Consider the following 45,554-nt stretch of genomic DNA (forward strand, 5'->3'; position numbering starts at 1 on the left):
TTTGAAAAATGAGATATATAAACAATATCAACATTTATCAATTAATTTTTATAAAAAAAATAGGACAGGTGATTTAATGAATAGGATAAGTGAAGATGTTTCTAAAGTGCGTATGTATTTTGGTCCAGCTATTATGTATTCTATAAATATGATTGTATTGTTTATAGTGGGCTTTACACAAATGATACAAATTGATGCTACATTAACAATGTACACTTTAATACCTTTTCCAGTTTTATCAATTTCAATTTTTGTATTAAGTAGACAGATAAATAAAAAAAGTGCTATTGTACAAAAGTATTTATCTAAACTAACAACGTTTAATCAAGAGTTTTTTTCAGGAATTAATGTAGTTAAATCCTATGCAATTGAGAAAGCTGTAATTACTAATTTTGATGCTTTAGCAGATGTTAGTAAAGAAAAAAATATTGAATTACATAAAATCCAAGCATTGTTTTTCCCTTTAATGATTTTGCTAATTGGTATAAGTAATATCATTGTATTATATGTAGGTGGACAGCAATATATAAATGGGGAAGTTCAAATAGGAGTTATAGCAGAGTTTTTTTTATATGTAAATATACTTACCTGGCCTGTCGCAATAGTAGGTTGGGTTACCTCAATAGTTCAACAGGCCGAAACTTCTCAGCAAAGAATAAATGAATTTTTAGAGCAAGTTCCAGAAATTAAGAATAATGTAAAAACGAATACTGAGGTTAATGGAAAGGTTGTGTTCAATAATGTTACACTCACGTATGATGATACTAATATTACTGCATTAAAAAATATAAGTTTTACTGTTGAACAAGGTGAAACAATAGCTATTTTAGGGAAAACTGGTAGTGGTAAATCTACTATAGTAAACTTGATATCTAGATTGTATGATACTTCAACAGGTGAGGTGTTAATAGATGATGTTAATATACTAGAAAGCAATTTGTACGACATAAGAAATCAAATAGGCTTTGTACCACAAGATCCTTTTTTATTTTCTGATACAATAGAGAATAATATAAAATTCGGAAAAGAAGATGCCAGTAAAGAAGAAATAATTGCTGCTGCAAGAAATGCCGTAATTCATGATAATATAGCAGAATTTAAAAATGGTTATGAAACTATTTTAGGAGAGCGTGGTGTTACTTTATCGGGAGGTCAAAAGCAAAGAACGTCAATTGCAAGAGCTATTATAAAGAATCCGAAAATTTTAATTTTCGATGATTGTTTATCAGCTGTAGACACAGAAACAGAGGAGAAAATATTATCAAATTTAGAAAAAGTTTCAAAAAATAAGACAACTTTCATAATCAGTCATAGAGTTTCTTCAGCCAAAAATGCTGATAAAATTATTGTATTAGATGAAGGAGAAATAGTGCAACAAGGTGTTCATAATCAGTTAATAGAAGAAGATGGTTACTATAAAGAATTGTATAACCAACAACTTTTAGAAAAAGAAATCTAAGGTTTCGTATTGTTACCTAAAATATTTTGTTAGATTTGTTGAGCAAATTTAAACAAACAACTATTACTTAAGACAAGAATTATGAGCGAGAGAGTTGAACAAGAAGAAATTTTTTCACAGGTTTTAAGAGCTGGAAGAAGAACCTATTTTTTTGATGTTAGGTCTACAAAAGCAGATGATTACTATTTAACTATTACAGAAAGTAAGAAATTTACTCATGATGATGGTTCTTTTCATTACCAAAAACATAAAATTTACTTATACAAAGAAGATTTTTCTGACTTTAGAGAAATGTTAGATAAAGCTACTGATTATATAGTAAAAGAAAAAGGTGAAGAAGTTATTAGTGAACGTCACCAAAAAGATTACAAAAAGGAAGAAACTGAAGCTGTAGCTGAAGCATCAACTGATAGTTTTACAGATGTTTCTTTTGATGATATATAAGTACTGAGGTTACTTTAGTTTAAAGATTTGACAGAGACTTTTATTCTGTGTTGTATTTAGACTTTAAAATTTCAATTCAAATTCAATTTACACAATAAAACCACCAATAACTTATGTTTAATTTGGTGGTTTTTTTATAGAACTTTTTTCATAACCAAAGCTTTTGCTACAGTTTCTTCCCATTCTTTTTCAGGAATACTATCTTTAGTAATTCCTCCTCCTATATAAATAATAGCATTGTTACTTATAATTTGCATACAACGTAAATTAACAAAAAGCTGAGTTTGTTTTTCGTTGTTATTTAATTCGCCAAGAAAACCTGTGTAATATGATCGTTTATAGAGCTCATTTTTAAGAATAAAATTTTTAGACCCTTCTTTTGGTAACCCACAAACGGCAGGAGTTGGATGTAAAGCAGCAATGAGTTTAGAGTTTTTAACTTTAAAAGTTCCTGTTATTTTTGTTTTTAAATGTAAAATACTCCCTGCCTTTATGGTTTCTGTTTTACCTGTATGTATGCTTTCACTTATTGGAGTTAATTTTTCAACTATATAATCAGTAACAAATTGTTGTTCATCAATTTCTTTCTGATTCCAAATTGCATTTTCATTTTCTTGGTAGGGTTGTGTACCAGCAAGTGACATTGTTTCAAATGAATTTCCATCTATTTTAACAAGTGTTTCAGGAGTAGCGCCAAGCCATAAACCTACCTTTGGATGAAACCAAACATATACCATTGCATTGGCGTAAATAGACAGCAGGTTTTTAAAAACAACTAAACAATCAAAATTTGCTAATTCAACAAGTTCCTTTCTTGATAAAACAACTTTTTGAAAGTCATTGTTATTAATAGCGTCAATTCCTTTTTTTACTAAGTCAATATGATTTTCTTTAGATAAATAGTTAATTGAAGTATTTTTAGAATGTAGTTTAAAATCAAATATAGGTTGTTCTTCTTCTATATAGATAGATGATTCTTTTGGAATAAAAACAGCATCATCAGTATTATTAAATGGGGCAAAAACAAATCCACTATTTGAATATTCATCAATAATATTTAAAGAAGTATCTTTTTGAAAAAACGCGCTAATCTTTTTACTATTAGGTTTTCTATATGAAACAAAAGGAAGTCCTTCTTTAAAGGATTTTTCAATATGGATAAAAATGCTCAATTTGATAAATTTAAAAGTTGTTGTTTAATAATTGGAAATTCACTCCAAACTAAATCATGACCAGCGTTTTGAATTGTGATTAATTCAAATTGTTCCTTAGGGAACTGATTTTGTAAAAATTCAGAATTACTATAAGGAACAATCCAATCAGAATTACCATGAATACTAGTAATTGTATTAGCTGTAGATTTCCAGTTTTGTTCAAAATTCTGTAAGTCTCTAATATGAGAAATCTTTTCTTTAGAAGCTTCCTTCCATATTTTAGGAACTAACCACCTAGTTAATTTCCATTTATAAAAATTTAAAGCCCAAGGCATAGGTTCTACCTTACTATGTACCGCAGGAGCTAATAGTATAATTTTATTAAGTTTCTTTTTTACAGCTAAGGCTATAGGACCTCCATAGGAATAGCCAACGAGTATTATTTTTTCTGAAGGAATGTTTTTAACTAAATCTTCAACCAAGTCTTTTTCAAAAGAAATACTTTCTTGAACATGATATTTATCGTTGTAATTATACCCAATTCGATCATAAGAAATCATATTGAACTTTTCTAGTAGTTCGTTATCAGACATATATTTAACAAAATTACTACATGACCCAATAGTCCCATGAATAAATACTAACGTAGGTAAATTAGTGTCTTTAATAATTTTTAGAGTTCTGTAATTAAAGTTTTTATATTTTTGATGTTGTATAATTGGTTTTTGAGGAAACTTATCAAACTTGTCTAGTAAATCTTTATCTGAATCAGGAGAAGAAAAATAAACAAAAAGTGTATAGACTCCTATTAGAAGAAAACAAAAAATGATACTTGTTATTTTAAGAAATTTTTTAAATCTTCTCATTATTTTTTTGCTAATATAATATTAGTGATTTTACAAATAGAAATTAGGTTATGATATTCATCAACAATTTTAACTTCCCATAAATGAGTAGTTTTACCCCTGTGAATTGGTTTTGCAGTGGCAAAAACAATTCCTTCTTTTTTGCTTTTAATATGGTTAATACTAAGTTCTAGTCCTTTGGCAATTTGAGTTTTAGTATCAATAAATAAAAAGCCAGAAGCACAACTACCAACAGTTTCAGCTAATGCAGCAGTAGCTCCTCCATGTAAAATACCATAGGGCTGGTGAACTTTAGAATTAACAGGCATTTTTGCGGTTAAAAAATCATCACCTACGTCTGTAAACTCAATATTTAAAGTCTCCATTAGGGTGTTTTTATTAAAACTATTAAGTTTATCAAGAGTCTGTTGCTTATCCATAATAAATGCTAGAGTAAAATCACCCAAAAATACGTATTTTTGTACCCATAAAAAACAAGAGAATGTATAAAGTACGTGCAATATTAGATACACAAGAAGATGTAATAAGAACTTTGTTGATTGATGAAAAGAAATCTTTGGAAGAATTACATTTTTCAGTAGCTAAAGCATTTGGTTTTGATGGGCAAGAAATGGCTTCTTTTTATCGTACAGATGAAGAGTGGAACCAAGGAGAGGAAATTCCATTGTTTAATATGGCAGAGGCAGGAGAAGGTTTGTCAATGGCAATTTGTATGGTGCACGAAACGTTGCGTAATACAAATGATAAGCTTATTTATGTATATGACTTTTTACATATGTGGACTTTCTATATTGAATTAATAGATCAAACTGATGAAAATATTTCTGAAAACAAAGTAATATTATCTGTAGGTGAAGTTCCAACTGAAGCTCCTGACAAAGAATTTAAAGCTGAAGATATACATTCAGGTCTTAATGATGATTTTAAAGACGAATTTGAAAGCTTAGATGATTTTGATTTTGATAACTATTAATATGTAATCTAAAATTTAAAAATGACAAATCCCTTATTTTATATAAAATAAGGGATTTGTCATTTTTTTAGACATTAATTAATAGTATTTTATTTAAATGAAAAATATTGAGTTTTATGTATAATATAGTACCTTTATAGTATGGCACAGTTTATTAAGTTATATAATGAAAACCCTAATCCAAAAGAAATAAGCAAGGTTGTAAAGGTTTTACAAAATGGAGGTATAATAATTTATCCTACCGATACCGTTTATGGATTAGGATGTGATATAACAAACACAAAAGCTTTAGAAAAAATAGCTAAAATTAAAGGTGTAAAATTAGAAAAGGCTAATTTTTCATTTATATGTAATGATTTGAGTCACTTATCTGATTATGTAAAGCAAATTAACACACCTACATATAAAATATTAAAAAGAGCATTACCAGGACCTTATACTTTTATTTTACCGGGAAGTAATTCATTACCAAAAGTATTTAAAAAACGAAAAACTGTAGGTATTCGAGTTCCAGATAATACAATAGCAAGGGCTATTGTAGAAGCTCTTGAAAACCCAATTGTTTCTACTTCAATTCATGATGAAGATGAAATTATAGAATACACAACTGATCCTGAGTTAATTTTTGAAAAATGGCAAAATATTGTAGATGTTGTAGTTGATGGAGGTTATGGAGATAATTACGCTTCAACAGTGATTGATTTAACTGATGATTATCCTGAAGTAATAAGAGAAGGTAAAGGAAGTTTAGATATTTTGTAATAGTTTAATGTAAGTCTTTAAACTTTTTTCTACCTAAACCAAAATACTGCCAAACAATAGAAGTATGTAGGTTGTAATTTGATTTCTTTTGTAGAGTACGTCGCTTTCCTAAAAACTTAAAAAAATTAGCGTAGAAACTAAGATGAGCTTTTAAAATTGCCAAGGTATGTATTGGCCTTAATTCTAAAAGAAATTTAAGTCCTGCTATACCATCTAAAACTAAACGAGAAAAAACAACAAATAAAAACCATTGCTTTGGTACATTCTTAACAACGTTTAGTAAACTATTTCTGAAGTTTAAAAATGTTTTATGTGGATTGCTCTCTTGCAAAGTAGCTCCACCAACATGATAAACTGTAGAAAGACCAACATATTTAATTTGATAACCTTCATTTTGAGCACGCCAGCATAAGTCAATTTCTTCTTGATGCGCAAAATAATCTTCGTCAAAACCGTCTAAGTTATGGTATACTTTAGAACGAATAAACATACATGCTCCAGAAGCCCAGAATATTGAAGTAGTATCGTTAAATTGACCAGTATCAGTTTCTAAATTATTAAAAACACGTCCGCGACAATAAGGATATCCAAATAAATCAATAAAACCACCACCAGCTCCTGCATATTCAAATTTGTTTTTATCTTTAAAATCTAGCAGTTTAGGTTGAATAATAGCAGTATTTTTATCATTCTTAAAAACTTCTAAAATAGGAGTTAGCCAGTTTTGAGTAACCTCAATGTCTGAATTTAATAAACAATAAATATCAGCATCTATAAAATTTAAGGCATCGTTATAGCCTTTTGCATAACCACCATTAGTTGTGTTTTTAACAATTTTCACTGATGGATAATAAGTTTGGATATATTGAATAGAATCATCTGTAGAAGCATTATCGGCTACATATACTTCAGCTTCATTTTCACTAAAATTTACGACAGATGGTAAAAACTGTTCTAAAAGCTTTTTACCGTTCCAATTTAATATGACTATTGCAGTTTTCAAGTTCGCAAACTTACACTTTTAAAGTGGTTTTAAAAGGTAATAATTTGTTAATTTGAATCTATCATTGTTGAATCAAATACAGTTATTGAAAAGAAGAATAAAAACTATTCTATATAATTATAAAAAGATAATAGAGGCCATTTTTTTCTCCAAGACTTTTCATTTATTCTTTTTCTATAAACTGTTAAATTAAAATTTGGAGTTGGTTTAACTATAAGGTTAAATAAATCACTTAAACCATAAGGTGCAATAAATTCAATTTTATTATTAGTGTTTATGCGTATAGCAATTGAGGTTGCAGTTTCAGGCCAAAATGAAATTGCATGTTCACAGTTTTTATAAGGAGGATGCCCATTTCTAGTATGCATTCTAAATTGATTTTTTACTGACCAATTTATTGTTGAGTTTATGTTTGTTAATTTAGCTTCAATTATGAAATCACCATTTTTAGTAAATGAATTATTATCAAAATAAATAACATCAATGTCATTTAATAAAGATCTTTCTTTGTTGTGCTTATAATCCCATATTTTATTTCTTACAAAACCAGCACCAATCCAGCAGTCAGTTAAATTTAAATCTCTTACTATTTTTAAAATGTTAAGCATCCAAGAATCATTCTCTACTATTGATGTTAATTCAGTTGTTAAGTTAAAAGCCATGGAGAACAATATTAATTATATGAAGGAATATCTTTTAAAAAGATATAACGTTCATTTTCGGTATCTAACATGCAATAAAAATGCTCCAAACCATTGGTAACTATTAAAAATTGAGCATTTAGCTTTAGGTTATAACGAGCAATTTGATCAAAAGTAGCTTGTGTTATTTTTACTTTTGGAGCCTTACACTCTACAATTATATTAGGGGTTCCGTTAGGGGAAAAAATAACAATGTCCGTACGTTTTTTTAAATTGTTAATGGTAAGTTGTTTTTCAATTGCAATTAAAGTTGTTGGATATTTTTTTTCATTAATTAAAAACTTAACAAAATGTTGACGAACCCATTCTTCAGGAGTTAGTACCATGTATTTTTTTCGTAAACTATCAAAAATAAGCGTCTTATTTTCGTTACTTTTGAGCTTGAAAGGATATGTGGGTAAATTCAGTTTTTGCATTAGTCAAAAATATAAAAACTTTCAATATTTAATTTTCAATTGTTTACTTATTTTAAATGAACGACGTAACACATATAGTTAATGATATAAAGAACGGAGCTCTTAAGCCTATTTATTTTTTAATGGGTGAAGAACCGTATTATATTGATAAAATTTCTGAATACATTGAAAAAAATGTTTTGGACGAATCTGAAAAAGGGTTTAATCAAGTAGTAATGTATGGAAGAGATGTTTCTATAGATGAAATAGTATCATCAGCTAAACGATATCCTATGATGGCAGACCGCCAAGTAATTATCGTAAAAGAAGCACAAGATTTAAGTAGAACTATAGATAAAATTGAAAGTTATGCCAGTAATCCACAGCCAACTACTGTATTAGTTTTTAATTACAAATACAAAAAACTTGATAAACGTAAAAAGGCATACAAAGCAATCGCTAAAAATGGCCTGATTTACGAGAGCAAGAAGTTGTATGAAAACCAAGTTGCAGATTGGATTCGTAAAGTTTTAGGAGGAAAAAAATACAATATTGAACCTAAGGCTTCACAGATGTTGGTTGAGTTTTTAGGAACAGATTTAAGTAAAATAAGTAACGAATTAGATAAGTTAATTTCTGTATTACCAGCTGAAACAATTATTAATCCTTCTCATATAGAAGAGAATATTGGAATATCTAAAGACTTTAATAACTTTGAGTTAAGAAAAGCTGTAGGTCAAAAAGATGTGGTTAAGGCTAATAGAATTATTAATTACTTTGCTCAAAACCCTAAGAATAATCCTTTAGTAATGACTATTTCATTATTGAATAGTTTTTTTACACAAATGTTAATGTATCATGGTTTAAAAGATAAATCTAAAGGGTCAGTAGCTAAAACTTTGGGTGTGAATCCTTATTTTGTTGATGATTATGCTACTGCAGGACGAAATTACCCCATGCGAAAAGTGTCTCAAATAATAGGGTTATTAAGAGATGCAGATGTTAAAAGTAAGGGGGTTGGAGCTAATGCTATGCCACAATCAGACATTTTAAAAGAGTTGTTATTTAAAATTCTACATTAATAATGAATGATAATGATCTTTTATTAAAAGAGTTTGAAGGGATAGGTTTTACAAAAAACGAGTTAGAAAGTATTGCTTCAGGGTATAAAAAAACTACTGTAAAAAAAGGAGATTTTCTCTTAAAAGCAGGTCAAATTTCTGATGCATATTATTTTATAACTGATGGGTTTATTCGTTCATTTGTTATAAATTATGAAGGAGAAGAGGTAACTACTAACTTTTTTTCAAAGAACAGTTTAATCATAGAAGAAAGTTCATTTTTTTTGAAATTACCATCTAAGGAATATATTCAAGCGTTGTCAGATTGTATTTTGTGGAGTAAACACGTTACTGTTTTTAATGAGCACTTTAATGAGTTTGAAAAATATAGAGAGTGGGGTAGAGAACATTTGGTTAAAAATTTCTTTGCCTTAAAAGAAAGAAGTTTGGCAATGATAACAGATACTGCTACTGATAGATATCAAAACTTATTAAAAAACAGACCAGAAGTTATCCAAAAAGCACCTTTAAAGCAGATTGCTTCTTTTTTAGGAATAACAGATACATCGTTAAGTAGAATTAGAAAAGAGTTAGCTAACTAGTATTTCTTGTCATATGACAAGATTTTTTTTTACGTAGTAGATTATTTTTGGATATCTAATTTTATGAATTATGATTCCTAATTTACCAATATATATTTCTGTATCTTTTTTAATAATAACTTTTTATGCTCTTTTCTTATTCGAAAAATCAAATCAATTAAAAAATAGTACTAAAGCTTTAATCATTTTTTGGATAGTATTTATTTCTGTAATGGCATACAATGGAGTATATCATTTTAAAGAAGGAGATGTTTTTTCTAGATTTTTATTTTTGCTTTTGCCTGTAATTTTTTTTATCATTTTTCTGGTTAATAGAAGTGTTGTTTATCAAAAGAGAGATTTACGATGGAGTACGGCTGTTCATATTCTTCGATTTCCTGTAGAACTTTTATTATTTCAGTTAGCAATACATAAATGGATTCCTATTGAAATGACTTATGAAGGATGGAACTATGATATTATTCCTGGTGTTACTTCAATTGTATTAGTTATTTTATTAAATTTTAAAAAAATAAGTGATAAATTATTGCTGTATTGGAATATAATAGGGTTGGTTTTTATACTATTTATATTGACTAATGGGTTTTTATCACAAGAGTTATTTTATACAAAGTTTGGATATTCAGTACCCAACAGAGGAATAGCGTACTTTCCAATTATATTGTTGGCTGGGGTAATTGTACCAATAGTTATTTACACTCATATTACTGATATTATAGTGTTAAGAAATAAAATAAAACGTGATTTAAAAAAACACCATTAAAATAATGGTGTTTAAAAAAATGAATTTTTATTTCCAACTACTTCCGTTAGAATTTACTTTATTATTTGGATGTTGTTCATTCCAAAGTCTTGATAAGTAGCGTTTATCAGCTAAATCTTTTTGCCAAAAATTTAACCACCTTAAGTGTTTGTCTTGAGCATTTTCAGAGTTTAATGGGTCACCTGGATCTAAGGTTAATATTTTACCTGTAGCGTTATCAAATCGTACTTGAAAATCTGGAACATCAGCTTTTTTAATTTGCGGAATTAAAAGCTCAATACTTTTAATGGCATTTTCTCTTTTTATTTCAGCATCTTCTATAGTAGGTTGAGTTGCTATAAATTTAAGAATTTGAATACTGAATTTTTTAACTTCATCTTCTGAAAAAGCGGTGCCAGCTCTAGGTATTTCAAATCCATCAATTTTTTCTTCAATAAAAGCAATTTTTTTCTCAGTATTTTCTTGAACCTCAAAAATAGCTTCATCAGTAGTTGAAACTCCTAAGTCAGGTGTGTAAACACCATTTTTCTTAAGGGATAAAATTTGATCAATTTCTGCTTTAATTAAACGCTCTTTTGATTTAGGAGCACTCAATACAATCCAAGGAGAATTGTTAATTCCGTATGCTTTCTTATTTACCCCACCTCCAAATGGAGTAAAATAAGTTTTATCAGTTAAATTTTTAGTTGATGCTAGTTCTTTTGCTTCTCTAAAAGATAATTTACCCATATAATTAGATTTTTTTAATGCTTTTGGTTTGTGATTTTAAGCTGAGTAAGCATCAAAATTTAAGCCAAATGAACAAATTTTAACATAATTCTTTTATTGATTTTTCTATGTTTTAAGACTAAGACCTCCACTAAACATGCATAAAATATTGATTTTTAGTATATTTAAATTCAAAGTAAATGTTAAATTTCTTTAAAGAAACATTATTTTGTTTAATGTTTATGTATATTTGTTAAACAAAATTAAATCAACTCTCATTATGAAACCAATTCTTTACAAATTAAGTTTTCTTATTTTTTTCATTCTTGTATCTTTTAAACCAACAGCAAAAGAGTTTACTGGTCAAGCAGTATATTTTTCTAAATCTAAAATGGAGTTAGGCCGATGGGGAGCAAGAATGAGCGAAGCTCAGAAAAAGCAAATTCAAGCACGCTTAAAAAATAGATTAGAAAAAACATATGTATTAAATTTTAATAAAAAAGAATCTTATTTTAAAGAAGAAGATAAGTTAGATGCTATTTCTGGAGCAACAGATTCTTGGGGAAAAAATTTTACACAAGGAGAACAATACAAAAATGTAAAAGAAAATACATTGGTACAAAGTCAAGAGTTTTATGGGAAAAAATTTTTAGTGAAAGACAAGTTGCAAGTAATTAAGTGGAAACTTGGAAAAGAATCTAAAAAAATAGGAAAGTATTTGTGTTTTAAGGCTACAGCGTCTATACCAACATCAGAGTTAACGTGGTATAATTTTTCATGGAGCGATTTAAGGCCAAGTAAAAATAAAGAAGAAACTGTGAAAATGACAGATGTCGAAGCTTGGTATACACCACAGATACCCGTTAGCCATGGTCCTGCAGAATATTGGGGATTACCTGGACTTATACTTGAGGTAGGAGCTGGAAATACCATTATGTTGTGTTCTAAAGTAGTTTTAAATCCTAAAGAAGAAATAATTATAGAGGCTCCTGAAAAAGGAAAAGAAATAACAAAGAGTGAATACCAAAAAACTATTAAAGGAAAAATGATTGAAATGAGAAATAACAGAGGAAGAAGAAGGTGATAGTTAAAATAAAACTTTTTATAAACCATAAGTCATTTCACATCATGAAAAAAACAGTTAGTTTCTTGTTTTTATTTATAATAATCAATTCCTACGCACAAATAAGTTTTCAAGGAATTGTAAAAGATAGTTTAAATGCTCCTTTAGAATTAGCAAATGTTATAGCTATAAATAAAGCTACAGATTTATTAGAATCATATGGAATTACCAATTCTGATGGTACATACAAGTTAGAACTTAAAAAGAATCAAACATATAAAGTTCAAATAAGCTATGTGGGAATGAAAACGTTAGAAGAAGTTTTGGTTACTAAAGAAAATAAAATTATTAAAAACTTTACACTGCAGTTAGATAATACTTTAGATGAAGTAGAAGTTACTTATGAAATGCCAGTGACTATAAAAGGAGACACTTTAATTTATAATGCAGATTCTTTTAAAAATGGAACAGAAAGAAAGTTAGAGGACGTTTTAGAAAAGCTACCAGGAGTAGAGATAAATGAAGAAGGACAAATAGAGGTAGAAGGTAAGGTAGTTAATAAGTTAATGGTAAATGGAAAAGATTTTTTTGATGGAGACACCAAATTAGCAACGAAAAATATTCCTTCAAAAGCAGTAGATAAAATTCAAGTTCTACGTAATTATTCAGAAGTAGGTCAACTTAGTAGTGTAAGAAATAATCAAGATAATGTTGCTTTAAATATCAAGTTAAAAAAAGGAAAAGAGAGTTTTTGGTTTGGTAACGTAACGGTAGGAGCAGGAACAGCACCACAGGAAGAACTTTACTTAGTACAACCGAAGTTGTTTTATTATACACCTAAGTACAGTGTAAATTTTATAGGAGATGTTAATAATATTGGAGAAGTAGCTTTAAATCGTAGAGATATTAGAGGTTTCGGAGGAGGTTTTAGAGCTCCAAGTAGAAGTAGTGGAACAAGTATAAATTTAGGAGATAACAGCCTTAATTTTTTAACTAGCCAAGGGAATGCTTTAGAGATTGAAAATCAACTAGCAACAGCAAATTTTAGTTATTCTCCTAAAAAATCATTAGATTTAAGTGGTTTCCTTATTTACAATAGTAGTCAAATACTTTCTAAAGAAACAAGTTTTGTTCAATATACAAACAAAGATTTGGGAATTCCAGATGAAGCTACTGAACAAACTAGTAATGAACGTTCAAATCAAGGATTGTTAAAACTAAGTGCTTCTTACAAACCTAATGTAAATAATCAAGTAGATTACGATGTGATTGGAAGAATATCAAATGATAGACAAAATCAAAACATATTTTCTACAGTAGTTGGTAATACGAATCAAATAGATGAAGTTACACCATATAGTATCAATCAAAATATAAACTACTATTACACTTTAAATGAAACAAATATTTTTGCTTTAGAGGCTCAGCATTTAATCAAAAATGAAGATCCATTTTATAATGCTGTGTTAGTAAATGATCCAAATGCCAATGATCCATTTGATACAACAGCAAATGCTTTAGGTTTAGATACATCTTTAAATACATACAACTTTGCTCAAAACAGGCGCATTAAATCCAATCAATTAGATGCTAAATTAGATTACTATAATATTATTAATACTAAAAGTAATTTAAATCTAACATTAGGAACTATTTTAAGTAAGCAAGAATTTAATTCAACTATTTTTCAGTTTCTTGATAATGGATCAAGGTTTAATCCTACTCCTACAATCAATAATGGGAAGGCAAGCAATGATATTGAATATAATTTTAGTGATATATATTTAGGAGTTCACTATCGCTTTAAAAAAGGAAAGTTTACTGTTACACCTGGTTTTTCGGTTCATGCTTACGGAAATAAGAATATTCAATTTGGAAAAGTATATGAAGATAATTTTTTTAGAATTTTACCAGACTTTGAAACCAGAATACAATTTAAAAAAAGCGAGGCTTTAACATTACGCTATGAAATGCGAAATCAATTTACTGATGTAACACGTTTAGCTGAAGGCTTGATGTTGAATAATTACAATAGTATTCAATTTGGTGCCCCAGAACTTCAAAATGCATTATCACATAATATTAGTCTTTTTTACAGTAGTTTTAATTTGTTTAATTATACTAATGTATTTGCAAGGGCAGCATATTCAAGTAATATTGATCAAGTAAGAAGTGTAACAAACTTTGAAAATGTAATTAGAACCAGTACTTTTTTTAATTCTAATTTTGCAGATGAAAATGTGAATGTGTTTGGCCGTGTACAAAGAACATTTGGTAAAATAAGAGCAAGTTTAAGTACAAGTTTTAATTATAGTAAAATTAATCAATTTATTCAGGGAGTACAATCATTAAATGAAAGGTACACTCAAAGCTATACGCCTGGTATTCGTACAAATTATTTAAAGGCACCTAATATAAATTTAAGATATCGTTATAGTGTATCTACAAACAATCAAGGAAGTCGTAAAACAACTTTTGTAACCAATGCACCTTCAATTGAGTTTGATGCCTATATATGGAAAACAGTTTCTTTTCGTACTAATTATTCATATACTAATCAAGATCTTGGAAATGGAGAATCACAGTCTTTTCAAAACTGGAATGCAACTCTTTCGTATAGAAAAAACAGAGATGCAAAATGGGAATATGAAATTAAAGCAACCAATTTATTAAATATAGATTCTCAAATAAGAAGTAGTGCTAATAATTTTTCAGTATTTAGTTCTGAAACATTTATTCAGCCCCGTTTTGTTACTTTTAGGTTTGTTTATACCTTATAAGTATAAAATAGTTTTTTTAATGCATTATAATATTAAAGAAGGAAAACTTAGTTAATAAAACCGGAACCTATCATGGCTTTCAAAATGAGTAACAATCTGGTGTTTTACTTTTCCGCTTAGTTTGTCGTTTTTTATAACAAAATAAACAAGAGAGTTTTTAGCAGATAGAGGTTCAGAACGTATAACAGAAATTTCCAATACTAATCGTAAACTTGAAAGACTAGAAATGGAATTAATTTCAAGAGATAATTCATCTGAATAAAGAAGACCAGCTGCGGCGTTTTGGAAAAATAAATTGATCATTTAAAGAAATAATTTGCAAGTATTAAAAACACTGATTTTGAGTATGTATAACTAAAAACAGATAAAAATATTTCTTTATAAGAGAGTTATATGTGTTACAAGGTACAACTAATATAAAAATAAATAGATATAAATAACATTTATTAAGTAAGTGATCGAATTAGTTTTGCTTATATATTTAAATAGCAGTATAAACGGAACTCAAAATTTTATTAGCTAGTAATTAAGTTAATAAAAAACCTATTTAAATAATCAAAATAGACACCAACAAAATTAGTATTTTCGCGATTCAAAATGAATAATTTATGATTACTGTAGATCAATTAACAGTTGAATTTAGTGGAAAGGCTTTGTTTAGTGATGTGTCTTTTGTTATTAATGAAAATGACAAAATTGCCTTAATGGGTAAAAATGGGGCAGGAAAATCTACTATGATGAAAATTATAGCAGGAGTTTCTAAAGCTACTAAAGGAGCCGTAAGAAGTCCTAAAGATACAGTAATTGCCTATTTACCCCAGCATTTATTAATGGAAGATAAATGTACAGTACGTGAGGAAGCATCCAAAGCTTTTGAAGCAATTTTTGCAATGAAAAATGAAATGGAATCGCTAAATAAACAGTTAGAAACACGTACTGATTATGAATCGGAAGAGTACATGAAAATTATTGAGCGTGTTTCTGATTTAGGAGAAAGTTATTATGCGTTAGAAGAAGTTAACTACGAGGCTGAGGTTGAAAAAGCGTTAAAAGGATTAGGTTTTAAGCAAAATGATTTTGAAAGATTAACTTCTGAATTTAGTGGAGGTTGGAGAATGCGTATTGAATTAGCTAAAATACTATTGCAAAAACCTGATTTAATTTTATTAGATGAGCCTACTAACCATGTGGATATTGAGTCTGTAATTTGGTTGGAAAACTTTTTATTGAATAAAGCGAAAGCAGTTGTAGTAATATCACATGATAAAGCATTTATTGATAATATTACTAATAGAACTATTGAGGTTACTATGGGGACAGTTCATGACTATAAAGCTAATTATTCCCATTATTTAGAGTTACGGAAAGAACGTAGATCACATCAGTTAAAAGCGTATCAAGAGCAACAAAAAACAATTGCTGATATTAAAGGGTTCATAGAACGTTTTAAAGGAACCTATTCAAAAACGAATCAAGTAGCATCACGTGAGCGAATGTTAGAAAAAATTGTTCCTATTGAAATAGATGAGGTAGATACAACTTCTTTAAAATTACGCTTTCCACCATCTCCTCGTTCTGGAGATTATCCAGTAAAGGTTGAGAACTTAACTAAAAAATACGGTGATTTAATAGTATTTAAAGAAGCAAGTTTTTCAATTGCACGTGGAGAGAAAGTATCTTTTGTTGGAAGAAATGGAGAAGGGAAGTCAACCATGATAAAAGCTATTATGGGAGAAATTGATTTTGAAGGAGAATGTGGATTAGGACATAACGCTAAAGTAGGATATTTTGCGCAAAATCAAGCTTCGTTATTAGATCCTGAGTTAACTGTTTTTCAAACGGTAGATGAGGTTGCAGAAGGAGATGTTCGTACACAAATAAAAAATATTCTTGGTCGTTTTATGTTTGGTGGCGAGGATATTGATAAAAAAGTAAAAGTACTTTCTGGAGGAGAAAAAACACGTTTGGCGATGGTTAAGTTATTGTTAGAGCCTGTAAACGTATTGATTTTAGATGAACCTACAAATCATTTAGATTTACGTTCAAAAGATGTAATTAAAGAAGCATTGTTGCATTTTGATGGAACATTAATACTAGTATCTCACGACCGTGATTTCTTACAAGGATTATCACAAAAAGTATTTGAATTTAAAGACCAACGTGTTATTGAGCACTTTGAAACTATTGATGCTTTCTTGGAACGTAATAATATCAAGGCGTTAAAAGAAATAGATTTGTAGTAGTATAATTATTTATCTACCACTTATCAATTAATTCAAGTAGTCCATTTTTTACACCAGTATAATAATTTCCTTGTTTAAATTCAGGGATTATTTTTTCATCGATTACTTTTTTACAAATTTCATCAGTTAAAATCAATTGAGTACCGGTACCAGTTACAATGGTGATTTTTTTACAAGATTTACATAGTAAGATTGTAAGGCCATTATTTTTTTCAGAAGTTCCAACACCCCAATAGTTTGATAAATCGGTAGCGTATTTTTGAATATCAGTATATGGGGTAATATTGTCAATGGTTACAAGTACTATTTGTCGTGTTGTTTTTAAATTATAGTTATAAATAATATCTGAAAGTTCGTTTATTTGAACAGTAGTAAATAGGTTATCGTAATCGTTAATAAATAATCCTTTAGATTTAGAATTCCTAAATTTCTCAATGGTTGAGAAATCAAACACAGTCGTTAATTGTTGATTTTTAGTATTTTGAACTAGATTTTTACAAGACTGTAAGTTGAAAATTAATAAAAGGGCGCATATTTTAATAACTGCTTTCATGGTATAGCATTTTGTGCTAATTTATATAAAAAGATATTAGAACTTGAAAATTGTAATAGTTAGTTTCGTTTATTAATTGTTTACCCATAGTACTTCTTAAGGTATTTTGCTTGATTTTCAAGTTCAGGGAACAAGGTAGACTCATTAATTCCTAATACATTTAATTCGTTGATTATATTTTCTTTACTATCGTTGTTAATGTTGAAATCTACACCTGTTGAATCAAGATTTAATATCCATTCATTGGGTATTTTAGCTGGTTTGGTTTTATGTCCGTCAATACCAAATATTAAAAAAGCACCACTTTGTTTAATTATCCTATTATTACTCTGTTTTACTTTCACAGCAACAACTCGTTCAATGTCTTCAGGATTGATTATTGATTGAAAGTAAGATTTCTCTTCTTTAATTTCGTGAATCAAGTATCCTATTTCATCGTTAAACTCTTTAGTACTTAAATCCCTTATTTTCTCAACTGAAAAAGAGCTAGGTCTTTTAGCAATGTTAGCAATAACACTTACGGTATCACTGTCGTAATATTTGATATCTTTCTTAGGTACTTTAAAAGCAACTACTTTTCCATCTCTTTTTCCTTTACTGCTGCTTGCAAAGTATAAAGCAACAAGCGGGTTAGTTGTAATATCTAACAGTCGTGTGGGTAAACCATAGTGTTGCATTTTTACTAGTTTTTCTAAAGCACTTTTCTCATTTAAAAAATCTGAAGGGGTTCTTATAATAAATTCTTTGAACAGTTTATTTTCATTAGATATTAATCTTTTATTTCTATAAATGCTTGGTTCTAAACCATAATTCAAATCAGAGTGCCCTCTGAAAAAGAGCTCATAGTTCTTCATTTTTGGAATATTCTGTAATTCCTTTACAAAATCTGCTATATTTCCTATTGCCATTTAGTTTAGGTATTTATAAATAATTTACATCGAAGTTTAAGCATCTAATTTAAGCAATTACAAATCGAATGAGAAACTTAAGAGTACAGTTTCATCAAGTAATAAATTATCACTTTTAAGTTTAGTAAGAAGGCCTATTGTAAAAATATTGAAAAGTGTAAGAAATTTTAACTTTGTAATAGTTGCAAAGAATGTCTTCATCTTATATAAAAGAAGAAAGTTACTTAATAACTTCAAAAGCTAATTTAGGTAATTTGTAAACAATGAATATTTTATTAATTTTGCTCAAAATTTTTTAAAAAAAACTATGAAACAGTATTACTTTTTAGTACTAGTATTTTGCTATGCTTCTTTTTTAACTGCTCAAAACGTTTCTATTCCTGATGCTAATTTTAAAGCATATTTGGTAGGAAATAGAACTATAAACACTAATGGAGATAATGAGATACAAGTGAGTGAAGCGAAAGCCCATAATGGACTTATTTGGTGTATGAATAAAAATATTTCTAACCTAACCGGTATTGAAGCATTTACTTCATTAACAGAATTAAACTGTTCAAATAATCAATTAACAAGTTTAGATGTTTCAAAAAATGTAGCTTTAAAAAACTTGTATTGTGATAACAATAAACTTACGAGTTTAAATGTTTCTGGAGCTACTGAATTAAATAGGTTAAAATGCCCTATAAATAAATTAGGAAGTTTAGATATTTCAAAAAACACAAAACTTACTTGGCTAGATTGTAATACAAATCAACTTGCAAACTTAGATGTTTCAAAAAACACCTTATTAGAAGGATTAAGTTTTTGGAGAAATGAGCTTACTGATATTGACGTTTCAAAAAATATTGCAGTGTATTTTTTAAGATGTTCAGATAATCAGTTAACTAGTTTAGATGTTTCAAAAAACAAGGCTTTAGATAGATTATGGTGTAATAAAAATTATATAAAAAGTATTGATGTTTCTAATGCTAGTAAATTAACTTGGTTAAATTGTACAGATAATAAGTTAACTAGTTTAAATTTAAAAAATGGGAACAATAGCAACATGATTATGTGGGCTGATATTAATCCAAATTTAACCTGTATTCAGGTAGATGATAAAAATACAACAAAACCTAGCTGTAATAAAAATGGGAATGCTGGCTGGTGTATAGATAGTACAGCTAGTTATAGTGAAGATTGTAATACTGCATCTCAAAATGTAAGTATTTCTGATGCTAATTTTAAAAAATACTTATTAAGTAATACTAGTATTAATATAAATGGCGATTCCGAAATTCAAATAACCGAAGCAGAGAGGTTTACAGAAACAATTGATTGTTCTTTTAGAAGCATTAGATCATTAAAAGGGATTGAAGCTTTTATTAATTTAACGGGGTTAACTTGTTGGGGAAATCAATTAAGAAGTATAGATATTTCTAAGAATATAAAATTAACCAATTTACAATGCTTTCGAAATTTAATAACAAATTTAGATGTTTCAAAAAATAAGTTACTAACAAAGTTAGTATGTTCTGATAATTATTTAAGCAGCTTAAATGTTGCAAATAATACTGCTTTGACTGAACTATTTTGCTATAATAACCAATTAAGAAGTATAGATGTTTCTAATAATAAAGAATTAATAAATTTATACTGTTATAAAAACAGGCTGAAAACTCTTAATGTTTCTAGTAATAAAAAATTAAAAGCATTATCTTGTTATGAAAATCAATTAACAGCTCTAGAGGTAAAAGGTGCTACAAGTTTAGTTAGTTTATATTGTATGGAAAATCAACTAACCAGTTTAGATGTTTCTAATAATAAATTAATTCAAAATTTAAATTGTGGAGATAACAAATTAGTGAATTTAAATGTTAAGAATGGTAATAATGGTAGGATAAGAACAATGTTTGCTAATAATAATTCAAACTTAACATGTATTGAAGTAGATAATAAACAGGCTACTTATCCTACATGTTATACAGGAACAAATTACAGAGGTTGGTGTAAAGATACTACAGCTAGTTACAGTGAAACTTGTACTGCTACAGCTAATATTGATGATGTTTTTACTCAAAGAATTTTAATAGCTCCTAATCCAGTAAATAGTAAACTATCTATTAAGCTTTCTGAGACAGATAAAATTAAAAGTATTAGTGTGTTTAACATCTTAGGAGAAGAGCTCATAAAAAGTAAAGAAGTGATTATTGATTTTACAAATTTACCTAGTGGAATCTATTTATTAAAAATAGAAAACACCAATAGTAAAGTGGCTTTAAAAAAAGTATTAAAAGAATAAGTTCGATTCAAAATAACATAAAAAAACTCCAATTGGAGTTTTTTTATGTTTATAGAAGAAATGAATTTTCTTGAACTTTAATATTTATATTCGTTAACTGTAACACATTACAAAAAAAGCAGTACTTATAAAAGTATGTAACCCTAATCAAACAAAATATAATATGAAAAATAAGTTTTTAAGAGTGTTAGCTCTAGTAATTTTATCTGTGCCACTGTGTGCACAAACCTATATTACAAATGTTACAGTAGCTGATGTAGAAAAACAAAGATTAGTATCTAATCAAACTGTAGAAATTACAGATGATATAATAACCTCGATTAAATCTAGTAAAAAAATAAAAATACCTTCTAAAGGGAAAATAATAGACGGAACAGAAAAATTTTTATTTCCTGGATTAACTGATGCACATATCCACTTTTTTCAAAGTGGAGGACTCTATACACGACCAGATGTAATAGACTTGCGAAAAGACATGCCTTATCATAAAGAAATAAAAAATTCTCACACTAAAATGGAGAATAAAATGCAACGATATTTACAGAATGGGATTACAAATGTAATAGATGTTGGAGCAACTTATAATTTATTAAAAGCAAGAGATAAGTATAAAGAAAATAAGAAGAGTCCTTCTGTTTATATGACAGGACCTTTGTTAACAACATATTTACCTAAAGCCTATAAAAACTTAAAAAACGATGCCCCTTTTAATTTAGTGAAAACTAAAGAAGATGGAGTTAAAATGGTAGAAGAACAATTAGCATACAAGCCTGATTTTATTAAAATTTGGTATATAGTTGGTACTGATGGACTTTCAAAAGAAGAGAGTGCACGAAAAAATTTACCAATAGTAAAAGTAATTATAGATAAAGCTCATGAAAATAATTTGAAAGTTGCAGTTCACGCTTCTCAAAGAATTACGGCTCAGTTGGCGGTAGAAAACGGATGTGATTTTTTAGTGCATAGTGTGGATGATGAAGAGTTAAAAGATGATTTTGTTCAGTTATTGTTAAAAAAGAAAACAGTTCTTTGTCCAACATTAGTAGTTTATGATGGTTATATGAATACATTAGGACAAAAGATAAAAATGAGTCATCATGAGTTAGAAAAAGCAGATCCTGATCAATTAGGGTCGTTACTTGATTTAAAACACTTACCAGATACTCTACTTATAAAACGTTATAAGAAAAGTGTTAATTCCATAGCAAGTATTGCTCGCTCTAAAAAAAGTAGGTCAATAATGATGACTAATCTTAAAAAGTTGTCTGATGCAGGAGTTTTAATAGCTACAGGAACTGATGCAGGAAATATTGGAACGTTACATGCTTCTTCTTATTTAGCAGAATTAAAAGCGATGCATAAAAGTGGAATGAATAATTGGCAATTAATAACTGCGTCTACTATAAATGGTGCTAAAGTTCTTAATAAAGAAAAAGAATTCGGAACCGTTAGTGTTGGAAAAAAAGCAAACCTTATTTTGTTAGATGCGAATCCAATTGAAAATATAGAGAATATAACCAAGATTAATAAAGTGATAAACAAAGGAGAGGTTTTTACACCTTCTAAAATACTTCAAACCACTCCTGCTGATTTAGCACAAAGGCAATTAAATGCTTATAACTTAAGAGATATTGATGCCTTTTTAGAACCATATGCAGATGATGTTGAGGTATATAATTATCCAAATAAATTACAATATAAAGGTAAAGAAACAATGAGAAAAGGATATGCTCAAATGTTTAAAAACACACCGAACTTACATTGTGAATTAGTTAGTAGAATTAGTCAAGGAAATATTGTAATAGATAAGGAGCGTGTTCAGTTTGGAAATAGGATATTAGAAGCAGTTGCTATATATCATATTGAAAACAATAAAATTAAAAAAGTTTACTTTATTCAATAACTTTAGAGTAGTTATTTATAAAAGATAAAAGCAAGCCTTATTTATGGCTTGTTTTTTTGTTATTTGAATTACTAGAACCCTTTTTTAATGATTAATCAAATGTGTTTTTTATCATTAAAGTAAAAATATCAACTCTAAATATATTACAATAGACTAAAATACAGTAATTAAAAAAAATAGTAAGATAATCAATAAGAAATACTAGGAGTTAAAACGAAATAAAAAGACTAAAAAAGTGTTAAATTTTGAAGGTTTTTAGTTTGTGTTTCATTTATAGCTTCATTAACTAAATAGATGTATAACAGATTGTTGATTGTTTTTTTTGGTGTTAAAATAATTAGGAATTGTAAAATAATATTATTTCATTTGTGCCCACAAAAGTTAAATGAAAAAATGTGACTAAAATTGCTAATATGTGTCGCATTTCAAGTAAATGTTATTTAAATTAAATTTAATAAAATGAGAATATTAAAGTTCATTATCCCTTTAATTGCTTTTTTGAGTTTTGTAAATGTACAACAAGCAACTGCTCAAGAAACATCAAAAGAAATTAGAAAAAAAATTGGAAATTTAGAAGAAGAGATTCGCGTTAACGAAGAAATGTTAGTAAGTGGAATTGATGGTTTAGAAAGAATCAAGAAAAGATTTTCAAATACAGAAAAAACTAAAAAATCTACACGAAAAGAAATTGAAAGAAAACGTAAAATTTTTGCTAATGTTCAAAGTAGATTAAACACTTTAGATAAAAAAATAAAGAAGCAAAAAAGAACTTTAGTTAATTATAAAGAAGATTTAGGGAAAAAAACGGCTAAAAAAGGAGTAACAAAAGTAGCTAAAGTTAAAACTAAAGTTGAGAAAACTGCATTTCTGAATAACGAAAAAGAATTAGCTGAACGTCAAGAAAGGTTAAAAATAGCAAGAGAAAAGTTAGAAAGAGAAAGAAAAGAAAGAGAAGAGAAATATCGTAAAGAGCAAGAAGAACTTTTAAAAGAAGCTGAAAAGTTAAATAGACTTGATAGTGAGATAAAAGTAGAGAAAGAAAAAATAATCAAGCAAAAAGAAGCAATTAGAAATCAGAAAATTGAGGCGAACCGTGATAAAATCAACGAGTTAGAAGATGATATTATAGTTAATGAAGAGATTTTAATAAGTGGTCAAGAAGGTTTAAAAAGAGCACAGGCTAAATTAGCTAAAGTTAAAGCTGATGATAATGCTACTCAAAAAGAAATAAATAGAAAAGCATCTATAGTTTCTAAAATAAACCAAAGATTAAATAAAATAAAAGCTGAAATTCAAGAGAAAAAGGCAGCAATTGAAAAATTGAAGAACCCTTAAGAATTTAATAGGTTTCATATAATAAAACACCATCAACATTTTGATGGTGTTTTTTGTTTTATGTAAGTACTATTAATTAGAGTAAACTTATGTTTATATGAGTTTTAGTATTTAATAAAAAACGCTCTAAATATTCATTTAGAGCGTTTTTTTAAAAGGTATTATTTTTTGGTACTTAGAATACTAAATCCTTAATTCGTTGTTTAATTGTTTTCTTAATGTCTTTAGGATAACTTCTATCACCATGAAACACATCAGCCATTGCTTCACTAAATTGTTGACCGAATTTTTTTAGTAAAATATTTCTAACTGTTTTTTGTTCGTAAAACCATTTAGAAAGCCATAAACCAGTTTTAATTTCTGGTAATAAGTTTTCTTCTATTTTTTCTATATATAATTTACCAGCAAGCTCATTATTTTTATTACTTTCAAAAATAGCTTCAGCAGCTAATTTCCCACTGTAAATTGCATTAGAAATACCTTCAGCGGTTATAGGGTCAGCAAAACCTGCAGCATCTCCAATTAAAAAGACATTGTTTTTAACAAAACCATCAGTACGAGGAGATACAGGTATTTGAAACCCGTGTTGAGATTCACTAATTACATTTGTAATACCAAGTGTTTCCATATATTCTTGGTAAAACTTTTTTAAATTAATCTTAGTTCTTCTAGCAGAAGCAACTCCTATAGATAAATGATTTTTTTTAGGGAAACTCCATGCGTATCCATAAGGAATAGCATCAATATCAAAACGAACTTCTTTTGATAAACGTTCAAAATCTTCATCAGAAACTTCAACCTCATACTCTAAAGCTGGAATTAATTTTCGAGTATCTTCTTTCCAACCAGCCATTTTAGCTGTAGGGCTTAAAGCACCATCAGCAGCAATTACAAAATTAGCAGTAATATTACCTTGTGATGTTTCTAAAGTGATTAGATTACCTTCAAAAGATAATCCTTTTAACTTGTGGTTTTCTAATAAAGTAGCTCCAAATTCTTTTGCTTTTTGAGTAATAAGATTATCAAAAGAGTCACGCATAATCATAGAAATAGTTGGATCTTCTCTATGAGTTTTAAAATGTAGTTTGTCACCTAAATAAATATCAACAGTATGAAATTCTTTTTCAACTACTTCGTCAATCTCAAAAGGTAAATTTTTACGTCCTCTAAAAACAAAACCACCACCACAAGTTTTATAACGTGGTAACGTTTCTTTTTCTATAATAACAGTTGAAATTCCTTTTTTAGCTAAATGAAAAGCTGTTGAAGCGCCTGAAGGGCCACTACCAATTACAGCTACATCGTAATGTTTCATATGTTTTTATTTGGTGCAGGCAAAAATACATTATTTTTAAAAATAAGAACTAAAATTACCAATTTAAACGACTCATAATAGGGTAGTGGTCAGAAAGTTTATTGTCATTGTATGTTTTAAACTGATTTATAACAGCACTTTTGTCTGTTAAAATAAAGTCAATTCGCATAGGGTATATATAACGAAAGGTTTTTCCAGTACCCAAACCTCCTTCAATAAAAGCATCTTTTTTGTTTTTTGATAATTTTCGATATACCCATGAGTAAGAAGTATTATTAAAATCACCGCACATAATTTTTTTACCTTTCCAGCTATATTCGTGTTTAATAATACTTTCGGTTTGACTTACCTGTTTTTTAAATCCGTTAGATAAACGTTTGAATAAACGTTCAGAACTCTTTTCTCCAAAATTTTCTTTATTAGGATTAATTTTTAAAGATTCGAGGTGTGCATTATATATACGTATGGTATCCATGTTTTTTACAATATCAATAAAAATTGTATTGTTAGCGCTATTTTTAAAATTTAAAGAACCCGAATTTACAATTGGATGTTTTGAATAAATAGCAAGACCAAATTTATTAGTAGCAGATTTTGTTTTTATATATTTATAAGGAAGTTTAATATCTAATAAATCTGATTGATAAAACTCTTGTAGTGAAATAACATCTGGAGATTCATTATTTATAAACTCATAAATTTTTTGTTCAGTAGTAACATCATCATTCCACTTGTAATAATTAAACATCCTTACATTATAACTCATTACTTTTAAATCATTAGTAAGAACTATCTCCTTGTTAGAAAATTTAAGAAGAGGCGGAGCTACAAACCAGCCTATAAGTAAAACAAAAGCTGATAAAAGTGTGTTTTTATGAAGCTTAATTAACCAGTAAATAAGGAATCCTAAATTAGTTAGTACAAGGAAAGGTACAAATAAGCTAAAAATGGTTAATGCGGGTACTGTTTTTGGTGAAATGTAAGGCAGTAAATAAGATAATAGCAAAGCGGTTGCTAATATCGAATTAATAAAAAGTAAAAGAGGGTTTATAATTGAAAGCTTTTTCACACAAATAAATTTTAAAAGTTATGGTCTTATAGTATTTCTTTGGGGAATTCTTAATAAAGAGTTATTTAGTTCTTTCCTTGTTTAAACAAAAACTCTTTTTCTTCTTTAGAAAGTGTTTCGTATCCTGATTTACTTATTTTTTCTAAAATCAGATCAACTTCTTGTTGTGTTTTAGATTTACGTTTTGTTGCAGTAGAGTACGTTGGTTTTTTACCAGATTTATATACAGTTTTTAAAGGTTTTTCTTTTCTTTTAAATAAATCGGTAAAAGGCTTAAAGATATTAAATTGTTTATTACTAGCATATTTTACATACATAAAACCAAATAAAGATCCACCTAAATGAGCAAAATGACCACCTGCATTATTTCCTGATAATTGTATTAAGTCTAATAATACCCATATAAGGGCTAGTTTCCACAAATGTATGAATCCAATAAATCTAATTTTTAATTGATAATTTGGTATATAACTAGCTATTCCTATAAAAATAGCTGAAATACCTGCCGATGCTCCAACAAGAGGTACTAATTGATTTTTAAAAAGAGGGATATAATTATATCCTAATAAAAACAATATACCTCCAGAAACTGTCCCTAGTAGATAGAAATTAAGAAATTGTTTTGAAGTGAAGTATTGTTTAAATAAATGACCTATATAAAACAGGGCAATTAAATTAAATAAAATATGAATGAAGTTAGCATGTAAAAAGCCGTATGTAAAAATAGTCCAAGGTTGTGAAACAAATACATCAAAACTCGAATTAAGAGAAAACCATTTTACAATAATATTTTCACCAGTTTTAAACCATTTACTAAAAACATCGAACATCAATGTAACAAAATAGATGATAAGGTTTACGTAAATTAGTTTTTCAACTATGCCTGCGTGTTTAAATCTATGCTTTATGTTTTCTAATACATCCATCTTTAATAAACGAAAATTAATAGGTAAATTTAAAGAATTTTAAATTGATTTTTTTTCCAATACCAAGCGATTATAAAACCAATAATAGCACCTCCTATATGTGCAAAGTGAGCAATGTTTCCAACAGAGTATTTAGTTAATCCAAAAAATAAATCACTTAAAATAATTAATGGAATAAAGTATTTAGCAGCTATTGGTACAGGAAAAAAGATCATTGCTAGCTTAGCATCAGGAAAAGAGATAGCAAAAGCAACTAAAACTCCATAAATAGCTCCAGAGGCACCTACTGCGGGTGTATGATATAAAGAATAAAATTCACTCATTGTTTTATTAGACAATGTTATTATGTCATCATTGTATTTACCAAATTCTAAAATTTGTTGAATATCAGAAGAAGAAAGACCAAGACTAATTAATTGCTCATAAATATCATTAAATTGATAATAATTAACAAAAGTATATATTAAGCCTGCTCCAAGTCCTGCTGAAAAATAAAAGAATAAAAACTTGTTTTTTCCCCACATTTGCTCTAGCGGAGTTCCGAAAGCCCATAAAGCATACATGTTGAATATTAAATGCATTGATCCACCATGCATAAACATACTAGAAATATATTGCCAAAAACCAAAGTGTTCATTTGTTGGTAGATGTAGTGCAAAAATATTTGTTAAATCCATTTTTAATAGCAATGGAGTTGCAAACATGATTACATTTATAATAATTAAATGCTTAATAGCATCTGTTAATTTAGGCATCTTAAAAAAGTTTTAAAGTGTTCTGAATCATTTAAATAAAGAACGCATATAAAATTAACTATTCTTTTTAATTTTAAAAATTATTTATTTGTTAAAAATAGCATCAATTTCATGTAAGGTTAATGTTTTAAAAATTGGTTTACCAAAAGGAGAAACTGAAGGTTCTTTACAAGAAAATAAATCGTTTACTAAGTTTTCTTGCTCCTTTGTTGATAATAAAGTTCCTGTTTTTATAGCCAATGATTTAGCAAATGACTTAGCCATAACATCAAAATGACTAAAACTTGCGTCTGGAACTTCTAACTTAATATCGTCAAGTAATTGTTCCAATATAAGTGTAATTTGACTTTCTGTAATAGAGGTTGGTATTCCTCCAATTACAACACTCTCCTTGGTGAATTCATCAAACATAAAACCAGCACTTTCTAAATCTGATTTTATGGTATATATCATTTCAATATCAGAAGTAGAAAAAGAAATACTAACTGGGAATAATAGTTGTTGACTACTAGCTTCTTTAACGGTAATGTTTTCTAAAAACTCTTCATACAATATTCGTTGATGGGCTAATGATTGATGTATTAAAACAACTCCAGATTTTATTGAACTTAACAAATATTTTTTTTGAATTTGAAATGTTTTACCTGTTTCAGTTTCTTGGTAAGATTCAAAAAGTTGTTCTTGAGGTACAGGATCTAGAGGTTCAATATTACTAGTGTATAAGGCCTCCCAATTACCTGGGTCTTTTTTAAAGTTAGCCTGATAACTTTGGGTAGAACTTGAAGAAGTATTACTTGAAGAACCAGAATTAATAGTTGGAGTTGATTCGTACTGAGTCTCTGTTTTAAAAGGATTAAAATTAGGGTCTACAGTTATTGGAGGAACAGAAGGAGTTCCTTTTTTACTGTAATCATAAGGTGTGTCTAAATTAGCATCTCTTTCAAAATCTAATACAGGAGCAACATTATATTGACCTAAACTATGTTTTATAGTAGCTCGTAAAATTGCATATAAAGCTTTTTCATTATCAAACTTTATTTCTGTTTTAGTTGGGTGAATGTTAATATCAATGCTGTTTGGAGGTACATCTAAATATAAAAAATAAGAAGGATGTGATCCATTTTCTAAAAGCCCTTCAAAAGCATTTACTACAGCGTGATTCAAGTAAGAACTTTTAATAAACCTATCATTAACAAAAAAGAATTGTTCTCCTCTTTTTTTCTTAGAAAATTCAGGTTTAGCTACAAAACCAGTAATAGTAATGATGTCTGTTTGTTCTTGGATAGGAACCAGTTTTTCATTCATCTTTGGACTAAAAATAGCAACAATACGTTTGCGTAGGTTACTTTTTTTAAGATGATATACTTCATTATTATTATGATGTAATAAAAAAGTAATATCAGGATGTGCTAAAGCTACACGTTGAAATTCGTCAACAATATGTCGAGTTTCAATAGTGTCAGATTTCAAAAAATTACGTCGAGCTGGAATGTTATAAAATAAATTTTTAACAGCTAAACTAGTACCTTTTGCTGTTGAAATAGTGTCTTGAGAAGTAATTTTACTTCCTTCAATTTTTATTTGTGTACCTAACTCTTCATCTTCTTGTTTTGTTTTTAACTCAACATGCGCAATTGCAGCAATAGAAGCTAAGGCTTCTCCTCGAAATCCCTTGGTATTTAAGTTAAATAAATCTTGAGCATCTTTTATTTTAGAGGTGGCATGGCGTTCAAACGATAAACGAGCATCAGTAGTACTCATGCCTTTTCCGTCATCAATTACTTGAATAAGCGTTTTACCAGCGTCTTTTAAAAGCAACTTTATAGAAGTAGCACCAGCATCAATAGCATTTTCTAATAATTCTTTAACAACAGAAGCAGGTCGTTGTACCACTTCGCCTGCAGCAATTTGATTTGCTACATGATCGGGTAATAGTTGTATTATATCAGACATTAATTATCTTTTGATAAAAATATGGATAAGTCAAAATCAATTATAAATAAAAAGAACAACACAAGAACAGCTATAATAATAATTATAGTACTGTTAAGTCCTCCGTTCTTAGAATTTTTAAATTCATCAATAGCTGAATTTAACTTTCCTTTTAAACTTTTTCTCTTTCCTACCGTAGTACGAAATTCATCAAATTTATGTTTAACTTCATACGGATTTCCATCTCCTTTGTAATAACGAGGCGTATAATCGAATTTTTTATTTTCTCTTTTAATAAATCCCATAAAAATTGTTGTTTTTTAGATGAGTTTCTGCAAAAATCACACCATAAAAAGTAAAAAATCAAAGTTACTGAATTAAAGATTGGTGTTCAAACAATGTTGATAAAATAGTATGTGATAAGCAATGGTATTTATCGGTCATGAAAAAGCCAAAAGAAAAATAATTATTTTTCTTTTGGCTTGTAAATACTTTTTGCGCTTGTAAAATTAAAAACCTAATGAACTAGATTTTCTTTCTTGATTTTTAATAGCTGCCATTTTAATAGCCGCAACTGCACATTCAATACCTTTGTTTCCTAGTTTTCCTCCAGATCTTTCAATAGATTGCTGTCTGGTATTATCTGTCAAAACACAGAATATTACAGGAACATCGTATTTAATGTTTAAATCTACTATTCCTTGAGTTACACCTTCACAAACAAAATCAAAATGTTTAGTTTCTCCTTGAATTACATTTCCAATAGCTATGATTGCATCAAGTTTTTGAGATTCAATCATTTTTTTACAACCATATACTAATTCAAAACTTCCTGGAACTTCCCAAGAAATAATATTTTCTTTTTCTGCTCCACAATCAAGAAAAGTTTCAATTGCTCCTTGATGCATGCTGCCTGTTATTTCTGGATTCCATTCAGAAACAACAATCCCAAACCGAAATGATTTCGCGTTTGGGATTGAAGCTTTATCGTAATGTGATAAATTTGTTGTTGCCATATTTTATTTTTTGCTATTACTAATTAAAAGTAATATTAATTGGTAATGGCAGATTTTTTTTAATTATTGTGCGTATTTAGCACTGTTAATGTATTTTTCAATATCTCTTCCTTGATCAGTATTAGAATACTTTTCTTTAATAAGAGAAAAATGTTTTTCAGCCACACTATACTTTTTTAAACTCATAGCAGTTTGACCTGCTTTGAATAAAAATAAAGGTGCTGTGAATTCATTATCTTTTTTAGTAGCAGCTTTTTCATAGTATTCTAAAGCGTCTTCAGCTTGGTTGATATCTGCAAAAGCATCTCCAATAGCTCCTAAAGCAGTAGGGCCTAATAATTCATCATCAGAAGAAAAATTACTTAAATACTCGATAGCCTCTTCGTATTTTTTCATTTTTAAATATGAAATACCAGCATAATAATTTGCTACATTTCCAGCTTTAGTACCACTAAATGTTTCTGCAATATCAGGAAAACCATATTTTCCATCACCACCAGTTAACGCTAAGTTGTATAAAGAATCTGCAACTTTTCCACTAGAAGTAGCAGCCTTATCAAAAAATGTTCTAGGGTATGCTAATTCATTTGAAGCCTCTTTTTCAGTAGGTTCAGCAATAAATTTATTATATCCTAAGTATATTAAAATTAAAGCAGCAACTGCTACTAAACCATAAAACAAAGGTTTGCTGTTGTTTTCAATCCATTGCTCAGATTTATTAGCGGCTTCATCTAAATTATTAAAGACTTCAGCAGTAGTACTTTGTGTTTCGTCAAAAGTTTCTTCTACTTCCTTTACAATCTTTTCTTTTTTAGGTTTATAACCTCTTTTCTTATATGTAGCCATAATTGCTTAAAAATTAGTGCCGACAAAAATAGTTTTTTTAATTGGATTTTAAAAATCGATTTTTCGTAAATTTTCAATAATTTGCGCTACCTTTTTAGAAACACCTTTTTTACATGTATTTGCAGAAAATTTCATTGGTTAATTTTAAAAATATTGAAGTACAAACATTTAATTTTCAAAAGAAGATAAATTGTTTTGTAGGTAACAATGGTATTGGTAAAACAAATGTGTTAGATGCTATATATTATTTATCTTTTGCTAAAAGTTATTTCAATTCTGTAGCTGGGCAAAATATTAGACATGGTGAAGATTTTTTTATGATTGAAGGAGATTATTTATTAAATGAAAGAGTTGAAAAAATTATTTGCTCATTAAAAAGAGGTCAAAAAAAAGTTTTAAAGAGGAATGGAAAGGCGTACGATAAATTTTCTGAACACATAGGTCAATTACCATTGGTAATAATATCACCAGCAGATAGAGATTTGATTACTGAAGGAAGTGATACAAGAAGAAAGTTTATTGATGGTGTTATCTCTCAACAAGACAAAGAATATTTACACAACTTAATATCTTATAATAAAGTACTTGTACAGCGTAATGCGCTATTAAAATATTTTGCTGCGAATAGAACATTTGACGCATTAAATTTGAAAGTATATGATGAACAGTTAATACAGTATGGATCTGTGATTCATAAAAAAAGAAAATTGTTTTTAGAAGAATTTGTACCTATCTTTAATGCAAAGCACTTAATAATTTCTGGAGCTAATGAAAAAGTAGATTTATTCTATAAAAGTCAGTTGAACGATACTTCTTTTGAAGACTTATTAGCACAAAGTTTGGAAAAAGATAGAATGATACAGTACACAACAGTTGGAATTCATAAAGATGATTTAAGTTTTGTAATAGAAGAGTATCCAATTAAAAAATTTGGATCTCAAGGGCAACAAAAATCATATTTAATAGCATTAAAATTAGCACAGTTTGAATTTATAAAACAACAAGCCAATGTGGTACCAATTTTATTATTAGATGATATTTTTGATAAGTTGGATGAAAATAGAGTTGGTCAAATTGTTGATTTAGTTAATGATGATGAGTTTGGTCAGATTTTTATTACTGATACTCATGCTGATAGAACTGAAAATGTAATTAAAAAAAGTAATAAAGAATACCAAATATTTAAACTTTAATATTAAAAAATTAAGAGATGGCAAAAAGAGAGAATGATAGTTTTTCAGTAAAAGACTTAATGGGAAGTTTTATTAAAGAAAATAATTTAAATAAAGGGTTTCAAAAAATTCATATTGAAGAAGCATGGGCAAAGTTAATGGGAACTGGTGTAGCTTCTTATACAGATGGCGTGAAATTACAAAATGGAACGTTAATTGTACGTTTAAAATCTTCGGTATTAAGAGAAGAATTGAGTTACGGTAAAGACAAAATAATAAGAATGATTAATGAAGAAATGGGAGAAGATTTAGTAAAGAAGTTGATGTTGGTTTAAATGAATAAAATAGTAACATTTTTAATACTAATATTGATTTTTTATGTAGGTGTTATTAATTATACAATTTTTTCTTTAATAGGTTTTTATAGTGATGTTTTCTTTGCAATTTTAGTATCAGTAATCATAATAATTTTAACCATAATAAATTGGAAGAAATCATCATTAGTTAATAGAACTTTAAAGTATTTTTCAATAATAATTTCTTTTGGTGTTATGATATTAACTTTCTTGGTAGAAGGTATGGTTGAAGAAGAGTTTATTGTTCTTGATACTATTGAAATTAATAAAATAAAATATAGAGTTCACTATTTTCCACCACAAGGAGTATGGGAATTTGAAAATGGAAAAATTTATATAACTAAATTGAATGAGATGCTCCCGTTTATAGAGAAACATTATTTTTATGGGATTCCCAAATTTATATTAGAAGATGATTTTCAAAAGAAAAATAAAAAAACACAACATAAAAAGGTAAAGAAATTTATAGAAAATGAATTAATTTAACACTAAATAAAAAACTCGCTACATATTTGTAGCGAGTTTTTATATTTTTTAATGCTTTTAATTAAAACATTTCTCTACCAGAAAAATGGAAAGCACCTTCAATAGCTGCGTTTTCATCAGAATCTGAACCATGAACAGCGTTTTCACCAATTGAAGTAGCAAACATTTTACGTATTGTTCCTTCAGCAGCTTCAGCTGGGTTTGTAGCACCAATTAATGTTCTAAAGTCTTCTACTGCATTTTCTTTTTCTAAAATTGCAGAAACAATAGGACCACGAGTCATAAATTCAACTAATTCACCAAAAAATGGACGCTCATTATGAACAGCATAAAATGCTTCAGCATCACTTTTTGTCATTTGTGTTTTTTTAAGAGCTACAATTCTAAATCCTGCAGCATTAATTTTTTCTAAAATTGCACCAGTATGTCCGTTTTCAACTGCATCTGGTTTAATCATTGTAAAAGTTCTATTTGTTGCCATCTTAATAATCTTCTTGTTTTTTAATCGGCGCAAAAATACACTTTTTAATGTTATTAACAAGTTAAGGATACGTTTGACCGATTTCTTGAAGGATAGCATTGTTTTTACCTCGCATTTGAAAAACAACTTTATTACTTGTTAAATCAATAGATAACACACCAAAAGATAAAGAACTTACAACTTTTCCGGTTCTGAATTTATTTTCTTCCGATTTAAAAGAAGTGTAAGAATGTGTTAATCCACTAGAAGTAAAATCGATAATTGGATACGGAACTTCCTTTATTGTAGTTTTAGAAAATTCAGAAATATGTCTGTCTCCTGAAAGAAAAATAACATTTTTTGCTTTTGAAGTTTTAATAAGCTTAAAAAGTTTAGTTACTTCATTTGGGAAGTTTCCCCATTTTTCAAAACCATGTTCTTTTGATAATACTTGAATACTACTTACAATTATATTAAAGTTAGCATTTGAGTTTTTTAATTCATTTTCTAACCATTTCCATTGCTGAGTTCCTAAAATAGAACCATCTTCATGAGTGTTAGGTTGGAATCGTTTACTTCCAGTGCCTTTTGTTAGTTTAGTTCTAAAGTATCGAGAATCTAATACTATTATTTTAACACTATTGTTTTTTGTTTTAAAGGTTTTAGTATGATAAATTCCTTCTTGTTGTCTTCTAGGAGAGTTTTCAGGAACATCTAAAAAATCTAAAAATAATTGTTGGCTTTCTTTCTTCTTTTTGTATTCGAATCCTCCGTCATTTTTTCCGTAATCATGATCGTCCCAAGTTCCTAAAATAGGAGTTGTTTTAGTTAATTTATTATAAAAGAAGCGATTTTTTTGTTGAGTGTATAATCTTTTCATTTTACGCATGCTATTAGTATCGGCATAAATATTATCACCGCCCCATATCCATACATTAGGTTGTAAAGAAGTGATGTCTTGCCAAAAAGGATTTGGCAAATTTTGATTATTACAAGAACCAAAAGCAATGGTGAATTTCTCTTGACAGAAAGAGTTAGTAGTAAATAATAAAACTAGAAATGGTAAAATAAATTTATAACGAATCATGTGTTTAATTTTTTCTGAAAGAAACAAAAAGAAAAGGACAAAAAGATTAATAAAACATTAATTTGTATCTTCGCCACTTATGATTTTGAAACAATTTAAGGAATTAAAAGAATTCTTATCACGGCCTCAAGAAGTGGTAATAATAGGGCATAGAAATCCTGATGGAGATGCAGTTGGATCTACATTAGGTTTAAAACATTATTTAGATAAAAAAGGGCATAAAGCACAAGTGTTAATGCCTAATGAATATCCTGATTTTTTACATTGGATTCCTGGCTCTGAAACTGTATATAGATTTGACAGACAAAATAACCAAAGTGTAAAAGCATTAAAAAAATCTACCATTATATTTTTATTAGATTTTAATGCATTGCATAGAGTTGGTCATGACATGCAAAATACTTTAGAAAAGTATGAAAACGATTTCGCATTAATTGATCATCATCAACAGCCTGATGATTTTACGTATATGTATTCTGATACGTCAATGTCTTCAACTTGTCAAATGGTATATAATTTTATTGAGATGATGGAAGATGTGGATATGATAGATAAACACATTGCTACCTGTTTATATACCGGTATAATGACAGATACAGGCTCATTTCGTTTTCGTTCTACAACAAGTAGAACACATAGAATTATTGCTGATTTAATAGATAAGGGAGCGGAAAATGATAAAATTCATAGCAATGTTAATGATTCGAACACGTATAGCAGATTGTTGTTATTAGGACAATCATTGAGTAATTTGGAAATTTTACCAGAATATAAAACAGCTTTTATAACACTTTCACAAGAAGAAAAAAAGAAGTTTAATTATGAGAAAGGAGATACTGAAGGTGTTGTAAATTATGCTTTATCATTAAAAGGAATTGTATTTGGAGTTATTTTTATAGAAGATGAAGAGCAGGGGATTATAAAAATATCTTTCAGGTCTAAAGGAAAGTTTTCTGTAAATCAATTTGCAAGAAATTATTTTAATGGAGGAGGACATGATAATGCGTCAGGAGGAAAAAGTGAATTAAATATGGAAGATACGATTGCTAAATTTAAATCGTTATTACCTCAATATATTGACGAATTACAAACATCTTATGAAGTATAAAAGTGTATTTTTTTTAGTAGTAATTATACTGTTTTCTTGTAACGAACCCAAAGCAAGAAGACCTAAGAAGCATGGCACACAAAACTTTTATAAAGAAGTATTAAAAGAGAATAAAAAAATAAACGACCTGCAAAAAAAACGTATAGAGTTATGGATATCTAAAGATACAATTCATGATTTTATTGAAAGTACCAAAGGGTATTGGTACTATTATGTAAAAAAAGATACGCTTCAAAGTAATACTCCTAAATTTGAGCAATTTGTTGATATAGAGTATAATGTAAAGAGTATGGTTGGTGATATTATATACGAAAAACAACAAAGAACATACAAAATAGATAAAGAAGATTTTATTCCTGCTTTACAAGATGGAATAAAGTTGATGAAAATAGGAGAAACCATTACATTTGTGATCCCTTCATACAGAGCTTATGGTATTACTGGTGATGGAAATAAAATAGGTATAAATCAGCCTATACAAAGTACAGTAACATTAATCGACATTAAAAACAAATAAATAAAAATGAAATTAACTAAAATTTTAGCAGCTTCAATTATAGGCTTATCAATAGCTTCTTGTAGTAATGGCAGCGGTCAAACAAAAACTAAAAGTTCATTAACATCTGAGGTAGATTCAGTAAGTTACGCTATTGGTTTAGATATGGCAACAAAGATAAGGGCTAACTTTAAAGACATGGATAATGATTTATTTATTCAAGGTTTTAAAAACGGAATGGATTCTACTAATATGTTAATGGAAAATAAAGATGTAAACGTTGTTTTACGTAACTATTTCCAAAAGCAACAGCAAGAGAGAATGAAAAAAATGCAGGAGGAGCAAACTAAGAAAGCTGAAAAAGAATTTGGAGAGTATAAAAAAGAAAACGAAAAGTTTATAGCTGATAATAAAACTAAAAGTGGAGTAGTTACTACTGCTAGTGGATTACAATACGTAGTTTTAAAAGAAGGTAATGGAGATACTCCTAAGGCTAACTCTAGAGTTAAAGTACATTATCACGGAACTTTAATTGACGGTACTGTTTTTGATAGTTCTGTAGAAAGAAAAGAGCCATCTGAATTTGGAGTAGGGCAAGTAATTAAAGGTTGGACTGAAGGTTTACAGTTAATGAAACCAGGAGCTAAATACAAATTCTTTATACCACAAGAATTGGCTTACGGACCTCAACAAAGAGGTAAATTATTAAAACCATTTTCTGCATTAATTTTTGAAGTAGAATTATTAGAAATTAAGTAATTTATCACAACATATTTAAAAACAATTAGGCTAGTGAATTCACTAGCCTAATTGTTTTTTAGTACTTTAGCTAAACTAAAAATAGAGAAATGAAATTAGTAAAATATTTATTAATTATTACAGTTGTATTAACTGCTTGTAAAACAATAAAATATCCAGATTTAGAAAACGGTTTGTATGCTGATATACAGACGAATAGAGGTGATATATTAATTAAACTTCATGATAAAGAAGTTCCAATGACAGTTGCTAATTTTGTGTCTTTAGCAGAAGGTGACAATCCTAAAGTAACCGATTCATTAAAAGGAAAGCTTTATTTTGATGGAACAAAATTTCATAGAGTTATTAAAGATTTTATGATACAAGGAGGAGATATTACAGGAACTGGTGGTGGTAATGCTGGATATAAATTTGGAGATGAGTTTCCGATGGATGCCGAAGGAAAATTAATTTATAAACATGAGAAAGCAGGTGTTTTATCTATGGCTAACTCAGGTAAAAACACAAATTCAAGTCAGTTTTTTATTACGCACAAAGCTACACCTTGGTTAGATGGAATGCATTCTATATTTGGAATGGTGCAAAAAGGACAGTCTATTGTTGATACTATTCAGAAAAATGATTATATAAATCATATTGAAATTATTAGAGTAGGTAAAGAGGCAAAGAAATTTGATGCCCCAATAGTATTCAAAAATGAATTAGCAAATGCAGCTCAAAAAGAAGAGGAACGCAAAAGAATATTAGAAGAATTAAAAAAGAAGTATCTAGAAAAAATGGGGATAGATAAAGCTATTTCTACTGAGTCTGGATTGAAAATATTATCATTACAAAAAGGTAAAGGTAAGAAAGTGAATCCTGCTATTCCAACTACAGTTCATTACACACTTTATTTAATAGATGGAAAAAAAATAGATTCGAGTATAGACAAAGGAAGGCCATTTACTTTTATAATAGATGAAATGGATTTAATTGCCGGATGGAAAGAAGGTGTTAAAACGATGAGGGAAGGTGATAAGTCTAGGTTTTTTATTCCTTATTATCTAGGATATGGTGAAGATGGATTAGGGCCAATTATTGGGAAATCTGATTTGATTTTTGAAGTTGAAGTTTTAAAAGTAGGTAAATAGTTTGGTAGAGAGTATTTTACAAAAAGATAGAGAGCTGTTGATCTTTTTAAATAATTTAGGAAGTGAGCAATATGATGGTTTTTGGTTAACAATAACTAATCAATTTACTTGGGCTCCTTTATTTGCTTTTATTTTATTTTTAATATTTAAATATCTAGGATTCAAAAAAGGAATTTTTACATTTTTATTCCTAGTTTTATTAGTTGCTTTTTCTGATCAGTTTACAAATTTAGTTAAAAACTATTCAGAGAGATTAAGACCTTGTAATACTGAAAGCTTACAGCAGTTATTAAGAACATTTTCATATAAGCCGGGAGGGTATAGTTTTTGGTCTGGACATGCATCACTGTCTTCAGCATTTACTGTATTTATAGTGTTCCTGCTTAGAAACAGAACTAAATTAATATACTTGTTATTTATATTTCCAGTAATTTTTGGGTATAGTAGAATATATTTAGGGGTTCATTATCCAGTAGATGTAACGTCAGGTTACTTAACAGGTGCACTTATTGGAACTGTTTTTTATCTGTTATACAAGCTATTGTTTAAGGCTGTTTTTAAGGAGGAGTATAGTTAGTAAATAGTAGAATTAGAATAAATAGAGCATTTTCATTTGAAAATGCTCTATTTATTTATAAGATATTTAAAATATTAGTATCTTGCATTTATTATGCATGCATAATAAAAATAATAAAAAATTATATCATGACTAAGTACAAACATATTTTTGAGCCATTAGATTTAGGATTTACAACTTTGAAAAATAGAGTTTTAATGGGGTCGATGCATACAGGTTTAGAAGAAGAGAAGAATGGAATTGAAAAGATAGCGACTTACTATGCTGAAAGGGCTAAAGGAGGAGTTGGATTGATAGTTACGGGTGGAATAGCACCAAACATTCAAGGTTGGACAGCACCTTTTTCAGCAAGAATGAGTACAAAAAAACATGCTAAAGAACATAAAGTAATAACTGAAGCTGTACATAAAGAAGGAGGGAAAATTTGTATGCAAATTTTACATTCTGGTCGTTATGGGTACCATCCATTTACAGTAGCTCCTTCGAAAATAAAAGCACCAATTAATCCTTTTAAACCATTTGCTTTAAAGCAATCTGGAATACGAAGAACAGTGAAAGATTTTGTTAATTGTGCTAAATTATCTCAAGAAGCTGGTTACGATGGAGTAGAAATTATGGGTTCCGAAGGGTATTTAATCAATCAATTTATAGTAAAAAGAACAAATAAGAGAGAGGATACCTATGGAGGTGTTTATGAAAATCGTATTCGTTTGGCCGTTGAATTGGTAAGTAAAATAAGAGAAGAAGTAGGAGAGAATTTTATTATCATTTATCGCTTGTCAATGTTAGATTTAGTAGAAAATGGTAGTTCATGGGAAGAAGTAGTTCAATTAGGAAAAGAAATTGAGAAGGCAGGAGCTACAATCATAAATACTGGAATTGGCTGGCATGAATCAAGAATTCCTACAATAGCAACTTCAGTGCCTAGAGCAGCTTTTACATGGGTTACTCAAAAAATGAAAGAAGAGCTTTCTATTCCTTTAATAACATCTAATCGTATTAATATGCCAGATGTAGCTGAAAAGGTTTTGGCAGAAGGGCATGCAGATATGATTTCTATGGCTCGTCCATTTTTAGCTGATCCTGAATGGGTGAATAAGGCTAAAGAAGAAAAAGATGATGAAATTAATACCTGTATAGCTTGTAATCAGGCTTGTTTAGATCATGTTTTTGAAAAGAAAATAGCAAGTTGTTTAGTAAATCCTAGAGCGTGTCATGAAACAGAATTAAATTATACTGCTACAAATAATAAAAAGCGTATAGCGGTTGTTGGTGCTGGACCTGCAGGTTTAGCAGCGTCTACTGTTGCAGCTCAAAGAGGTCATGAAGTAACACTTTTTGATGCCGATAAAGAAGTAGGAGGTCAGTTTAATATCGCTAAACAAATTCCAGGAAAAGAAGAGTTTTACGAAACAATTAGATATTTTAAAAAACAGCTTGAAATACATAATGTAAACATTCAATTAAATACAAGGGTTTCAGCTGAAGATTTAGCAAAAGGTAATTTTGATGAAGTAATTTTAGCAACAGGTATTACTCCAAGAACGCCAAGAATAGAAGGTGTCGATCATGAAAAAGTATTAAATTATATCGATGTTTTAAAATTGAAAAAAACAGTAGGTAAAAGAGTTGCTGTTATAGGAGCTGGAGGTATTGGTTTTGATGTTTCTGAATATTTAACTCACGAAGGTGAAAGCACAAGTCAAAATATAGATGCTTGGTTAAAAGAGTGGGGAGTTGATAAAACAATGGGAGCACGAAGTGGTATTGAAGGTGTTAAGCCTGAGTTTCATCCTTCACCAAGGGAAATATTTATGTTTAAACGAAGTAAAGGTAAATTCGGAAAAAATCTAGGGAAAACTACTGGCTGGATTCATAGAGCTAATTTAAAAAAGAAGAATGTACAGTTTATAAATGAAGTTCAGTATACGAAAATAGATGATCAAGGATTGCATTATACTCAAAATGAAGAAGAAAAGATATTAGAGGTCGATCATGTAATTATTTGTGCAGGTCAAGTTCCTTTTAAAGAGTTGTTCGAGCCTTTAGAAGCAAAAGGAGTAAATGTTCATTTAATTGGAGGAGCTGACGTCGCTGCTGAGTTAGATGCCAAACGAGCTATAAATCAAGGTAGCAGATTAGCTGCTAAATTATAAAAAAGAAATCCTGCAATTTGCAGGATTTCTTTTTTATAAAACCTGAATTTATTGATAAATCTAAATATTTACCGATATTTGTGATATTATTACAAAATACAATAGAATGGCAATGAATAAAAACACAGTTCTTGGTTGGGCTACATTGATAATGATTTTAATGGGGATTTTACTTGTAACTTTAGCAGTATTTAAATACGATGAAATAGCAGGGTATGGATTTGGCGCAGTTGGTCTTGGTTTTTTTGCAAATGCATGGGTGTTTAATGCACTAAAAGGTAGAGTATAATAATATCCACTAATTTTTTAAAGAATAATTATAATGAGTGACGATAAGAAAGTAATCTTTTCGATGAATAAGGTTTCTAAAACCTATCAAAGTACAGGAAAACAAGTTTTAAAAGATATATATTTAAGTTTCTTTTATGGAGCTAAAATTGGAATTCTTGGTTTAAACGGATCAGGAAAATCTACATTATTAAAAATCATTGCTGGTGTTGAAAAAAACTATCAAGGTGATGTAACTTTTTCACCAGGATATAAAGTTGGTTACCTAGAGCAAGAGCCTCAACTGGATGAAACTAAAACAGTAATGGAAGTTGTAAAAGAAGGGGTAGCTGAAACGGTTGCAATTCTTGATGAGTACAACAAAATTAATGACATGTTTGGTTTAGAAGAAGTATATTCTGATGCTGATAAAATGGATAAGTTAATGGCTCGTCAGGCTGAACTTCAAGATCAGATAGATGCTTCGAATGCATGGGAATTAGATACCAAGCTAGAAATAGCAATGGATGCTTTACGAACACCAGATTCAGATAAATTAATAGGTGTTTTATCAGGAGGAGAGCGTCGTAGAGTTGCTTTATGTAGATTATTACTTCAAGAACCAGAAATTTTATTATTAGATGAGCCAACAAACCACTTGGATGCAGAGTCTGTTCACTGGTTAGAGCATCATTTAGCACAATATAAAGGAACAGTTATTGCGGTTACTCACGATAGATACTTTTTAGATAATGTAGCTGGTTGGATTTTAGAATTAGATAGAGGTGAAGGAATTCCTTGGAAAGGAAACTATTCATCTTGGTTAGATCAAAAATCAACAAGATTAGCTCAGGAAAGTAAAACAGCTTCAAAACGTCAAAAAACTTTAGAACGAGAGTTAGATTGGGTACGTCAAGGAGCAAAAGGTCGACAAACAAAGCAAAAAGCACGTTTGAAGAGTTATGAGAAATTAATGAGTCAAGACCAAAAGCAAACTGAAGAAAAACTTGAAATTTATATTCCTAACGGACCACGATTAGGTACTAATGTAATTGAAGCTTCAGGTGTTTCTAAAGCTTTTGGAGATAAATTATTGTATGAAAACTTAGAGTTTAATTTACCTCAAGCTGGAATTGTCGGTATTATTGGTCCAAATGGAGCTGGTAAAACTACTATTTTCAAAATGATAATGGGTGAAGAAACTCCTGATGCTGGAACCTTTAATGTTGGTGAAACTGCTAAAATAGCCTACGTAGATCAAGCGCATTCTAATATAGACCCTGAAAAATCAATTTGGGAAAACTTTTCTGAAGGACAAGATTTGGTAATGATGGGAGGTAAGCAGGTGAACTCTAGAGCTTATTTAAGTAGGTTTAATTTCGGAGGGAGCGAGCAGAATAAAAAAGTAAACACATTGTCTGGTGGTGAACGTAATCGTTTACATTTAGCAATGACTTTAAAAGAAGAAGGAAACGTACTACTTTTAGATGAGCCTACTAATGATTTAGATGTGAATACGTTAAGAGCTTTAGAAGAAGGTTTAGAGAATTTTGCAGGTTGTGCTGTAGTAATTTCCCATGATAGATGGTTTTTAGACAGAGTTTGTACTCATATTTTAGCTTTTGAGGGAGATAGTCAAATTTATTTCTATGAAGGATCTTTTTCTGAGTATGAAGAAAATAAAAAGAAACGCTTAGGTGGTGATATAATGCCTAAACGAATTAAGTATAAAAAATTAATTAGATAAATAAAATGTAAAGACTGTCCTTTTAAAGACAGTCTTTTTTTTCTTAAATACTATTTGAAAATGCTTCTAATTCTTTAGAATAAGAATGTGAAGATCTTGAAGGAATCGTATTGAGGTATTCAATAATTTCAGAAGGGTTAATAGCTTCAATATTTTCCTCTTTATGTAATTCAGGAAGTGTATTCATAAAGTAATTTTGAATATGAGCTATGAAAGTAATAAGGTCTTTACAGTACACTGAAGGGTTGTTAAAACCATTTTTCTTACTATATCTATGAACTAATCGTCCTCCTTTACAAATTTCGTTTAAAGGACATTCCATACATTGGTTGCACAATTTACTTCCATGGCTTCCAAAATATAAACTTCCTAAAGGAGAGTTTTTTATATCTGAAAACTCATTGCTGTTTATGCTTAACCCAGTTTTAGTAAAACCATTACCACATGCTTTTAATGAGTCGATAGCTTCTATTTCACCATTAGTTTCTATGACTAATACTTTTGATTCATTTTCAGTATTTTCAGTAATTCTTAGTAAGCTATTAATAAAACCGATAAACATTGGTATTTTATATCTTTCAGGATCGTTAATCCAGATATCAAATAACTCAATTAGCCAATTTGACATTGTATTTTTGTCCTTGTTAAAAGGGAAATTATCGTGAGTATAGTCAGGAATTAAGAAATTCACTAAGCTTACATTCATTTTTTTAAAACTATCGTAAGTTTCTTTTGGATTCTCCTTTGTATTAATTACACAAGCTATATCAGCGTGTCCCATTTTGTTTTTAAGAAGAGATACTCCCTTAAAAACGTCTTCATAGCTCCCTTTACCTTTATGATCTACTCTATACATATCATGTGCTTTTGGGGTTCCATCAACACTAACACTAGGGTAAATATTAAGTTCTTTAAACAAGTTTAACCAGCTGTCATTAATAAGTACACCATTGGTTTGCATTTCATAGTAAAAAGTAACCTTATCAAGGTTTTTTTGTAACTGATTGGCTTTCGATATAAAGAGTCTATAAAATTCTTCAGAAGCTAGTAAAGGTTCACCACCATGGAAAAGGAAAGTGAATTTTTCTTTATTAAATTTTTGGATATATGATTTTACTTTCTTTAAAATATTGTCTACAGTAGTGTCTGACATAAATTTTGGTTGATTTTTATAGGTTGTATCACCAAGATTATACATAAAACAGTAGGAACAATTTAAGTTACATCTACTAGCAACTTTTAAAACTAAAGCATCGAAAATCATAATATTAGATAGGTTAAGTTTATAAAAAAGGAATTATATCTAACATTCAGATATAATTCCCTATACTTTAAATTACATGCTGAATCGTACTTCTTTCTTTTCTTCAACTGCAATTCTAGTAACACATTTACTTAATGTTTCAGACCAAACCATTCCATCTGGACAACGTCTACCTCCACCACCTGTTGGTATGTAAATAATATCATCAGTAACTGGACCGATAGCACCACCTTTAAACTTGTCTAAACTTTTAATTTCTAAATTTGAAAATTTGTCTAACCCTTTAGGTAAAAAAAACTTTTTTTTCATTGTATTAGTATTTGTTTATTATCGTGCTTACTCTATTAATGATTTTCAGCTTCCTCAATTTTATTAAATGCGCATTTAATAATTATTCTTTCTAACTAGTATGAGGAGCTTTATAGTATTACCCATTTTTTTTATTTAATTTTAAATTAATAGATAATAAGCAAGAATAAAAGGAGTGTGTTTTTTATTCTAAGAGAAGATTAAGCTAGTATTGGCCTAAGTTTTATGTAATAAAAAAAACCGAAACAATATTGTTTCGGTTTTTGAGCGAGAGACCAGGTTCGAACTGGCGACATTCAGCTTGGAAGGCTGACGCTCTACCAACTGAGCTACTCTCGCATTTGGTAAAGATTTTTGTACA

46 protein-coding genes and 1 tRNA gene (1 of these 47 only partly in view) are annotated in these 45,554 nt (G+C 28.8%); 24 read left to right on the top strand and 23 right to left on the bottom strand.

Annotated elements, in window-relative coordinates:
- Positions 1–1,459, top strand: partial view of an ABC transporter ATP-binding protein gene (locus ACKTTQ_RS02060; RefSeq protein WP_408048264.1) — the 3' portion only. The gene continues 296 nt to the left of window position 1, outside the view; the window shows 1,459 of its 1,755 coding nt (coding positions 297–1,755); the start codon falls outside the window, past its left edge; it ends in the stop codon at positions 1,457–1,459.
- 81 nt (positions 1,460–1,540) lie between these two features.
- Positions 1,541–1,903, top strand: coding sequence for a PUR family DNA/RNA-binding protein (locus tag ACKTTQ_RS02065; protein WP_093868794.1), 363 nt, complete (start codon positions 1,541–1,543; stop codon positions 1,901–1,903).
- A gap of 134 nt (positions 1,904–2,037) precedes the next feature.
- Here ACKTTQ_RS02065 and ACKTTQ_RS02070 read toward each other — a convergent pair whose 3' ends face one another.
- Genes ACKTTQ_RS02070 through ACKTTQ_RS02080 form a run of 3 tightly spaced genes read right to left on the bottom strand, consistent with a single transcriptional unit; the run spans position 2,038 to position 4,342 of the window.
- Complete coding sequence (locus ACKTTQ_RS02070) at positions 2,038–3,075, bottom strand: chorismate-binding protein (RefSeq protein ID WP_408048265.1); 1,038 nt, start codon at positions 3,073–3,075, stop codon at positions 2,038–2,040.
- Positions 3,072–3,923: an alpha/beta fold hydrolase gene (locus tag ACKTTQ_RS02075; RefSeq protein WP_408048266.1), complete on the bottom strand. Its 852-nt coding sequence runs from the start codon at positions 3,921–3,923 to the stop codon at positions 3,072–3,074. The genes ACKTTQ_RS02070 and ACKTTQ_RS02075 overlap by 4 nt, the downstream gene beginning before the upstream one ends.
- On the bottom strand, positions 3,923–4,342 hold the full coding sequence (locus ACKTTQ_RS02080) for a PaaI family thioesterase (RefSeq protein WP_093868791.1): 420 nt from the start codon (positions 4,340–4,342) through the stop codon (positions 3,923–3,925). The genes ACKTTQ_RS02075 and ACKTTQ_RS02080 overlap by 1 nt, the downstream gene beginning before the upstream one ends.
- 62 nt (positions 4,343–4,404) lie before the next feature.
- Between ACKTTQ_RS02080 and ACKTTQ_RS02085 the strand changes: the two genes are divergently transcribed.
- Both ACKTTQ_RS02085 and ACKTTQ_RS02090 read left to right on the top strand, forming a co-directional pair.
- Positions 4,405–4,896: an IS1096 element passenger TnpR family protein gene (locus ACKTTQ_RS02085; RefSeq protein ID WP_093868790.1), complete on the top strand. Its 492-nt coding sequence runs from the start codon at positions 4,405–4,407 to the stop codon at positions 4,894–4,896.
- Between the two features lie 141 nt (positions 4,897–5,037).
- Entirely contained in the window at positions 5,038–5,658 is a 621-nt protein-coding gene (locus ACKTTQ_RS02090; RefSeq protein ID WP_408048267.1) for an L-threonylcarbamoyladenylate synthase, read from the top strand.
- Between the two features lie 4 nt (positions 5,659–5,662).
- Here the strand turns inward: ACKTTQ_RS02090 and ACKTTQ_RS02095 are convergent, their stop codons facing one another.
- The 3 genes from ACKTTQ_RS02095 to ACKTTQ_RS02105 all read right to left on the bottom strand — a co-directional run bounded on the left by ACKTTQ_RS02095 (position 5,663) and on the right by ACKTTQ_RS02105 (position 7,778).
- Positions 5,663–6,661, bottom strand: a complete 999-nt coding sequence (locus ACKTTQ_RS02095; RefSeq protein ID WP_408048268.1) for a glycosyltransferase family 2 protein — start codon at positions 6,659–6,661, stop codon at positions 5,663–5,665.
- 104 nt (positions 6,662–6,765) lie between these two features.
- Entirely contained in the window at positions 6,766–7,323 is a 558-nt protein-coding gene (locus ACKTTQ_RS02100) for a nucleotidyltransferase family protein (protein ID WP_113786695.1), read from the bottom strand.
- Positions 7,324–7,334: 11 nt separating this feature from the next.
- Positions 7,335–7,778 carry a type I restriction enzyme HsdR N-terminal domain-containing protein gene (locus tag ACKTTQ_RS02105; RefSeq protein WP_299135387.1) on the bottom strand — a complete coding sequence of 148 codons (444 nt, stop codon included), beginning with the start codon at positions 7,776–7,778 and terminating at the stop codon, positions 7,335–7,337.
- 56 nt (positions 7,779–7,834) lie between these two features.
- Here ACKTTQ_RS02105 and holA point away from each other — a divergent pair, with 56 nt between their 5' ends.
- The 3 genes from holA (at position 7,835) to ACKTTQ_RS02120 (ending at position 10,183) form a co-directional block, all read left to right on the top strand.
- Positions 7,835–8,839 carry a DNA polymerase III subunit delta gene (gene holA, locus ACKTTQ_RS02110; RefSeq protein WP_093868785.1) on the top strand — a complete coding sequence of 335 codons (1,005 nt, stop codon included), beginning with the start codon at positions 7,835–7,837 and terminating at the stop codon, positions 8,837–8,839.
- Positions 8,840–8,841: 2 nt separating this feature from the next.
- Positions 8,842–9,420 (top strand): Crp/Fnr family transcriptional regulator, encoded by a 579-nt coding sequence (locus tag ACKTTQ_RS02115; protein ID WP_299135388.1) that lies wholly within the window; start codon positions 8,842–8,844, stop codon positions 9,418–9,420.
- A 70-nt stretch (positions 9,421–9,490) separates the two neighbouring features.
- A complete protein-coding gene (locus ACKTTQ_RS02120; protein ID WP_408048269.1) occupies positions 9,491–10,183 on the top strand; it encodes a hypothetical protein in 693 nt (230 codons plus the stop codon).
- Between the two features lie 27 nt (positions 10,184–10,210).
- On the opposite strand, the gene ACKTTQ_RS02125 is transcribed toward ACKTTQ_RS02120, so the two are convergent.
- Complete coding sequence (locus tag ACKTTQ_RS02125) at positions 10,211–10,912, bottom strand: hypothetical protein (RefSeq protein WP_408048270.1); 702 nt, start codon at positions 10,910–10,912, stop codon at positions 10,211–10,213.
- A gap of 259 nt (positions 10,913–11,171) precedes the next feature.
- Between ACKTTQ_RS02125 and ACKTTQ_RS02130 the strand changes: the two genes are divergently transcribed.
- Entirely contained in the window at positions 11,172–11,975 is an 804-nt protein-coding gene (locus ACKTTQ_RS02130; protein ID WP_408048271.1) for a GLPGLI family protein, read from the top strand.
- A 44-nt stretch (positions 11,976–12,019) separates the two neighbouring features.
- Positions 12,020–14,734: a carboxypeptidase regulatory-like domain-containing protein gene (locus ACKTTQ_RS02135; protein ID WP_408048272.1), complete on the top strand. Its 2,715-nt coding sequence runs from the start codon at positions 12,020–12,022 to the stop codon at positions 14,732–14,734.
- 51 nt (positions 14,735–14,785) lie between these two features.
- On the opposite strand, the gene ACKTTQ_RS02140 is transcribed toward ACKTTQ_RS02135, so the two are convergent.
- A complete protein-coding gene (locus ACKTTQ_RS02140) occupies positions 14,786–15,037 on the bottom strand; it encodes a hypothetical protein (RefSeq protein WP_093868779.1) in 252 nt (83 codons plus the stop codon).
- A 305-nt stretch (positions 15,038–15,342) separates the two neighbouring features.
- Here ACKTTQ_RS02140 and ACKTTQ_RS02145 point away from each other — a divergent pair, with 305 nt between their 5' ends.
- Positions 15,343–16,974 (top strand): ABC-F family ATP-binding cassette domain-containing protein, encoded by a 1,632-nt coding sequence (locus ACKTTQ_RS02145; RefSeq protein ID WP_113786702.1) that lies wholly within the window; start codon positions 15,343–15,345, stop codon positions 16,972–16,974.
- 16 nt (positions 16,975–16,990) lie between these two features.
- Here ACKTTQ_RS02145 and ACKTTQ_RS02150 read toward each other — a convergent pair whose 3' ends face one another.
- Positions 16,991–17,530 carry a TPM domain-containing protein gene (locus ACKTTQ_RS02150; protein WP_113786703.1) on the bottom strand — a complete coding sequence of 180 codons (540 nt, stop codon included), beginning with the start codon at positions 17,528–17,530 and terminating at the stop codon, positions 16,991–16,993.
- An 80-nt stretch (positions 17,531–17,610) separates the two neighbouring features.
- A complete protein-coding gene (locus ACKTTQ_RS02155) occupies positions 17,611–18,438 on the bottom strand; it encodes an FRG domain-containing protein (RefSeq protein ID WP_299135393.1) in 828 nt (275 codons plus the stop codon).
- Positions 18,439–18,745: 307 nt separating this feature from the next.
- On the opposite strand from ACKTTQ_RS02155, the gene ACKTTQ_RS02160 reads away from it, so the two are divergent.
- The 3 genes from ACKTTQ_RS02160 (at position 18,746) to ACKTTQ_RS02170 (ending at position 23,960) form a co-directional block, all read left to right on the top strand.
- The gene (locus ACKTTQ_RS02160) at positions 18,746–20,722 is read left to right on the top strand and encodes a T9SS type A sorting domain-containing protein (protein WP_408048273.1); all 1,977 of its coding nucleotides are present in this window, start codon (positions 18,746–18,748) and stop codon (positions 20,720–20,722) included.
- Positions 20,723–20,885: 163 nt separating this feature from the next.
- Positions 20,886–22,625, top strand: a complete 1,740-nt coding sequence (locus ACKTTQ_RS02165; RefSeq protein WP_408048274.1) for an amidohydrolase family protein — start codon at positions 20,886–20,888, stop codon at positions 22,623–22,625.
- A gap of 459 nt (positions 22,626–23,084) precedes the next feature.
- Entirely contained in the window at positions 23,085–23,960 is an 876-nt protein-coding gene (locus tag ACKTTQ_RS02170; protein WP_408048275.1) for a coiled-coil domain-containing protein, read from the top strand.
- Between the two features lie 175 nt (positions 23,961–24,135).
- On the opposite strand, the gene ACKTTQ_RS02175 is transcribed toward ACKTTQ_RS02170, so the two are convergent.
- The 8 genes from ACKTTQ_RS02175 to ACKTTQ_RS02210 form a co-directional block, all read right to left on the bottom strand.
- Positions 24,136–25,275 carry a geranylgeranyl reductase family protein gene (locus ACKTTQ_RS02175; RefSeq protein WP_408048276.1) on the bottom strand — a complete coding sequence of 380 codons (1,140 nt, stop codon included), beginning with the start codon at positions 25,273–25,275 and terminating at the stop codon, positions 24,136–24,138.
- A gap of 55 nt (positions 25,276–25,330) precedes the next feature.
- Positions 25,331–26,344 carry an endonuclease/exonuclease/phosphatase family protein gene (locus tag ACKTTQ_RS02180; RefSeq protein ID WP_113786709.1) on the bottom strand — a complete coding sequence of 338 codons (1,014 nt, stop codon included), beginning with the start codon at positions 26,342–26,344 and terminating at the stop codon, positions 25,331–25,333.
- 65 nt (positions 26,345–26,409) lie between these two features.
- Positions 26,410–27,270, bottom strand: coding sequence for a rhomboid family intramembrane serine protease (locus ACKTTQ_RS02185; RefSeq protein ID WP_408048277.1), 861 nt, complete (start codon positions 27,268–27,270; stop codon positions 26,410–26,412).
- Between the two features lie 29 nt (positions 27,271–27,299).
- On the bottom strand, positions 27,300–28,025 hold the full coding sequence (locus ACKTTQ_RS02190; RefSeq protein WP_113786711.1) for a rhomboid family intramembrane serine protease: 726 nt from the start codon (positions 28,023–28,025) through the stop codon (positions 27,300–27,302).
- A gap of 84 nt (positions 28,026–28,109) precedes the next feature.
- Positions 28,110–29,978: a DNA mismatch repair endonuclease MutL gene (gene mutL, locus ACKTTQ_RS02195; protein ID WP_408048278.1), complete on the bottom strand. Its 1,869-nt coding sequence runs from the start codon at positions 29,976–29,978 to the stop codon at positions 28,110–28,112.
- On the bottom strand, positions 29,978–30,262 hold the full coding sequence (locus ACKTTQ_RS02200; protein ID WP_093868768.1) for a riboflavin synthase subunit beta: 285 nt from the start codon (positions 30,260–30,262) through the stop codon (positions 29,978–29,980). Before ACKTTQ_RS02200 ends, mutL begins: the two co-directional genes overlap by 1 nt.
- Positions 30,263–30,466: 204 nt before the next feature.
- The gene (ribH, locus tag ACKTTQ_RS02205) at positions 30,467–30,973 is read right to left on the bottom strand and encodes a 6,7-dimethyl-8-ribityllumazine synthase (RefSeq protein WP_093868767.1); all 507 of its coding nucleotides are present in this window, start codon (positions 30,971–30,973) and stop codon (positions 30,467–30,469) included.
- Positions 30,974–31,036: 63 nt separating this feature from the next.
- The gene (locus ACKTTQ_RS02210) at positions 31,037–31,819 is read right to left on the bottom strand and encodes a tetratricopeptide repeat protein (protein ID WP_093868766.1); all 783 of its coding nucleotides are present in this window, start codon (positions 31,817–31,819) and stop codon (positions 31,037–31,039) included.
- A gap of 113 nt (positions 31,820–31,932) precedes the next feature.
- Between ACKTTQ_RS02210 and recF the strand changes: the two genes are divergently transcribed.
- Genes recF through ACKTTQ_RS02225 form a run of 3 tightly spaced genes read left to right on the top strand, consistent with a single transcriptional unit; the run spans position 31,933 to position 33,833 of the window.
- On the top strand, positions 31,933–33,012 hold the full coding sequence (gene recF, locus ACKTTQ_RS02215; protein ID WP_093868765.1) for a DNA replication/repair protein RecF: 1,080 nt from the start codon (positions 31,933–31,935) through the stop codon (positions 33,010–33,012).
- Positions 33,013–33,029: 17 nt separating this feature from the next.
- A complete protein-coding gene (locus ACKTTQ_RS02220) occupies positions 33,030–33,326 on the top strand; it encodes a DUF721 domain-containing protein (protein ID WP_093868764.1) in 297 nt (98 codons plus the stop codon).
- The gene (locus ACKTTQ_RS02225) at positions 33,327–33,833 is read left to right on the top strand and encodes a hypothetical protein (RefSeq protein WP_408048279.1); all 507 of its coding nucleotides are present in this window, start codon (positions 33,327–33,329) and stop codon (positions 33,831–33,833) included.
- 61 nt (positions 33,834–33,894) lie between these two features.
- On the opposite strand, the gene ACKTTQ_RS02230 is transcribed toward ACKTTQ_RS02225, so the two are convergent.
- Together ACKTTQ_RS02230 and ACKTTQ_RS02235 are read right to left on the bottom strand one after the other, a co-directional pair.
- A complete protein-coding gene (locus tag ACKTTQ_RS02230; protein WP_093868762.1) occupies positions 33,895–34,314 on the bottom strand; it encodes a nucleoside-diphosphate kinase in 420 nt (139 codons plus the stop codon).
- A gap of 61 nt (positions 34,315–34,375) precedes the next feature.
- The gene (locus ACKTTQ_RS02235) at positions 34,376–35,380 is read right to left on the bottom strand and encodes an alkaline phosphatase D family protein (protein WP_093868761.1); all 1,005 of its coding nucleotides are present in this window, start codon (positions 35,378–35,380) and stop codon (positions 34,376–34,378) included.
- Positions 35,381–35,459: 79 nt separating this feature from the next.
- On the opposite strand from ACKTTQ_RS02235, the gene ACKTTQ_RS02240 reads away from it, so the two are divergent.
- The 8 genes from ACKTTQ_RS02240 to ettA all read left to right on the top strand — a co-directional run bounded on the left by ACKTTQ_RS02240 (position 35,460) and on the right by ettA (position 43,620).
- Positions 35,460–36,488, top strand: a complete 1,029-nt coding sequence (locus tag ACKTTQ_RS02240) for a DHH family phosphoesterase (RefSeq protein ID WP_408048280.1) — start codon at positions 35,460–35,462, stop codon at positions 36,486–36,488.
- Entirely contained in the window at positions 36,478–37,005 is a 528-nt protein-coding gene (gene gldI / locus ACKTTQ_RS02245; protein ID WP_299135403.1) for a gliding motility-associated peptidyl-prolyl isomerase GldI, read from the top strand. The genes ACKTTQ_RS02240 and gldI overlap by 11 nt, the downstream gene beginning before the upstream one ends.
- Positions 37,006–37,011: 6 nt before the next feature.
- The gene (locus tag ACKTTQ_RS02250) at positions 37,012–37,743 is read left to right on the top strand and encodes an FKBP-type peptidyl-prolyl cis-trans isomerase (RefSeq protein WP_113786716.1); all 732 of its coding nucleotides are present in this window, start codon (positions 37,012–37,014) and stop codon (positions 37,741–37,743) included.
- Between the two features lie 89 nt (positions 37,744–37,832).
- Positions 37,833–38,873, top strand: a complete 1,041-nt coding sequence (locus ACKTTQ_RS02255) for a peptidylprolyl isomerase (RefSeq protein ID WP_093868757.1) — start codon at positions 37,833–37,835, stop codon at positions 38,871–38,873.
- Position 38,874: 1 nt separating this feature from the next.
- Complete coding sequence (locus tag ACKTTQ_RS02260) at positions 38,875–39,450, top strand: phosphatase PAP2 family protein (RefSeq protein ID WP_408048281.1); 576 nt, start codon at positions 38,875–38,877, stop codon at positions 39,448–39,450.
- Positions 39,451–39,578: 128 nt separating this feature from the next.
- Positions 39,579–41,606, top strand: a complete 2,028-nt coding sequence (locus ACKTTQ_RS02265) for an NADPH-dependent 2,4-dienoyl-CoA reductase (RefSeq protein WP_093868755.1) — start codon at positions 39,579–39,581, stop codon at positions 41,604–41,606.
- Positions 41,607–41,718: 112 nt separating this feature from the next.
- Complete coding sequence (locus ACKTTQ_RS02270; RefSeq protein ID WP_093869210.1) at positions 41,719–41,895, top strand: CAL67264 family membrane protein; 177 nt, start codon at positions 41,719–41,721, stop codon at positions 41,893–41,895.
- 33 nt (positions 41,896–41,928) lie between these two features.
- Complete coding sequence (ettA, locus tag ACKTTQ_RS02275; RefSeq protein ID WP_093868754.1) at positions 41,929–43,620, top strand: energy-dependent translational throttle protein EttA; 1,692 nt, start codon at positions 41,929–41,931, stop codon at positions 43,618–43,620.
- A 43-nt stretch (positions 43,621–43,663) separates the two neighbouring features.
- Here ettA and ACKTTQ_RS02280 read toward each other — a convergent pair whose 3' ends face one another.
- From ACKTTQ_RS02280 to ACKTTQ_RS02290, 3 genes are all read right to left on the bottom strand, one after another.
- The gene (locus tag ACKTTQ_RS02280) at positions 43,664–44,884 is read right to left on the bottom strand and encodes a radical SAM protein (protein ID WP_113786719.1); all 1,221 of its coding nucleotides are present in this window, start codon (positions 44,882–44,884) and stop codon (positions 43,664–43,666) included.
- 72 nt (positions 44,885–44,956) lie between these two features.
- Positions 44,957–45,193, bottom strand: a complete 237-nt coding sequence (locus tag ACKTTQ_RS02285; RefSeq protein ID WP_093868752.1) for a hypothetical protein — start codon at positions 45,191–45,193, stop codon at positions 44,957–44,959.
- Between the two features lie 266 nt (positions 45,194–45,459).
- Positions 45,460–45,532, bottom strand: a tRNA-Gly gene (locus ACKTTQ_RS02290).
- Positions 45,533–45,554: the final 22 nt, after the last annotated feature.

The sequence above is a fragment of the Tenacibaculum halocynthiae genome, assembly GCF_964512825.1.
Taxonomy (GTDB): Bacteria; Bacteroidota; Bacteroidia; order Flavobacteriales; family Flavobacteriaceae; genus Polaribacter; species Polaribacter halocynthiae.

Excerpts from the sequence above, each read along its gene's own strand:
- ACKTTQ_RS02240 (WP_408048280.1), top strand. The coding sequence starts at position 35,460 with ATGATTTTGAAACAATTTAAGGAATTAAAAGAATTCTTATCACGGCCT.
- ACKTTQ_RS02085 (WP_093868790.1), top strand. The coding sequence starts at position 4,405 with ATGTATAAAGTACGTGCAATATTAGATACACAAGAAGATGTAATAAGA.
- ACKTTQ_RS02250 (WP_113786716.1), top strand. The coding sequence starts at position 37,012 with ATGAAATTAACTAAAATTTTAGCAGCTTCAATTATAGGCTTATCAATA.
- ACKTTQ_RS02150 (WP_113786703.1), bottom strand. The coding sequence starts at position 17,530 with ATGAAAGCAGTTATTAAAATATGCGCCCTTTTATTAATTTTCAACTTA.
- ettA (WP_093868754.1), top strand. The coding sequence starts at position 41,929 with ATGAGTGACGATAAGAAAGTAATCTTTTCGATGAATAAGGTTTCTAAA.
- ACKTTQ_RS02115 (WP_299135388.1), top strand. The coding sequence starts at position 8,842 with ATGAATGATAATGATCTTTTATTAAAAGAGTTTGAAGGGATAGGTTTT.
- ACKTTQ_RS02270 (WP_093869210.1), top strand. The coding sequence starts at position 41,719 with ATGAATAAAAACACAGTTCTTGGTTGGGCTACATTGATAATGATTTTA.
- ACKTTQ_RS02210 (WP_093868766.1), bottom strand. The coding sequence starts at position 31,819 with ATGGCTACATATAAGAAAAGAGGTTATAAACCTAAAAAAGAAAAGATT.
- ACKTTQ_RS02235 (WP_093868761.1), bottom strand. The coding sequence starts at position 35,380 with ATGATTCGTTATAAATTTATTTTACCATTTCTAGTTTTATTATTTACT.
- ACKTTQ_RS02145 (WP_113786702.1), top strand. The coding sequence starts at position 15,343 with ATGATTACTGTAGATCAATTAACAGTTGAATTTAGTGGAAAGGCTTTG.
- ACKTTQ_RS02135 (WP_408048272.1), top strand. The coding sequence starts at position 12,020 with ATGAAAAAAACAGTTAGTTTCTTGTTTTTATTTATAATAATCAATTCC.
- ACKTTQ_RS02255 (WP_093868757.1), top strand. The coding sequence starts at position 37,833 with ATGAAATTAGTAAAATATTTATTAATTATTACAGTTGTATTAACTGCT.
- ACKTTQ_RS02105 (WP_299135387.1), bottom strand. The coding sequence starts at position 7,778 with ATGCAAAAACTGAATTTACCCACATATCCTTTCAAGCTCAAAAGTAAC.
- ACKTTQ_RS02130 (WP_408048271.1), top strand. The coding sequence starts at position 11,172 with ATGAAACCAATTCTTTACAAATTAAGTTTTCTTATTTTTTTCATTCTT.
- ACKTTQ_RS02170 (WP_408048275.1), top strand. The coding sequence starts at position 23,085 with ATGAGAATATTAAAGTTCATTATCCCTTTAATTGCTTTTTTGAGTTTT.
- ACKTTQ_RS02140 (WP_093868779.1), bottom strand. The coding sequence starts at position 15,037 with ATGATCAATTTATTTTTCCAAAACGCCGCAGCTGGTCTTCTTTATTCA.
- ACKTTQ_RS02075 (WP_408048266.1), bottom strand. The coding sequence starts at position 3,923 with ATGAGAAGATTTAAAAAATTTCTTAAAATAACAAGTATCATTTTTTGT.
- ACKTTQ_RS02225 (WP_408048279.1), top strand. The coding sequence starts at position 33,327 with ATGAATAAAATAGTAACATTTTTAATACTAATATTGATTTTTTATGTA.
- ACKTTQ_RS02120 (WP_408048269.1), top strand. The coding sequence starts at position 9,491 with ATGATTCCTAATTTACCAATATATATTTCTGTATCTTTTTTAATAATA.
- recF (WP_093868765.1), top strand. The coding sequence starts at position 31,933 with ATGTATTTGCAGAAAATTTCATTGGTTAATTTTAAAAATATTGAAGTA.
- ACKTTQ_RS02155 (WP_299135393.1), bottom strand. The coding sequence starts at position 18,438 with ATGGCAATAGGAAATATAGCAGATTTTGTAAAGGAATTACAGAATATT.
- ACKTTQ_RS02175 (WP_408048276.1), bottom strand. The coding sequence starts at position 25,275 with ATGAAACATTACGATGTAGCTGTAATTGGTAGTGGCCCTTCAGGCGCT.
- ACKTTQ_RS02100 (WP_113786695.1), bottom strand. The coding sequence starts at position 7,323 with ATGGCTTTTAACTTAACAACTGAATTAACATCAATAGTAGAGAATGAT.
- ACKTTQ_RS02200 (WP_093868768.1), bottom strand. The coding sequence starts at position 30,262 with ATGGGATTTATTAAAAGAGAAAATAAAAAATTCGATTATACGCCTCGT.
- ACKTTQ_RS02220 (WP_093868764.1), top strand. The coding sequence starts at position 33,030 with ATGGCAAAAAGAGAGAATGATAGTTTTTCAGTAAAAGACTTAATGGGA.
- ACKTTQ_RS02230 (WP_093868762.1), bottom strand. The coding sequence starts at position 34,314 with ATGGCAACAAATAGAACTTTTACAATGATTAAACCAGATGCAGTTGAA.
- gldI (WP_299135403.1), top strand. The coding sequence starts at position 36,478 with ATGAAGTATAAAAGTGTATTTTTTTTAGTAGTAATTATACTGTTTTCT.
- ACKTTQ_RS02165 (WP_408048274.1), top strand. The coding sequence starts at position 20,886 with ATGAAAAATAAGTTTTTAAGAGTGTTAGCTCTAGTAATTTTATCTGTG.
- ACKTTQ_RS02065 (WP_093868794.1), top strand. The coding sequence starts at position 1,541 with ATGAGCGAGAGAGTTGAACAAGAAGAAATTTTTTCACAGGTTTTAAGA.
- ACKTTQ_RS02090 (WP_408048267.1), top strand. The coding sequence starts at position 5,038 with ATGGCACAGTTTATTAAGTTATATAATGAAAACCCTAATCCAAAAGAA.
- ACKTTQ_RS02285 (WP_093868752.1), bottom strand. The coding sequence starts at position 45,193 with ATGAAAAAAAAGTTTTTTTTACCTAAAGGGTTAGACAAATTTTCAAAT.
- ACKTTQ_RS02280 (WP_113786719.1), bottom strand. The coding sequence starts at position 44,884 with ATGATTTTCGATGCTTTAGTTTTAAAAGTTGCTAGTAGATGTAACTTA.
- ACKTTQ_RS02160 (WP_408048273.1), top strand. The coding sequence starts at position 18,746 with ATGAAACAGTATTACTTTTTAGTACTAGTATTTTGCTATGCTTCTTTT.
- ACKTTQ_RS02190 (WP_113786711.1), bottom strand. The coding sequence starts at position 28,025 with ATGCCTAAATTAACAGATGCTATTAAGCATTTAATTATTATAAATGTA.
- ACKTTQ_RS02265 (WP_093868755.1), top strand. The coding sequence starts at position 39,579 with ATGACTAAGTACAAACATATTTTTGAGCCATTAGATTTAGGATTTACA.
- mutL (WP_408048278.1), bottom strand. The coding sequence starts at position 29,978 with ATGTCTGATATAATACAACTATTACCCGATCATGTAGCAAATCAAATT.
- ACKTTQ_RS02080 (WP_093868791.1), bottom strand. The coding sequence starts at position 4,342 with ATGGATAAGCAACAGACTCTTGATAAACTTAATAGTTTTAATAAAAAC.
- ACKTTQ_RS02125 (WP_408048270.1), bottom strand. The coding sequence starts at position 10,912 with ATGGGTAAATTATCTTTTAGAGAAGCAAAAGAACTAGCATCAACTAAA.
- holA (WP_093868785.1), top strand. The coding sequence starts at position 7,835 with ATGAACGACGTAACACATATAGTTAATGATATAAAGAACGGAGCTCTT.
- ACKTTQ_RS02185 (WP_408048277.1), bottom strand. The coding sequence starts at position 27,270 with ATGGATGTATTAGAAAACATAAAGCATAGATTTAAACACGCAGGCATA.
- ribH (WP_093868767.1), bottom strand. The coding sequence starts at position 30,973 with ATGGCAACAACAAATTTATCACATTACGATAAAGCTTCAATCCCAAAC.